58 protein-coding genes (2 of these 58 only partly in view) are annotated in these 57671 nt (G+C 47.2%); 9 read left to right on the top strand and 49 right to left on the bottom strand.

Annotated elements, in window-relative coordinates:
* From C161_RS11995 to C161_RS11975, 5 genes are all read right to left on the bottom strand, one after another.
* On the bottom strand, positions 1-756 hold the 5' portion of the coding sequence (locus C161_RS11995; RefSeq protein ID WP_036670454.1) for a Gfo/Idh/MocA family protein. The gene continues 417 nt to the left of window position 1, outside the view; only the first 756 of its 1173 coding nucleotides appear in the window; its start codon is at positions 754-756; its stop codon lies beyond the left edge, outside the window.
* On the bottom strand, positions 753-1667 hold the full coding sequence (locus tag C161_RS11990) for a sugar phosphate isomerase/epimerase family protein (protein ID WP_036671028.1): 915 nt from the start codon (positions 1665-1667) through the stop codon (positions 753-755). The genes C161_RS11995 and C161_RS11990 overlap by 4 nt, the downstream gene beginning before the upstream one ends.
* Positions 1668-2008: 341 nt before the next feature.
* Positions 2009-2506, bottom strand: coding sequence for a metallophosphoesterase family protein (locus tag C161_RS11985; protein ID WP_036670453.1), 498 nt, complete (start codon positions 2504-2506; stop codon positions 2009-2011).
* Positions 2507-2540: 34 nt separating this feature from the next.
* Complete coding sequence (locus C161_RS11980; protein WP_036670452.1) at positions 2541-2975, bottom strand: Rrf2 family transcriptional regulator; 435 nt, start codon at positions 2973-2975, stop codon at positions 2541-2543.
* A 42-nt stretch (positions 2976-3017) separates the two neighbouring features.
* Complete coding sequence (locus C161_RS11975) at positions 3018-3395, bottom strand: DivIVA domain-containing protein (RefSeq protein ID WP_017689054.1); 378 nt, start codon at positions 3393-3395, stop codon at positions 3018-3020.
* Positions 3396-3593: 198 nt separating this feature from the next.
* Here C161_RS11975 and C161_RS11970 point away from each other — a divergent pair, with 198 nt between their 5' ends.
* Entirely contained in the window at positions 3594-4160 is a 567-nt protein-coding gene (locus C161_RS11970) for a TraR/DksA C4-type zinc finger protein (protein ID WP_036670451.1), read from the top strand.
* A gap of 189 nt (positions 4161-4349) precedes the next feature.
* Here the strand turns inward: C161_RS11970 and C161_RS11965 are convergent, their stop codons facing one another.
* The 7 genes from C161_RS11965 to C161_RS11935 form a co-directional block, all read right to left on the bottom strand.
* Positions 4350-5042 (bottom strand): ArsR/SmtB family transcription factor, encoded by a 693-nt coding sequence (locus C161_RS11965; RefSeq protein ID WP_036670450.1) that lies wholly within the window; start codon positions 5040-5042, stop codon positions 4350-4352.
* 132 nt (positions 5043-5174) lie between these two features.
* Entirely contained in the window at positions 5175-6464 is a 1290-nt protein-coding gene (locus tag C161_RS11960) for an MFS transporter (RefSeq protein WP_036670448.1), read from the bottom strand.
* Positions 6465-6726: 262 nt separating this feature from the next.
* Positions 6727-7002, bottom strand: coding sequence for a barstar family protein (locus C161_RS11955; protein WP_036670446.1), 276 nt, complete (start codon positions 7000-7002; stop codon positions 6727-6729).
* Positions 7003-7016: 14 nt separating this feature from the next.
* Positions 7017-7457 (bottom strand): ribonuclease, encoded by a 441-nt coding sequence (locus C161_RS11950; RefSeq protein ID WP_036670445.1) that lies wholly within the window; start codon positions 7455-7457, stop codon positions 7017-7019.
* A gap of 269 nt (positions 7458-7726) precedes the next feature.
* Positions 7727-8734, bottom strand: a complete 1008-nt coding sequence (locus tag C161_RS11945; protein WP_036670444.1) for a Gfo/Idh/MocA family protein — start codon at positions 8732-8734, stop codon at positions 7727-7729.
* 2 nt (positions 8735-8736) lie between these two features.
* Entirely contained in the window at positions 8737-9111 is a 375-nt protein-coding gene (locus tag C161_RS11940) for a helix-turn-helix transcriptional regulator (protein WP_036609188.1), read from the bottom strand.
* Positions 9112-9626: 515 nt separating this feature from the next.
* Complete coding sequence (locus C161_RS11935; RefSeq protein WP_036670442.1) at positions 9627-10775, bottom strand: acyltransferase; 1149 nt, start codon at positions 10773-10775, stop codon at positions 9627-9629.
* A gap of 72 nt (positions 10776-10847) precedes the next feature.
* Between C161_RS11935 and C161_RS11930 the strand changes: the two genes are divergently transcribed.
* Positions 10848-11240: a YidH family protein gene (locus tag C161_RS11930; RefSeq protein ID WP_235193787.1), complete on the top strand. Its 393-nt coding sequence runs from the start codon at positions 10848-10850 to the stop codon at positions 11238-11240.
* A gap of 177 nt (positions 11241-11417) precedes the next feature.
* On the opposite strand, the gene C161_RS11925 is transcribed toward C161_RS11930, so the two are convergent.
* The 11 genes from C161_RS11925 to C161_RS11875 all read right to left on the bottom strand — a co-directional run bounded on the left by C161_RS11925 (position 11418) and on the right by C161_RS11875 (position 26713).
* On the bottom strand, positions 11418-12023 hold the full coding sequence (locus tag C161_RS11925; protein WP_017689064.1) for a general stress protein: 606 nt from the start codon (positions 12021-12023) through the stop codon (positions 11418-11420).
* A gap of 866 nt (positions 12024-12889) precedes the next feature.
* Positions 12890-15409: an ATP-dependent helicase HrpB gene (gene hrpB, locus C161_RS11920; RefSeq protein ID WP_036670440.1), complete on the bottom strand. Its 2520-nt coding sequence runs from the start codon at positions 15407-15409 to the stop codon at positions 12890-12892.
* 153 nt (positions 15410-15562) lie between these two features.
* The gene (locus C161_RS11915) at positions 15563-16369 is read right to left on the bottom strand and encodes an SDR family oxidoreductase (protein ID WP_036670438.1); all 807 of its coding nucleotides are present in this window, start codon (positions 16367-16369) and stop codon (positions 15563-15565) included.
* Positions 16370-16598: 229 nt separating this feature from the next.
* Positions 16599-17441, bottom strand: coding sequence for a protein phosphatase 2C domain-containing protein (locus C161_RS11910; protein ID WP_036670437.1), 843 nt, complete (start codon positions 17439-17441; stop codon positions 16599-16601).
* 10 nt (positions 17442-17451) lie between these two features.
* Positions 17452-18204, bottom strand: coding sequence for a vWA domain-containing protein (locus tag C161_RS11905; protein WP_017689069.1), 753 nt, complete (start codon positions 18202-18204; stop codon positions 17452-17454).
* Between the two features lie 34 nt (positions 18205-18238).
* Complete coding sequence (locus C161_RS11900; RefSeq protein ID WP_036670436.1) at positions 18239-20311, bottom strand: membrane protein; 2073 nt, start codon at positions 20309-20311, stop codon at positions 18239-18241.
* 158 nt (positions 20312-20469) lie between these two features.
* Positions 20470-20745 (bottom strand): WXG100 family type VII secretion target, encoded by a 276-nt coding sequence (locus C161_RS11895; protein ID WP_017689071.1) that lies wholly within the window; start codon positions 20743-20745, stop codon positions 20470-20472.
* Between the two features lie 186 nt (positions 20746-20931).
* Positions 20932-21480 (bottom strand): WXG100 family type VII secretion target, encoded by a 549-nt coding sequence (locus tag C161_RS11890; protein ID WP_017689072.1) that lies wholly within the window; start codon positions 21478-21480, stop codon positions 20932-20934.
* A gap of 6 nt (positions 21481-21486) precedes the next feature.
* Positions 21487-22317, bottom strand: a complete 831-nt coding sequence (locus tag C161_RS11885) for a hypothetical protein (RefSeq protein WP_036670435.1) — start codon at positions 22315-22317, stop codon at positions 21487-21489.
* A gap of 16 nt (positions 22318-22333) precedes the next feature.
* A complete protein-coding gene (essC, locus tag C161_RS11880; RefSeq protein WP_036670434.1) occupies positions 22334-26338 on the bottom strand; it encodes a type VII secretion protein EssC in 4005 nt (1334 codons plus the stop codon).
* Between the two features lie 54 nt (positions 26339-26392).
* Positions 26393-26713: a hypothetical protein gene (locus C161_RS11875; protein ID WP_036609203.1), complete on the bottom strand. Its 321-nt coding sequence runs from the start codon at positions 26711-26713 to the stop codon at positions 26393-26395.
* 422 nt (positions 26714-27135) lie between these two features.
* Here C161_RS11875 and C161_RS32970 point away from each other — a divergent pair, with 422 nt between their 5' ends.
* Positions 27136-27375 carry a hypothetical protein gene (locus C161_RS32970; RefSeq protein WP_074094612.1) on the top strand — a complete coding sequence of 80 codons (240 nt, stop codon included), beginning with the start codon at positions 27136-27138 and terminating at the stop codon, positions 27373-27375.
* A 123-nt stretch (positions 27376-27498) separates the two neighbouring features.
* On the opposite strand, the gene C161_RS32765 is transcribed toward C161_RS32970, so the two are convergent.
* The 6 genes from C161_RS32765 to C161_RS11850 form a co-directional block, all read right to left on the bottom strand.
* The gene (locus tag C161_RS32765) at positions 27499-27651 is read right to left on the bottom strand and encodes a hypothetical protein (RefSeq protein WP_164783094.1); all 153 of its coding nucleotides are present in this window, start codon (positions 27649-27651) and stop codon (positions 27499-27501) included.
* Between the two features lie 245 nt (positions 27652-27896).
* On the bottom strand, positions 27897-29372 hold the full coding sequence (locus C161_RS11870; RefSeq protein ID WP_036670433.1) for an aldehyde dehydrogenase family protein: 1476 nt from the start codon (positions 29370-29372) through the stop codon (positions 27897-27899).
* Between the two features lie 170 nt (positions 29373-29542).
* Positions 29543-30082, bottom strand: a complete 540-nt coding sequence (locus C161_RS11865; protein WP_036670432.1) for a GNAT family N-acetyltransferase — start codon at positions 30080-30082, stop codon at positions 29543-29545.
* Positions 30083-30196: 114 nt separating this feature from the next.
* Positions 30197-30535, bottom strand: a complete 339-nt coding sequence (locus C161_RS11860) for a L,D-transpeptidase (RefSeq protein WP_036670430.1) — start codon at positions 30533-30535, stop codon at positions 30197-30199.
* Between the two features lie 56 nt (positions 30536-30591).
* A complete protein-coding gene (gene rsgA / locus C161_RS11855; protein ID WP_442789429.1) occupies positions 30592-31617 on the bottom strand; it encodes a ribosome small subunit-dependent GTPase A in 1026 nt (341 codons plus the stop codon).
* Between the two features lie 532 nt (positions 31618-32149).
* Positions 32150-32743, bottom strand: coding sequence for a DUF2087 domain-containing protein (locus C161_RS11850; protein ID WP_036671025.1), 594 nt, complete (start codon positions 32741-32743; stop codon positions 32150-32152).
* A gap of 178 nt (positions 32744-32921) precedes the next feature.
* Between C161_RS11850 and C161_RS11845 the strand changes: the two genes are divergently transcribed.
* The 3 genes from C161_RS11845 (at position 32922) to C161_RS11835 (ending at position 35075) form a co-directional block, all read left to right on the top strand.
* On the top strand, positions 32922-33920 hold the full coding sequence (locus C161_RS11845; RefSeq protein WP_036670429.1) for a YpdA family putative bacillithiol disulfide reductase: 999 nt from the start codon (positions 32922-32924) through the stop codon (positions 33918-33920).
* A 5-nt stretch (positions 33921-33925) separates the two neighbouring features.
* Positions 33926-34369: a DUF441 domain-containing protein gene (locus tag C161_RS11840; protein ID WP_036609212.1), complete on the top strand. Its 444-nt coding sequence runs from the start codon at positions 33926-33928 to the stop codon at positions 34367-34369.
* A gap of 193 nt (positions 34370-34562) precedes the next feature.
* The gene (locus C161_RS11835; protein ID WP_036609214.1) at positions 34563-35075 is read left to right on the top strand and encodes a hypothetical protein; all 513 of its coding nucleotides are present in this window, start codon (positions 34563-34565) and stop codon (positions 35073-35075) included.
* A gap of 100 nt (positions 35076-35175) precedes the next feature.
* On the opposite strand, the gene C161_RS11830 is transcribed toward C161_RS11835, so the two are convergent.
* Positions 35176-35625 (bottom strand): NUDIX domain-containing protein, encoded by a 450-nt coding sequence (locus tag C161_RS11830; protein ID WP_036609216.1) that lies wholly within the window; start codon positions 35623-35625, stop codon positions 35176-35178.
* A gap of 56 nt (positions 35626-35681) precedes the next feature.
* Positions 35682-35978, bottom strand: coding sequence for a HesB/YadR/YfhF family protein (locus tag C161_RS11825; RefSeq protein ID WP_036609218.1), 297 nt, complete (start codon positions 35976-35978; stop codon positions 35682-35684).
* A gap of 486 nt (positions 35979-36464) precedes the next feature.
* Here C161_RS11825 and C161_RS11820 point away from each other — a divergent pair, with 486 nt between their 5' ends.
* Both C161_RS11820 and C161_RS11815 read left to right on the top strand, forming a co-directional pair.
* The gene (locus tag C161_RS11820; RefSeq protein WP_036609220.1) at positions 36465-38210 is read left to right on the top strand and encodes an ABC transporter ATP-binding protein; all 1746 of its coding nucleotides are present in this window, start codon (positions 36465-36467) and stop codon (positions 38208-38210) included.
* A gap of 12 nt (positions 38211-38222) precedes the next feature.
* Entirely contained in the window at positions 38223-40313 is a 2091-nt protein-coding gene (locus C161_RS11815) for an ABC transporter ATP-binding protein (RefSeq protein ID WP_036670427.1), read from the top strand.
* 189 nt (positions 40314-40502) lie between these two features.
* Here the strand turns inward: C161_RS11815 and C161_RS11810 are convergent, their stop codons facing one another.
* The 8 genes from C161_RS11810 to C161_RS11780 all read right to left on the bottom strand — a co-directional run bounded on the left by C161_RS11810 (position 40503) and on the right by C161_RS11780 (position 47320).
* Positions 40503-41123 (bottom strand): YdcF family protein, encoded by a 621-nt coding sequence (locus C161_RS11810; RefSeq protein ID WP_036670426.1) that lies wholly within the window; start codon positions 41121-41123, stop codon positions 40503-40505.
* Positions 41120-41665, bottom strand: coding sequence for a hypothetical protein (locus C161_RS11805; RefSeq protein ID WP_051447120.1), 546 nt, complete (start codon positions 41663-41665; stop codon positions 41120-41122). The genes C161_RS11810 and C161_RS11805 overlap by 4 nt, the downstream gene beginning before the upstream one ends.
* A gap of 99 nt (positions 41666-41764) precedes the next feature.
* Positions 41765-42475 (bottom strand): hypothetical protein, encoded by a 711-nt coding sequence (locus C161_RS11800; protein ID WP_051449696.1) that lies wholly within the window; start codon positions 42473-42475, stop codon positions 41765-41767.
* Positions 42472-43521 carry an ATP-binding cassette domain-containing protein gene (locus tag C161_RS31505; protein WP_051449695.1) on the bottom strand — a complete coding sequence of 350 codons (1050 nt, stop codon included), beginning with the start codon at positions 43519-43521 and terminating at the stop codon, positions 42472-42474. Before C161_RS31505 ends, C161_RS11800 begins: the two co-directional genes overlap by 4 nt.
* 6 nt (positions 43522-43527) lie before the next feature.
* A complete protein-coding gene (gene argS / locus C161_RS11790; RefSeq protein ID WP_036670425.1) occupies positions 43528-45258 on the bottom strand; it encodes an arginine--tRNA ligase in 1731 nt (576 codons plus the stop codon).
* 278 nt (positions 45259-45536) lie between these two features.
* Complete coding sequence (locus tag C161_RS33310; RefSeq protein ID WP_256704105.1) at positions 45537-45671, bottom strand: hypothetical protein; 135 nt, start codon at positions 45669-45671, stop codon at positions 45537-45539.
* A gap of 121 nt (positions 45672-45792) precedes the next feature.
* Positions 45793-46128: a four-helix bundle copper-binding protein gene (locus tag C161_RS11785; RefSeq protein ID WP_036609230.1), complete on the bottom strand. Its 336-nt coding sequence runs from the start codon at positions 46126-46128 to the stop codon at positions 45793-45795.
* Positions 46129-46201: 73 nt separating this feature from the next.
* Positions 46202-47320 carry a CobW family GTP-binding protein gene (locus C161_RS11780; RefSeq protein ID WP_036670424.1) on the bottom strand — a complete coding sequence of 373 codons (1119 nt, stop codon included), beginning with the start codon at positions 47318-47320 and terminating at the stop codon, positions 46202-46204.
* Between the two features lie 171 nt (positions 47321-47491).
* Here C161_RS11780 and C161_RS11775 point away from each other — a divergent pair, with 171 nt between their 5' ends.
* Positions 47492-48010 carry a MogA/MoaB family molybdenum cofactor biosynthesis protein gene (locus tag C161_RS11775; RefSeq protein ID WP_036609234.1) on the top strand — a complete coding sequence of 173 codons (519 nt, stop codon included), beginning with the start codon at positions 47492-47494 and terminating at the stop codon, positions 48008-48010.
* A gap of 76 nt (positions 48011-48086) precedes the next feature.
* On the opposite strand, the gene C161_RS11770 is transcribed toward C161_RS11775, so the two are convergent.
* From C161_RS11770 to pduL, 10 genes are all read right to left on the bottom strand, one after another.
* The gene (locus tag C161_RS11770) at positions 48087-48641 is read right to left on the bottom strand and encodes a hypothetical protein (protein ID WP_036670423.1); all 555 of its coding nucleotides are present in this window, start codon (positions 48639-48641) and stop codon (positions 48087-48089) included.
* 74 nt (positions 48642-48715) lie between these two features.
* Positions 48716-49735 (bottom strand): acrylyl-CoA reductase family protein, encoded by a 1020-nt coding sequence (locus tag C161_RS11765; RefSeq protein WP_036670422.1) that lies wholly within the window; start codon positions 49733-49735, stop codon positions 48716-48718.
* Positions 49736-49846: 111 nt separating this feature from the next.
* Positions 49847-50500: a hypothetical protein gene (locus tag C161_RS11760; protein WP_036670421.1), complete on the bottom strand. Its 654-nt coding sequence runs from the start codon at positions 50498-50500 to the stop codon at positions 49847-49849.
* Between the two features lie 397 nt (positions 50501-50897).
* Positions 50898-52352, bottom strand: coding sequence for a nicotinate phosphoribosyltransferase (locus tag C161_RS11755; protein WP_036609243.1), 1455 nt, complete (start codon positions 52350-52352; stop codon positions 50898-50900).
* Between the two features lie 197 nt (positions 52353-52549).
* Positions 52550-53107: a cysteine hydrolase family protein gene (locus tag C161_RS11750; RefSeq protein ID WP_036670420.1), complete on the bottom strand. Its 558-nt coding sequence runs from the start codon at positions 53105-53107 to the stop codon at positions 52550-52552.
* A gap of 67 nt (positions 53108-53174) precedes the next feature.
* Positions 53175-53978 (bottom strand): NUDIX hydrolase, encoded by an 804-nt coding sequence (locus C161_RS11745; RefSeq protein WP_036609248.1) that lies wholly within the window; start codon positions 53976-53978, stop codon positions 53175-53177.
* A 78-nt stretch (positions 53979-54056) separates the two neighbouring features.
* A complete protein-coding gene (locus C161_RS11740; protein WP_036670419.1) occupies positions 54057-54461 on the bottom strand; it encodes a PaaI family thioesterase in 405 nt (134 codons plus the stop codon).
* 209 nt (positions 54462-54670) lie between these two features.
* Positions 54671-55084, bottom strand: a complete 414-nt coding sequence (locus C161_RS11735) for a RicAFT regulatory complex protein RicA family protein (RefSeq protein ID WP_197997748.1) — start codon at positions 55082-55084, stop codon at positions 54671-54673.
* Positions 55085-55386: 302 nt separating this feature from the next.
* Positions 55387-56943 (bottom strand): tRNA (N6-isopentenyl adenosine(37)-C2)-methylthiotransferase MiaB, encoded by a 1557-nt coding sequence (miaB, locus tag C161_RS11730; RefSeq protein ID WP_036609253.1) that lies wholly within the window; start codon positions 56941-56943, stop codon positions 55387-55389.
* Positions 56944-57255: 312 nt separating this feature from the next.
* Positions 57256-57671, bottom strand: partial view of a phosphate propanoyltransferase gene (gene pduL, locus C161_RS11725; protein ID WP_017689107.1) — the 3' portion only. 157 nt of this gene lie beyond the right edge of the window; 416 of the gene's 573 nt are visible here — the last part of the coding sequence; its start codon lies off the right edge, out of view; its stop codon occupies positions 57256-57258.

Raw genomic sequence — 57671 nt, 5'->3', positions numbered from 1 at the left:
GACCTCGAATCGATTGGTACCCGGTGCTTCTCCAGTAGTCGTTACGAAGACACCTGTTGCTCCATTTTCATACTCCACATAAGCTGTTACATCATCTTCCACTTCAATGTTCCGATACTTGCCAAACGAACAGAAAGCACGCATTCGCACCGGCATCATGCCGATGGTCCACTGCCACAGATCCAGTTGATGCGGGTCCTGGTTAATCAGTACACCGCCCCCTTCACCTGCCCATGTTGCCCGCCAGCCGCCGGAATCATAGTAACTTTGGGATCGATACCAGTTCGTAATAATCCAGTTGGTACGCCGTACCTCTCCCAGTTCCCCTGAAGCAATCAAGTCTCTCAGTTTAATATAGAGTGGATTGGTCCGCTGGTTGTACATCATGGAAAAGACTTTACCGCTGGCTGCGGCCGCTTCATTCATCTTGCGTACCTGTTTCGTATATACACCGGCCGGCTTCTCGATCATGACATGCAAGCCATGCTGGAAAGCCTGAATGGCTTGTTCCGGATGATCATAATGCGGCGTTGCAATAATGACTGCATCAATCGTACCCGAAGCCATCATCTGCTCAGCATCCTGCCAATAGGTTACCGTTGCCGGAAGATGACTGGATACCCAGCTCTCCATCTCTCTTCTTACATCACATACGGCAACCAGTTCTGCACCGGGTACTTCTCCAGCCACCAACGTTCTGGCATGTGCTGCTCCCATGTTTCCAATACCAATCACCGCTACTCGTACGATACTCATGACTGCTCCTCCTCGTCCACACGACGCTCAATTTCGGCGAAAACGTCTGCAAAATGCTGTAACATCGCCTTGGATTCCAAGGCACCACTAAAGTCCTCAATTCCGTAGTATCCGTCATACCCAACGGCACGAAGATCCCGCACCATCTGTACCCAATCGACCATGCCTTCAGTCAGCGGCGTCCAGTGACATTTCCAGGCTGTATTCAGAGCCACTCCTCTACTCTTCTCAGTCACATTAGCCTTTTGTGAATCTTTCCCTTCTGGTTCAAACCACCCGGCATTTTTTACATGCACATGAGCCAGATAAGGCCCCAGCAACTCAAGTCCCATCCGATGATTCTCATATCCTTCATGCACCATATTGCCTGGATCGTACAATACACCAACATGCTGCGGGTCGAGCGATTGCACAAGCCGATAGGCCAGCGATGCCGTCGGTGCTATCGTCTGATGATGTGTCTCTACAATCGCCTTGATGTTGTACTGTTTGGCCAAATCCTGTACTTCGCTCAGGTAATCAACGGCTTTACGATACAACTCAGGATAACTGGTCTTGCGATCATATCCAGGGACACCAACACGCATCATAGATGCTCCTAAACCAGCCGCAGCCTGAAACGCTTGCTTGGTGGCAGACAGATCTCCACAGTTCAGATACGGTACAAGTGCAATGGATTTTCTACCCTGCCCTAACGCTGCTTCACGAAAAACAGGAACCTGTTCCTGCCAGCGACTCGGATCTACGGAGCATCGATTATTTCTCCAGTAAGACGGCTCTTCAGATATAGCATCTTCAGGAATTCCACGGAATCTCCATTCAATTCCATCAATCCCTGCTGCTGCCGCAGCCGATGCCAGTTCTTCTGCATTCAGATCAGGGGTAGCCACCGTGAATACAGACAGTTTCATCATGATCCATCTCCTTATGTAAACGTATTCATTCCATGTCGTAAAGGCATTGTATCACTCCACTGAACGTCACCATAGGGGAAACCGCCAACAGATGAATGACAGATAACGAACAGAGCACATTCCCCATTCAGAGATAACTTCCAAGAGAATGATGTGATCAAAAATCAAAAAAGACATCCCTGGAACAGATTTGAAATCTGCTCAAAGATGCCTTGTACAATAATCATATATATAAGATGAAATTTAAGGAAAAGGTTCCCTGTCCGTTATCCATTCGAGACTTCAGTAGCTGGTTCTGGTTCTTGCACTCGTCCAACTTGCAACCAGCGCATATCTCTCTAATCCCGATCAAAGAACACATGTTCAGCCTGTATTTTCCCCTGATCTATTGTCATGATGCCAAATGAGTATTGTTTCTGAAAACGCCGATCCGTAGGCGACCCCGGATTAAATACCAGCGTGTTGTCCACGGTATGCATCACCGGGATGTGTGAGTGTCCGTAGATCACAGCATCCACATGCTGGCCTGCAAAGGTATGAATTGCATTCTGCTCCGTACCCTTTGATCCCAGATGTCCGTGCACAAGACCCAGACGAAGTCCTTCCACTTCAACAATACGAGAATATCCCAGTTTTTCAGCGATTTCGGACGGGTCCGTATTACCCGCTACACCTTCAACTGGTGCATACTCACTAAGCAATGGGTATACACTCCAATCCGACCAGTCACCGGCATGAAGAATGAGATCTGCACTCGGCAATACATCCAGGAGCCTAGTCGGTAACTTCCGTGATTTACGTGATAAATGCGTGTCAGAAATGACTACAATTTTCATATAACAACCCACCTTTCCTTCGTCTTATTGCAATCTATTCTGTCTGTGATGGAACAGCTTGCATCTGAGTACAGGAACGTTCCATATCTTCGAGTGTAATGGATGCAAAGAACTGCTCCACCTTCGCCTCGGCAACCTGATACAGATTGGTCAGCAAGCTGTCTATATGCAAGCCCACTTCACAATCCGGGTTACAATTGCCGTGAATCGGGAACAATGGACCTTCGTCCTTGGCAGCCTGATAGATCATGGCTAATGTGATTTCACTTGATGGCTTCGCTAAGTAAAAACCTCTTGTTCCAGGAGAGGAGTTCACCAATCCCACCTTTTTCAGCCCGCCCAGAATACGTCTGACGACGACAGGGTTGGTATTCACGCTACCTGCAATGTGTGCAGACGTGATTCGTTCAGGCGCGCTGAGTGACAATAACAACAAACAATGCACACTGACCGAAAAATGAGTACTCATGATTAACCACCTTTATTTTATATAATCCAGGACATGCTGAGCTTATTCAGAGAACAGATCCTTTTCGGGACGTGCTCTGATCTTGAGCTGTCGCACACTGTATTCCAGTTGTTTCACAATATCATCCAGTTGTTTGCGATCAATCTTGGTTGGATCTTCCACCGGTTTCGCGGACGACTTGAGATCGCGGATCGTTAACTGCTGTTCTTGCCATTTGTCCATCAGATCTGCAATATTGGCATAGAAACGTTCGTAATCTTTGATGACTAGGTCAAGATAAGCATCTACCTCATCCGGATCATAACCACGAAGTTTATAATTAAATTGTTTTTCATGTATCGATAACGCATCTAGCTGCACACCCAATTGTTTGAACAATTGTCTTTGTTTATCCAATCTTCGTTTCATATGTTCATCCATATTGACAACCTCCATTATAAGCCAAGCCGTGTTTCATTTCCTGTGAATAACATACGGCATTTTCTCTCTCTATTTTTTATAACACATAATCCGTCAGATATAAAACGATACAGCCCTATTCCTCACGAAAATGATTGCTTTTCATCCAATTCGGGTAAAGACTCACTACACCCCACAACGGGAAAGGAGCATGTCCTTATGAGTACATTAACTAAAGATCAACATCAAATACTGAAAAACGCCCTTTTGGAGCAACGTGAAAACTTGCAGCGTCATTTTGAATCCAGCATGGAAGACGGTGCTCCAGTCGAGTCGCTGAAAGATTCAACCGGTGAGCTGTCCTCCTATGATAATCATCCGGCAGATGCTGGTACAGAAACATTTGAACGTAGCCGTGATCTGGCGATTGACGATACATTAACAGACGAATTCAATCAAGTGAACGACGCATTGGAACGTATGGAGCAAGGTACATATGGAACCTGTGTAACGTGCGGCGAAGATATTCCCTTCGAACGACTTGAGGCTATCCCCTACACCGCTTACTGTATTAACGACACACCTAACCGGGAGATCAGCAACGATCGGCCCGTTGAAGAAGAAGTAATGACCATGCCTCCGAGTGGTGCTGGGGAAGGAAGACAGCAGCGGGCCGGCAAGTTCGACAACGCAGATGCCTGGGAAGCGGTCGAAGAATATGGTACATCCAACTCCCCCGCAACCGCAGCCAAACGTGACGTGAAGGGTTACGATGAGAACATGTAACTTCGTTATGAACTGAAACGTTAAGCGTTAAAATTGATTGATTCCATAGGTTGCTCCACCATTAGCCTTCCTTATCACGCATTAAAAAGCCGCCATTGGGCGGCTTTTGCTAGTTTTCTCCTAAGCAGTCTCTCACGTTTGCGGTTACTTGCTTCCAGCGATAACGCTGAACCCATGTATTCCATCCGTTTATTCTTCTGACTCACTACCAGATGATGCAGATTCCTGCCGCTTAGACACAGATCGAGACGTTTTCGGAGTTGCTTTACCCTTATCAGACGTAGCTTTCTTTTTCTCTTTTGCATTTGTCTTAGAAGCAGGTATTTTCACTATAGGTTTAGAGAGAGCAGAGAATAACTGAAAGACCTCATGTTCCCCTTGTCGATTCTCTTTTGTAGTATAAGGTTCACAGAGTTTTATGATGTTTTTATACAATTGCTCTACTTCCTCACGGGTTGCATACAGCGTGATGTCCGAGAGAAACATCCGATCTTCGTTTTCCGCCTGATGCATGAATCGCTGACGACTTTGTTCGAACATCTCATTTAATAATTTGAGCGTCTCGGACCGAAACACCTGTTTCAATGGAGAGTTTTCCTTATCTTCATCTTCGTGACGGAGATGGATCTCTCCGGTGAATGGTTCGTAGTATTTTGCGATAATCCCATTAATCTCACGTGTGGAAACGATCGTCAGCAGACCGATTTTCTCCAGCTTTTTTACATGATAGTGAACTTTGGCTGGCACCTCACCCATCTGGTCGGCGATCTCTTTGACAGTGGATGGTCTGCCCTGCTTGTTAAACATATTCATGATCTGTATCCGATACGGATCGGAGTAGATTTTAATTTCTTCAATTGTTGAAAGAACCTTGTGCGCCATCCCTGTATCCTCATTTCCGGGGTACCTGTTGTCCATCGATATCTCTATTATACCGTTGCGTCAGGACTTCGGTCAAAACGAGCGAGAAATGACTTGATACGGAAAATCGGCTAATGACACTTCTGAATATCTTCACAGAGCACTTCGAAAACTTTTGCTAAATAACAACATACCTGCTGACATGGCAAGCATAATACCGAAGACAATAAACAGAACAGGCATGGTCATCCAATCCGCAAGTGCTCCCGAAGCCAGACTCCCAAGGGGTGCAACACTCAAGACGAGCATACTCTGAAGGGCATACACTCTACCCAGCATCTCCGAAGGGGTAACTTCCATAAGATAGGTGGCTAGCGGTGTTGTAGCCAGCGGAATACCCATACCCATCAGTAGACAAAAGGCCGCTGCAACCGGCAGTTGGAAGGAAGTCATGTAAGCGGGTAGTGCCGTCATCGCATAACTGAGACCCAACATGACAATACCGCTGATGACCAGCACACTTTTACGATAATTCGCTCCCCTTTGCGTCAACCATACACCACTAAGCAACATACCTCCCACCATCAGCCCACTGAGCAGACTTAATCCCCCAGCGCCAGCATGCAACGTTTCAATGACATAGGGTGTACGGAGAACATTAAACGGCATCAGGCAGAAATTAACGAAGGCAAACAGGATGGAGACAATTAACAATAAGGCATGTTTACGGAGAAAATGAAAAGCTTCCGCCATTTCGGAAAATATACTACTTTTGTCGGATGAAAGAGAATCCATTTCAGTTGATGTTTTATTTTCATTGTTAGCAGATGTTAAGACATCAGGGTAGCCTACTCGGCTCATAATTAAAGCACTTAGCGCAAACAACCCCGCATCAATCAGGATCGTCCAGGCAATGCCTATTGTAGCAATAAGGGCACCAGCCACTGCAAGTCCTGCGAGTTCGGCCACTCTGGTTGCGGAAGAGGACATGGCATTACCCGAAAGCAGCATTGATGGGGGAAGCAATCGGGGGACACTGGACACTTCTGCAGGACTAGTGAAGCATTCCAGCAAAGAATTCAGAATTGTAATGACAAACAGATGCCAGACTTCAAGTTGGCCCAATCCAAACAGCAGAGCTGTAATACCCACCAACAACCCGCGACCCGTATTCGTAATCACAATCACTTTTTTGGGAGACATGCGATCAACCAAAGCCCCGGCGAACAGACCCAGAAGGATATTGGGCAAAAAATTCACCGCCAGCAACGTACCCATCAACACTTTCGAACCGGTTAGAATGTAAACCATCCAACTGTAGGCAATCGAGTCAATCGAATCACCAAATCTGGATACAACTTTACTAAGCATAAATTGCATGTACGGTCTGATTCGTATTAACTCACCCATACCTTGCTTGCCAACTGCTGTGTTATCGCTCATCCCTTTTCACTCCTCAACGTTAAAATATTTTTCATGTTAATTTTATTTTAACGTAAGTTATGCAGAAATCAATACCTCCGTGAAAATAATTTTAACGATAGATAAGCAAAGTTATAGCTCGCTATTCTTTCAGAGAATTCGTAATCAACACAGGGACTTTTGGGACAACCTTTTTGAACAACCTCCTATAACACAAAAAAAACAGACCACATGTGGTCTGCTCGGCTGGACGTATTGTATTTGAACTGTCTTTATTTGCTACCTACTTCTCAACAAGCAATTGAAATCCAGCCTGTTCAGCCTGTACCTCCAACATCAAATCACGTACCCGGTTTGCTTCATTCCCCAGGCGTTCTTCGCTGATTTGGTAGTTGGTCCATTTTAGCTCAAGTGGAAGTTCAATCGTACCCGTCAGACAATCCCACAATGCATCAAGATTACCGCCATAAAAATCCGGCAGCTTCAGCTTAACCTTTAATTGTTGATGAAGTTCAGTGCTACTCGCAAGGTCTTCTCCATCCAGAATCACGGTATTCATGGCTGCTCCTTCCACTATTTCATGCGTGTAAATGATGCATAGTGATCTGTCGTTTTGTAGATGAGTCCATCATTGGAGTACACAATCCGATCCGAATTACGGAAGCCGGAAGTATAGTTAATATCCGCTTCGCGCCATGTACGTCCGCTGGCCGAAGGCAGGAGCCCCTCCCGATTGCCAAATGTATCCCCACCGATGCTTTTTCCAGGAGCAACTACAGCCAAGTTTCCTTTTGACGCTACCCAGCCAAGTCCTGTTGCCTGTGATTTGGTAATAAAGTTACATGGCAACTTTCCATTTGCACTCAAATAATTTGCTACACCTGTAAACGTATTGATGATGGTACATGTTGCAGCAGATGCCTTCTGCTGTCCGACTGGAGTGAACTGTGAACCTGTGAGGAAAACAAACGTTAACAACAATGCCAGTAATGCGGTGGATATCAACTTTTTCATCAATCCGGCCTCCCGATCCCTCAAAGTAGATGAACGTTGTCACGATATGCGTTCTGCAAGCTGTAACGGTCTAGTTGTATGTTCTGCTAGATTATAGTAAACAAGTCATCTCATGACTATTTATATCACATCATTTTGGTAGAAATATCAAATGAAGACGTTTAAATTGTAAAATATTATAATTGTAACATTTTAAGACAGAAAAAAAGACTCTCATCCCTGAAGATGGAGTCTACTTTTCTAGTATGTTTAAACTGATTTGACCTAATCTAATCGATCAATTGCACACGTTGACGAGTTCGAGCCGATTCCAGGCACGCATCAATAACGCGCATGTTTTGAATGGTATTTTCCGGACTGAACGGTAAGGCCTCTCCCTCAAGCACAGCCGTTGCAAACGTCTCTACCTGAAGCACATAGGAATTGGACACGGATACACGTTCCTCACGACTGACCGAATCCGTATGTACAATAATCTGAGGTGGAATATCACTGTTCTCCCAGCCAAACACTTTTGGCAGTTCAATCCGCCCTTCCGTCCCGAGAATCTCCATCTCCGCTCGACCTGAAGCCCACATGCCACAGTCAAAAGTTAAAGCTACCGAATTCGGAAATTCTACCAGTCCCGACGCCATCATATCCACGCCATCATGCTCGTCCGAGAATAGAGCGTGAACTGTCACCGCTTCCGGTTCCTGTCCCAGATACATCCGGGCCGCCGAGATCGGATACACGCCAAGATCGAATAATGATCCGCCGCCCATCTCTCTTTTGAACCTAACATTTTCCTTGTCATCAGCGGTATTACAGGTAAAGTTACCATGGATGGCTCTGACGATGCCAATCTCTCCACTAGCTATAATCTCTTGCACACGTCTGTGCTTGGGATGATATCGATACATAATTGCTTCTGCAAAAAGAACACCTTGCTGGTGACATACCTCGATCATTTCTGCCGATTCATCAGCATTCAAGGCAGCCGGTTTCTCACACAACACGTGTTTACCAGCCTGTGCCGCTTTGATGGTCCATTCTTTGTGCATATGGTTAGGCAAAGGAATATAGACGGCTTCAATGTCCGGATCAGCGATGAGCTCTTCATAACTGCCATACGATCTGGCAATGCCGAGTTCTTCGGCAAGGGTTTCCGCTTTTTCCTTGCTGCGGCTGGCAATCGCCAACACCTCACCACGTTCAGACTGCTGGATCGCCGGAATGACTGCATTTTTGGCAATGGTTGACGTACCGAGTACACCCCACTGTAACTGTCTGTTCATGCTCATCTTCCTTTCGTACCGTAGTTGTCCTCTTCTGCCTTGTGTAACATGCCGAGACAACGATCCAGATCCGTTTTGACCTGTTTCTTGTATAACTCAGCTTTTTCCGCACCATCATCCGTGAAATGATATAAAACGATTTCCTGAAAATCGACCTTTGGATCATTGCCCTTTAGCTTCTTGGTGCGATAAAAAACACCTTGCTGTACCAATTCATGCAGTGCCCGATATACCTCGCTCTGGGGTGGTACATAACCGTAGTCTTTGAATTCCTGCTTCATCGCCTCCAGCATCTCGTAACCATACCCCCTGTGCTGTTCAACCATCGTAATCAGATACAGCTTGATAAATGCCCGCTGTGCAATCATAAAAGCCACGTTCATTCCCCTCCTGTCAGAACCTATATATCTAGTATTATAAAACTTATGTTCGGGTTCTGCCATCTTTCTCCGCTTTGCCCCCCTTTTATCTATCTTCAAGGAGGGCGAGCAAGAAATCGTGTGAATACGCGTTAACCTGGGGGAAGCACGGAAAAAGGTTTTCTGTTGTGAATTTTTCATGTAATGAAATTTTAATTGTTATTCAAAAAAATCAATTTCATAATACCTTTAGCTGCTTCAATCAAGGCTGGATATCGATCGAAACGGTTCAATTTGTCTATATCCAGTTACAGAAATCCATTTTTAGTGAGTTATGAAATTGATTCAAAAGTTGTTTATTTCAGGGCTCAGGGTGTCGTGAGATCGAATTTTAATGACAAGAAAGTCTGTGCAAAAGCTGTAAAAGCTGTAATACCTGTGCTCCTGTATCTTGTGTTCATATACTCTCGTACTCCCGTACACTTCTATGCGGCTGTGGTGATCTATTATGAATTTTTCATATGTTGATGGATTCATTTATCGCGGACAGACTTCGGTACGGTTCCCACAATCCATTTGCCCCAGCTTACACGCGAGATAAGCCATGTCACTACACAGGATAATGTAAGAGCCAACAACCAGGTGATGATCATTCGGACGACAGGGTTCCAACCCATAGCAACGTAAAACAACTCATCCGGAATGTAGCTATACCGCAGCATCAACATATGCATCAGATAACCGCCATACGATACACCACCAATCCATCCCAGCAATCGTGTAGCCCTGAGGTTATGAAGTTTTCCGGCCAGCTGGTACATGACCATAATGGAAGCGATCAGAAAGATTGCCATATCAGGGCGGATCAAGCTGACCGTGTAGAACGTAATTTTGATTCCCTCCGGCTTCTGAAACTCTAGCATTAATAAATAAGTAAACCGCAGACCCAGAACAATAAACACTGTCCAGTATATCCAGCGCAATCGATGAGTCCATTCATTCCAGTGCTGTACAGATAACCCTGCTGCTGCACCAAGTACAAAATAAATAAAGAAATAGAGGAAATTACGGTCTGCATACGTTGTAAAAGCATCTGTCAGCACCGGGATATTCACCTGTTCCATGAACTTGGCGATGTTTCTTAATTGATCCGCAAGTACAAGATACACCACACCAGAAATCAATAATGCGATCAAGCGCCCCTTGGCCTCATATCGGTTATATACATAACGAATGGCATGCAAAAAGAGTGGAAATAACAGATAAAACTGGATCAACATAATGATGTACCAAAAGTGTGAAGTCGTTTTGCCCGTAAGCAACTTCAGGCCTAGGTCCGGGATGTCATTCCATCCAAATCCGGTCCAGCCCCTCGGTGCCAGTGTAAAATAAATGAGTGACCAGATCAGGTAAGGCACGATCACGTCGTTTACTCTTTTTCTCATAAACTTGCCGTAATGCAGCTTGTCTCCCGTGTTATAGAACAGCACCATACCTGTTATGAATATGAATAAAGGAACTGCAAATTTGGAGAGCATCAGCAGTATGGCCAGTAACACACCATCCTCCAGTCTCGTTTCCGGGACCAGAGAGTAATGTGCGATGGAATGCTGGAGAACCACCGCTCCAAAGGCAATTCCCCTTAAACTCTCTATTTCTGTAATTCGTTCTTTGCGAGGCATACATTCAGCCATCCTTTCTTGGTTTTGCGATAAAAACAAAGTACAATGAAGCCGTATATTTATTGAACGGAGTTGATTCACATTTCTTTAACAGAAAAAGACGTAACCACTACCGATTCCAAGTATGTCCAGCAACATCTGGCTAACGAGCGAACTTTTCTGGCCTGGGTGCGCACCGGTATTGCCATGGCGGGCATCGGCTTTCTTGCTGCCGGATTTGGTTTCAATTCGTCGGCGTATGATCGGCTTGCACATATTTCGGCGATTATTACGGGTATCACTTCTCTGATTGGCGGCATATCCATCATTGTGTATTCGGCAGCAGCCTATCATCGGAAGCGTACCCAAATCAATGAACAGACGTTTCAGGCATCGACCGGATTAATCCGGTTTCTTACCATGATGCTACTGGTGATTGGACTCGCTTTGGCTGTACTGTTATATGTATTGTTATTCCCTGCTTGACTGGGTAAAAACACCATCCGACATTATTGACACCCACCCATATGCAACACAGGGACAAAAGCCGGCTTCCCTTAAGGAAACCGGCTAATGACCATCTGGTGGATCATATATGTCATTCCATTTTACAGATAATAAGTCATTGGGTTTTATTTCATATCGATTAAATTCGCGGCAAGATTACAGGAATGTATTGTTACCGAATCGCGCTGCCTTGTTTTGGGCTTCCAATCTGCGTTCTTCCATATCCAGATCCGGACGTTCGGCTGGCACATCTCCGCGATGAGCTGCTTCGGCTCTGTCTCGGTTAAGCTGGCTGTTGCCACTGAACACATCGTACACATCGGAGTCCCGATCCGTAGAATCTACGAGCAGCAGGATTTTACCATTCTGTACATACTCCTCATACTGTTTAGCGTCCTCTTCCGGAATACCAAGACCCACAAGTCCACCCACCAATCCGCCAGCTCCTGCACCCACAGCTGCACCGGTAAATGCTGCCGCGATAGGGCCTGCGGCCAGAATCGGTCCTATGCCGGGTATGGCTAGTGCACCGATACCTGCGAGCAGACCGGCTACACCACCAAGTACACCACCTGTTGCTGCACCCGCAGCCACGCCTTCAGGGGCTTTGGTACCTGTCTCTTCCCGAATTGCCTTCAGTTCATCCCGATCTTGTGTAACAACGGAGATTTCGTCTGAAGTGAATCCTTGTGCTTTCAAACCCTCGATAGCCTGCGATGCTTCACGTTCTGTATTAAACACACCTACGATTTTCTTCTGCATAGTGAATCCCTCCTCATATTATTGAGTGGTTCGCTATGTTATTACCCGCCTAAGTTTCTTTTAAACGTTTGCAAGTCAATATACTATGTGTTGATAGTAAAAAATTGCTGAAGTTCATTCTTTATTAATCCTCATCAGGGTGTGCCTTCAAACTCAGGTATGTGATACGTTATCAGGCATGTTCTACGTTGAAGCACGTCGGCGTCCAGAACATCTTGAAGTCTAGACTGGCTGATCTTGGCGGATTGTCCCAGACGATTTTCTAAGGAACCGAGGACGTCTTATTTAGCCTTCGGGTCCTCATTTTATTTTGTAAGGAACATGAGACACGTTATTTACCAAAATTACCTGACAAACCCGTTGTAAATGGCTGGTTATTCAAATATAGCGTGTTTCATATTCCTTAGATTACTGCGGGTACTTCAAATCGCTGAATAAGTCGTCACAGGTTCGTTAGCGCTCCGCTCCATGTTTCTGCTCCATCATCAGCTCCAGGCACGTTCAGTTACGCTTCGGCTTCGGCAGGTTTGAAGATACGCTCTAGGATGTGTCTTCAACCTCAAAAGAAGCAGATTTTGCCAAATTATCGTTCCATGCCGGAAGTTTTCAGCAGGCGTGCCGGGGCACGTCAAGGGAAAGTGACGCAGCATGGGACGAAAAGGCAAAGTGACGTAACATGGGGCGAAAAGATAGTAAAAGATGCACGTTAGCTAGTTTTGAGACACGTTCTGGTTAAAGGGTGATTCTTTAAGACAGAGAATGATTCGATCAGCTACAAAACTGACTGTTGTTCAGCAAAGTCTAACCCTGATAACGCGCCCTTTGGGAACCAAATCGTTGATGTCTTTAAAAATGAAGTAATTCATCTATTTGCCCCGTGGTTTGGCCCGATTTGTGGCGACCGCTTCAAGTGGATTATCCGGCCAGTAATGCTTCGGATAACGACCTTTCAGATCTTTTTTGACGTCAAAGTACGTCTCTCGCCAGAAATTCGCCAAGTCTCGTGTGACCTGTACAGGTCGCTGAGCCGGTGATAATAGGTGGATGGTCAACGGGACTCGCCCACCCGCTATACGCGGTGTCTCCTGTTGTCCAAACATCTCCTGTAATCTTACTGCCAGCGCCGGGTCCTCTGGACGACTGTAGTCCACAGGAATACGTGAGCCACTGGGCACCTGTATATGCGTCGGAGCTTCATCGTCCAGTTGTTGTCGTTGCGTCCAGCTCAGGCCACCAAGTAATACATCTTGCATCGACAATCTCTTGAGGTCGGCTGCCGATCGCATGCCTGTCAGATAAGGGGTAAGATGTTCTGCCAGCTCTTCGGTCAGATCATCTTCAATCAGGTCAGGCCACTCAGGTAGATGGAGATGCAGGAACCGTAGCCTGTCCGCAAGTTGTCTGGATGTTTTTGTCCAAGGCAGACAATCCAGCCCTTCCATTCGTATTCCGGTTAACAGTGCTTCCAGCACCTGATCTTCAGGTGGCTGTGCAATACTGCTCTCTTTAATCACAAAGGCTCCAATCCGAAGTCTCTTATGTGCGCGCACGCTGCGAGTGTTGGAATCCCAGGCCACTTGCACTTCATTGTGCAGCAAGTGCTGACCTGCCTGCAACAAGGTCTGCTCCTGCAACGGCGCAGCCAGCAGGATGCGCGCATCTGCGCCCTGGTCGTCTGCCTCGGCTGCGACCAGATACGCTGCACGGCTCAGCGATTCTGTCGCTGCGAGCCTTACACCGCGGCCGCTGCTCAGCAGATAGCGGCCGTCCTCCCGGCGTTGCCCGATCCGGTCCGGATAGGCGAAGGACAGCAGCAATCCGCAGCTGTCCTCATCCGGCCGCACCGGATCGGCCGCCGGGCCGAGCGCCGAGCGCAGCTGGCGGCTCTCCTGGAGCATGCGCCGCACGGCCGCGCCGTCTGCGACAGCCGCTGCCGCTTGCGGCATGCCGCTGCTGTCCGCGGTCAGCAGCGCCTCTACGCGCGGGCGAAGGTCCGTGCCCGCGCCTGCACTGCCACTGCTGCGAAGGCCGGCAGGTTCCTGCAGCAGTGCCGCCAGCATGCTGGCGTAGCTGGCCAGCCCAAGCTCCGCTGCGCGGAGCAGCATGCTGGCCAGTCGCGGATGCACGCCAAGCGTGTTCATCCGCCGCCCGAAGGGCGTGATGCGGCCTGCGTCGTTCAGGCCGCCCAGCTGGCGCAGCAGCGCCTGAGCCTGGCCGTAGGCGGCGTCAGGCGGGGTGTCCAGCCATTGCAGCTCTGCTGGGGACTGGACACCCCAGACGGCAAGCTCCAGCGCCAGCGGCGCAAGATCCGCGGAGGTGATCTCCGGGCGAGCTGCCTCAGGCAGTCCCCCGTGAACCTCTTCGCTCCATAGCCGGTAACACACCCCCGGGGCAATTCGCCCTGCACGACCCCGCCGTTGGTCGGCTGACGCCTTGGACACCGGCAGGGTGACAAGTCGGCTCATTCCCGTGCGCGGCGAGAATGCCGATGCACGACTCAGCCCTGCGTCCACCACAATCTTAACTCCAGCGAGTGTGAGGCTGGATTCCGCAATGGAGGTGGACAGCACAACTTTGCGCGAGCCCTCAGCCGCCGGGCGTATGGCCTCATCCTGTTGTTCCACCGGCATACTGCCATATAGGGAATGAACTTTCACATGTCCAGGAAGAGAACCATTCGATAACTCCCGCTCTGTACGGTGTATCTCTCTTGCGCCAGGAAGGAAAACAAGCACGTCCCCCTCCTGTTCGGCTAATGCCTTGGTCACCGTCTGAGCCGTAAATTGTTCCAGTGGCATGGCTGCTGGTCTAGGCAAGTAACGTGTTTCTACAGGAAATGTACGGCCCGGACAATGAATTGATTTTGTGCCTTCACCTAGCAATGCACAGACCGGAACAGGATCAAGGGTCGCCGACATGACCAACAGTTTCAGATCCGGACGTAACATCGCTCGCGATTCCAAGGCTAGAGCCAGACCCAAATCCCCATGTAGATGCCGCTCATGGAATTCATCAAATATAATCATCGCCGTATCCTCAAGCCCCTGGTCCTGTTGCAACATCCGGGTCAATACACCTTCCGTCACAACTTCAATCCGTGTCACCTGACTCACCCGGGTATCCATGCGTACACGATATCCTACCGTCTGCCCCGCCTTTTCCCCTAGCGTAGCCGCCAGTCTCGATGCAGCCGAACGCGCAGCCAGCCTTCGGGGTTCCAGCATAATGATTTTCCGTCCCGCAACCCACGGCTCCTCCAGTAAAGCCAACGGTACAACCGTCGTTTTTCCCGCTCCTGGCTCTGCAATTAACACACCTGTATCTTGATCCCGAAATAACTGTCTTAACTCAGGAATAACCTCTTGTATCGGTAACTCTATATGCATATGATCGCTCCTAATGAATGTACCCTACTGCTCTTCAGTATCTCTATTCGAATGTTAGCATTATAACAAAAAAAGCCGTTCCAGAGGAACGACTATCGCAGACACACCCTAAGACACGCCTTAGCAAAAATGAAATTTATCCAGAATACTCACTTAGCTGAGCAATGACTCGGCACCATCTATGACGATCTCTGCTCCGGTAATATGTCTGGATTCGGACGATGCGAGGAAACTTACCAGATCGGCAACATGTTCCGGTTGACCCGGCCCGTCCGCAAGTGGTTGCTGTCCTTCCGGGAACTCCATCGGAATAATGATCTGCTGTAGATCATCCGTTTTGACCGTACTTTGATCGATATTTGTTGCAATCGCTCCTGGACAGATCACGTTCACACGTATCTTGAACTTCGCCAGCTCAAGCGCAGCCATCTTGGCAAAAGCAACCTGTCCTGCCTTGGACGTGCTGTATGCCGACATGCCAAAGCTTGAGAATCGTTGATTGCCATTAATCGAACTCGTGATGATAATACTGCCGCCACCCCGTTTTTTCACGTGAGGCAATGCATATTTAATCGTGAAAAACGTACCATTCAGGTTGGTTGTAATAATCTGTTGCCAATCTTCAACCTGAATTTCCTCAATCGGTGCCGATACACCGTTAATGCCCGCATTGGCAAAAACAATATCCAAACCGCCGAATAACTCAACGGTTTCCAGTACAGCCTTTTCCACACGTGACGGGTCGGAAATGTCTACATCAAATGCTCTTGCCGCACCGGGGTGCAGCGCATTAATCTCAGCTTCCGTTTCCGAGATCCGATCATTCACCAGATCAAACAATGCAACATGTGCACCCTCTTTAGCCAGCTTGACCGCAGTGGCTTTCCCAATCCCGGACCCTGCTCCGGTAATAATCGCAACCTTACCCTGGAACCGTGACTTGCCGTTATGTTGTGTCATTATCCATTCCACTCCTTTGATTTAGCAATTATGTAAGAATGTACGTTCAAGCTCATCGTTAAAGAGGTTGTTCAAAAAGTCCGCTTTTGAACACGTACTTAAAATCAATTCTTCACAAGATTACCCAAAAAGAGTGTCTTTTAAATCAACACCAACAAGTTTTTTCACAGTTGATCTTCGCCGCTGTCACAGCTTCATCAAGATCGATCCACATCTTGATATCCCGCACTCACCATTCCAGCTCAATGAAAGCGGCATCATCTTCAAGACCGCCGGTATGTGTCGCATCCAGCAGTACCTGAATGTGTTCATCCGGGACATAGGCTTGAATGGCATCCAGATCGTTCAGTCCATCCGTATACAACTGAAGACGCAGTGAATCTCCTGCGGACCCTTTCATCTCGCAGATGTGCGGCTTACCACCAACAGGTCCTTCAAGTGTAGACCAACGCTCATTTGTCTTGCAGTGAGTCTGAAATAATTCAGACTGTTCCTGACCATTACGCCACAGGCGAATACGGGAATCTCCTTGCCACGCTAACCATACACGGCTTTTGCGGCCGCCTCCCGTGAGCTCGATCCGCCCACACACATACATGGCCTGACTGCCCCGACTTCGCTTTTCCATCAACACTTCACGCAGCAACAAAGGGGAACTTTCCAGTGGCTGTAATTTCTCCAATTGCTCCGATGCGGGAAGGGTAAGATCATGGAGAAGACGCTCAACACCCTCTACCGTTGTGTGTTGCGTCGTTTCCAACCAATCCAACAGAGCATTCCCTAGAAAACGCGCTGCAAAATCGCCCAGGTAACTCATGCCTACGCCATCACACAAAACAAAATTGCAGATATTCCCTTTCATACGTACCGCAGCAAAGTCCTGTCCGGTATCTCCCTGATGTACCGTCTCAGCCGCTCTGCCATAACCATATCTGCACTTAAATGTACCCTGATAGCGAGTTAGCGGCTGTTCCCCGGTCTGTACACTCACATAGCGAAAGTTGCCATGCCGTTGCTCGGCATGGCCCCCCTTATCTCCAGCAGACAATGTTGCCAAACGCATCGATCTCATGATTCCCCTCCTATCTCACAGGCGTAGCAGCGGACATCTGGAACCCGATTGATACCAATTCTGCACATGTACCTGGCAGCATCATGAGTGCACCGGGTGCAAGCAAATAATCAGCTTCAACAAGCATTTCCCGATAACTTTCGGGCAGGACGGATGACATATTCCGCAGCTTCTCTCCATGCTCATCCTGTAGATTCGTTTCCGAAGAGATTCCCTTCCATCTTCTAGGTTCAGCAATTGGTCCTTCCAGCAGATGATCCGATATAAAAATATTCTCCACCAGTACATTGCCGTCAGGTACACTCATACCCATGATTCTTTTGGCAATCGGTTCGGGATCTTCACCTGTAGCTACCCCGTCGGTCATATGGCATACAAGTGGCGCAGGACAATCCTGCATATTCGGAATTTCAGCCTGTAGAATCTTTTCCGCCTGCAGGAAAGCCTTCGCAGAATCTGAAAACCGTCTCGGTGTCAGGTCAGGCAAAGAACCAACTGCAGCGATCTCGTCAATCCCTTTGATTCCGTTCAACAAGTCATATACATCATCGCTGTAAGCCAATATGGCTATACGATAGCGAGGTGTCAGACGATTTCCCTTGGTAGAGCGAAATACCATTTGGCGGATCGCGAGAGATAAGGCATCATAGACGACGTCAATCCGTCGACGATTTTCCAGAACCATGTTCATGGAGGCGCTAATATCAATTAAATATATAATAAGTGCAGGTGTACGCTGTGATGCTTGAATCGTGTAGTTCATCTAGGGTGAGTCACCTCCATCATTCACGTGTTATTTATAAGTTAGGCAACGTATAGCTGTTGTTGCTCAGGAATTTGTTAATGGCACTCATTCGAGCGGCTACTTTGCCAACACCTTTGAAATAGGAAGCATCGGTATTGTAAAGATTTTTGAAATCACGGGCATACGATTCCGCATTTTCAATTTTTCTGCCTTTTTGAGCGTTATACGTTTTATTGTAATGAGCAATCAGCGTGACCACATTCTGGGCACGTTTTTTCTTCAGAGCTGCTTTCTGAGCAATCTCCTGTTGACGTTTAACTTCAGCTGCCGCTTTACGCTCCGCTTCCTGTTTTGCAAGCTTGGCATCATTCTCTTTTTTCCAGACCAGATAAGCTTCATATTTTGCCTGTTTATCATACTTCTCCTGCTGCGCTCTCTTAGCAGCTTCTTTCTTCTGCTGTTCTTGCTTCACCAGAAAGGCCTCATATTTCGCCTGTTTGTCGTACTTGGCCTGTAACGCCTTACGTTCTTCTTCTTTTTTCTTTGCTTCAGCTGCCTTCTGCTTGGCTTCAGCAAGCTTTTTCTTTTCCTCTGCGTCCAGTTTTGCAGCATCTGCGGCCTTTTGCTTCTCTTGTTCTTCCTGCTGTTTGAGCGCAGCTGCCTTTGCTGCTTCAGCCTCTTCCGCAGCTTTGATATCTGCCAGTCGTGTGGCTTCCTGCTGTTCTTTCTGTTTCACCTCTGCCTGATCGGCGAGTATTTTGACCGTTGGCACGCCACCTGCCAGCAATACAATAAGCACAGCGGAGGATATCATGAACTTTTTGGATCTGTAGAATGGCACAGGTACAGGTTTGTCTGTGTCTTCTTTTGGATTAAGCTTTGCATCCAGTTCCTTAATTGCGGCCTCGACTTCCATCTGCATCGCGCTGTTATGAGGAATAAAATGATAAAGCGAGCGGTACACTTCCAGTGCTGCAGCCGGTTTATCTTCATCCTCCAGGGCTCTTGCTTGCAGGAACAGACGGTTCACAACCGCTTCCTGATCGGGAGAGTGCGGCGTTTGGGGACGGTTCCCGTCTTGCGTATTCACCGGTTCACTTACTGGTTCTGAGCTCTTTTTCAGATTCACATCAGCTTCGGATGGATTGGCAGCTTTTTCTTCCGATGTCGCAGCCGCCGCATTGGCCTGATCCACGTCTACCGCAGCCAATGCAACATACCACTCACCAAACGTCGGACAACTGCTCAGATCGTGACTTTCCCAAGCTCGAATAAACAGATCGGACAGTTTGGAACCCCAACGCTTCTCAAGGGACTCCCGCATCGCATAATACCGTTCACTCACCGTTTGCATTTCATGCTGGTCAAAATAACTTTCGCCCCACGCTTTCTCTACAATCACAGGGTCGGACCAGCTTAACATTTCAGCAATGATAACCGCTCCGGCAAATCGGTCAGCATATGAACTCCACAAACCGCTGTGCACTGTTCGATGGGCTGCATAACCGGGTGACCCGGCAAGCAGGGCATCCGGACGATCCATCTTGGAACCGTACATCTGCTCGACATCCACAAGTTCTACCGCAGACATCTTCCCCAGGTTCTCCACTTCGGAAAAAAACGGAATCATTACATTGGGAGCGGACATATCGCAATGAGCCAGTCCACGTTGTTCCATAGCCGAACCTGTTCCAGCAAGCGCTCTAGCCAGCTTCAGGCTCTCCTCAGCCGTCAACTGTCTCTGATCACTGATTACATCGAACCAGGTCTGACCTTGCACCCATGGCATCAACACCGCATATAACAGATCGGGATGTTTTCCAATGAGCGCTCCGTTTCTTTCCGGAGTGAGCACATCACGCTTGCATACCTGCAAACCTGGCAGTTCACTATAAGACTCCATATGCTCAGACTGATATACCATAGCCGGAATACGGAATTTAGGAAAAAATACTTTTAGTGCTTTAGCCCCATGAATGGAACCATTTCGGGGTAACAACTGATAAACAATCCCCTGCCTTCCGGCTTGGGCATAAGCCAGACCCGGCGCTGCCGGATGTTGCCCAATCGTATAGGCAATGTCGTTAATCACCACTTCATCCCCGGGATTTGGTTGAAAAGACATGCTTATCCCTCTCTCTGTCCTAGTGTCATAGTTGCAACAAAAACCGGGTGTTGTGAAAACGCCCGGTTTTTGCTGTAGTTGTACATCTTCAGCTTGCTATCCACCTATAATTCAGGACGAATTCAGACTTCACATCGGCCTGATCTATGTAAAGCAGATTAACGAGCTTGGTCAGCTGTACGGAATTTGTTAGCAATAGCTGTAAGTTCAGCGCTGATGCTGTTCAGCGTTTGAACGAATGATTGCATTTGTTTGCTAGCTTCTTGGAACTCTTGGAAGAAGCGTTGCTTTGTCATACCTTCCCATTGTCCTTCCATGCTTGTGATGGATTGAGTCAATGTAGATACGATTTGCTGACTTTGCTCACCGCTTTGTTTAAATTGGTTGGAAACCTGATCAAGCTGCTCTGGGGTAACTAAAATACGTCCTGCCATTTGTAAATTCCTCCTTGGTTTGTGCAATTAAATTTTTACTTGTTCAAATTGTACTATACCAGGATCGATCGGACAAAAGCCGAAGGACCTAATCCTATTTACCCCATTTTCAGCACTTGAAACTTCTCCTAACAGCCTATTTACAAAAAAATATTCACTTTCTGCTGTTACTTTTATTCACCCTGTTCAGGAAACAACAGGCTCGGTCCCTCTTCTTCCCCGAAAGGAAGGATCTGTGAATCTCCATGCTACAGGCTCAGGCTGCATAGCCTGCACCAGTGTAGCCGGGGAGCCATCAGGCGGAGCGGCATCCTGTACACGATATACGGCCGCCATTGCGGAAAGGGGATCGGATACTACAGCTACAGTTGCAGAATGTGCAGGCATGATTTCTCCTGTACGATTGTTCTGAAGAACATTCAGCATATTGACCGCATTACCATAGGCTGTGTTCACATGACTCAGCACGGAACGATACTCCATGTCTGCCTGCTGGAATAACAACGCTTTGCGTCCCAGCTGTACGCTTAAGTCCATTAATCGACGCAGCGCATCCTCGCCCAGTCGTTTACTGTGATTCCATTCATTCATCACCGCTGCGCGGGATTCAACCTCCCACTCCAGCGAATGAATCGCCTGATCCAACACTGTCATCTTTTGCTGTATTTGCTCCGCTGCATACTGAATCTGCTTGCTCAGTGCCCGAAGCACATCCGGTTCCACACGAATGCGCATTTACCATCACCTTTCCTCTTCCCCTGCAGGCTGTTTAAGCCAGTCCAGCAGCATCTCGTGAAACTGTTCTCTAGTCGTTAGTGCTGCAACAAGCCAATCATCTGAAGCCGCAGTGCTCATCCGGAACAACCAGTTGGAAACCGCACTTGCAGCAAATGCTGCCGACTGCGACTTCCACCCGTCTTCATTCCATACAAGCAACCTGAGCTCCCCGTCTGACTCCTTACCCACCAGACAGCGTGCCAGTGCAAGTGAGCCCTCAGGATCACTTGTCTCCTGTTCGAGTTCCGTTGCTACGGTCTGTACTCCGCTGTTTTCGAGCTCATTCATGACATCATAAAATTTTTTCTTGGAGCACATTAGGGCCGGTTTCTCCGCAGGAGAATGGCCGCTCCATTTCATCCGCTCTATCAGAACATCAATGGCTTCACGAACACTTCCCAGATCGCTGAGCCGGAACGAGTCCGGTACGTCGTCAACACGGGAAACTTCAACGACCCGCTCATCCGTGCAATGGATATAACTCTCATACGACTTGCCGTTGATCGTGTAGCGAATCCAACAAGCTCTGTCGGACAATCCGGCAATGGCTACCCTGGAGAAAACGGTCGGTGTCATGATCAGCTCATCGGTATCCTGATCCCGAATCAGATATCCTTTGTCAAGCAGGGAGGTTTTGACACGCTCCCACTCCATCGCGATATCCTCCGCCATATAGCCGCGAAACGGATCTTCCACACCAAGCAGTCGGTCTGAACCGAGAATACCAGCCAGGAAAAAAAGTTCCTTTGTTTGCAACGTGACTACCTTTTGCTTAGAATCATGAACCGTCAACATTATGAGCCACCTCCCCTCAAACTACAACATGCCATCGGTCACGAATTTCAGAAATCCAATCGGTCATTTTCCAGCTGTCATCACATGGAACTGCACCTTTAACCCTGGAATATTTACGTTTTACATAATAACCTTGACCCGGAGGCAGTACCTTCAGCCCACCTGAACTACCTCCGGATTCGGAATAAGGTATACGGAAGAACGAGAGATCGTTAGGGTCTAAAGTCCCGAACAGCATTCCACTCTGGGAAGCCTTCACATCCGTTACCCAGTCAGAACCAAAAGTTGGGAAGTCTGCCGGAACTCCGGATAGAATCACGTGTACACCGCGATCCCTTCCTTGACGAACAATCGCTCCCAATTGATCTTTCACATTAAAATCGTTTAACTGCTTGGACAAGGTGTCCGCATCGTCGATGACGAGCACAAGTTCCGGTCCACCGGAAATCTCGCCTCTTTTCAGAACTTCATCGTACAACTGTTGAATGACAGGCGCAAGCTGTTCTTCTCGCGATACATGTCCACGGACATGGGGCAAACTGCTGATTTCCCCCAGCCCACCTGAGCCATAACGCATATCTACTGTGTATATTTGCACATCTTCCGGAGAAGCATGATAAGCCAGTGATAACATCCATGTCAATAAAAATGTCGTTTTGCCGCCTTCCATCGGACTCGTTACCATGAAATGCGGACCTTCACGCAGATTAAGCTCGAATGGTTCCAGATCATCCGTAAGCAATCCCACAGGGACAGTTACAGACGATGTATCCCAAGCCTGACCATATGATCCTGTCCGAATGAGCAGATCCTTCAGTTTGATTTCTTCAGGAAGTGGAGCAATCTGCGGCGCTTCTTCCCCTGTCCAGCCTTGGCGAATCTCAGCAATCGTACGGCGCAGTGCCGATGAACGCTTGCCCTCATCTGCCCCTGAAGAGGGTAATGCCGCCTGAAACATTAACGGAGGCACTTGCCCTTTGACCAGACCTCTTCCTGGCGGAAGTTGGCTTGGGGCCTTGGAAGGTCTTCCCACGGCATAATAATAATCGCTTGGATCGGATAACTCAAATGAAACCGCATTGGGAATATTGCTTCTGAATTTTTCAAATACATCTGTTACCCGATTGGCTGTGAGCACAAAGGTGATACCCAGACTTCCGCCTTCACGCAGGATCGTCTCCAGAAGTTCATTTTCTTCCGGATAGGCATTGCGGAATGAAAGATAACCATCGATAACGACCACAACCTGCGGGACAGCCGCGTGAGCTGTCCGGCGGTACGCCGAAATCGTTTTAACCCCCGCCTCCGAGATGATATCTTTGCGTTGTGCTGACAGCTTGAGAATATAGCGGAATAACCGCTTGATCCGGTCTTCCTCTTCAGCCATCATCACACCACCGATCTGAGGTAGTGCTGCAAAGTCTTTCATCATACGGCCCATATCGATAATGTAACCATGCCAAGGCTCAGTTCTATGGGAACGGGCCAGAGACATAAGCAAGGTCTGAACAAATGTTGTTTTGCCCAGTCCTGGCATGCCGTACACGACCAGATGTCCTTGATCCACAGGCAATGCGAGCGGTTGTTGGCGCTGATTAGGGAGATCATCCAGCAAACCAACCAGTGGTTTCAGACCACTCGCTCCGCCATCAAGCAGCAGCTCCCGATTCTCTTCTTCCTGCCATTCCTGAAGACCTTCCCATTCCAGTGTCTCTGGTAAAGGTGGCAACCATGGTCCTGGCAAACGACGGATACCCGCATCCGCTGCAGACTGCGCAACATAATCAATAAATACCTGAAGCTGTTTCGGAACATCTTCACCTTTGAGAACGGCTCTGCGCTCTCCAGTTAACAGAGGCTCCCGCTTACCGTTCAGGCGCACTTCCATAACAGGCAATACCGTTGTTGAATCCTCCTGCTGGTTATAAGGTGCACCACTCCAGGCGAATTGCATTTCTTCAAACACTTCATCACTACCAACCTGGAAATATCCGCGACCAGGCTTTGTAATCCAGGCAGCATTTGGAATCTTGATCATATCCCTGCTATCTCCCTCACTCTGTACGCGAAGGCAGATCCGGAAACGAGAATTACTCCATATTTTATCGTCTACAACACCAGCTGGCTTTTGGGTTGCCAGAATTAGATGAACCCCAAGTGTCCGACCAATGGCCGCGATACTGATCAATTCATCCATGAACTCCGGCTGGTCCCGCTTCAATTGAGCAAACTCGTCAATGATAATAACCAGATGTGGCAGTGGCTGTTCATGTCTGGAACGCAGAATCTTGTAATATTCATCAATATGCTGGAGGTTTCCCGCATCATTTAATATTTTTTGCCTTCTGACCAGTTCGGCACGAAGTGAAATATTCGCCCGCTCGATCAGATTCCCATCCAGATTGGTGATTGTCCCTACCACATGAGGCAGATCAACAAATGTATTGGACATCCCGCCACCTTTATAGTCAATCAGCATGAAGGCCAGATCATGTGGATGGAATTCAGCAGCGAGTGAAGCTACGATGGACTGGATGACTTCACTTTTACCTGAACCGGTTGTACCTGCAATCAGACCATGGGGACCATGACCCTGACGTTCAATTTTGTCATGCAGGTTTATCGCAATTTTTTTGCCGCCAGCGCGTACACCCATTGGTACGGGCAGCGTGTCAGGATATCTCGTCTGTCCCCACCTGGACACCACATCCAGATCTTCCACGCGTGATGTGCTCAGCATATCGAATAACGGAAGCACTTGCGGGATATCTGAAGCAGATGACCGCTTTAACCGGATCGGTGACATATAACGGGAAAGAGCCTCTGCCATCTCCTTCGAGATCACATCAGGCTTGTACGTTTGTTGAATAACATCCGCATCTTCCGTTTTTTTGATATACACCCCTTTGCCTTTGGAGGCATCCATAATCAACTGACAATGCATCGGTAGAGACTCCTTGCGATTAGCCAGTATGATGGTGCATACATCAATCTCGTGAGCCGACTCCAGCAGCAGCGGAAGCAACGGTTCTTCTTCAATTAATTGCGTATCGGAGAGAATTACAACGTAGCACGGCGTTTGTACGCTTTTCTTGTAGCGGTCTTCCTTATTGTTACGACGCCGATTCAACACGGAAAACAAGCTGTCCGCCAATTGATGCGCACCGCTGTGCCTGTCGGCCATATAGCGTTGTCCTTGGTCTTCATCCCAGATATGGGGCATCCAGCGAAGCCAGTCCCATTCCTTGCTGTCCTTTTCTTCATAGAAAGCAGCAAGCTTCAGTTCATCCGGGGAATGGCGTACCGTCAGTTGTGAGATGATGACTCGCAGGGAAGCAAGCACTTCCTCCCGATCACCGACAAGTCCCATAACCTTCGATTGGAACAAAGGCAATGTAATGGAAGCATCTGGTACCGTCTGGAATTCAGCCGCAAGTTCATGGGCCGCTTCAATCAGCTCATCCTTCTCGTAACCATCAATCCGCGGAACCTGAAGTTTGATTCGGAATGGAATCTCTCCCGTACCAATGCGCACCTGAAGGAAATCATCATCCTCTGGTGAACGCTCCCACAAGGAACTGTTCCGGTTCTTCACCACTTGAAGACACACACCCGGATCACCATGAATTTCGTACAGGCTCTTCACTTGCTCCGCCTGAGCTTCTTTCAGTTCTTCCCGGTGTTTGTCCAATTGGGCAAGATACATTATTTTTCGTTCTTCCAATTTTTTGCGATATGATTTCTTGTTGCTCAGATACACGAAGAATGGAATGGTGTAAGAAGTAAGCATCATCATGACCGTCATCATCTGAAACATCATATAATTGCTATTGCCCATTTTGCCGGTCATATTGATATATACGTAGAAACCAATGCTAACCATGGTCATCATGATCGGCACAATAATGGATATCATGGAAAACGTGGGTTTGCTCGGTTCTGTTGGAGGCCTGAGTATTTCGAGTCTCTCTTCCTTGAGAACCGGTGTCATTCTTGGAGAACGCTGATATAACACATTCACGAAGAGAAGACCTCCTTTAGTTCGTTCAATAATGAATGTATACGTTCAAAAGCCCTATTCGTTGCTGTCCTGTTGAAACAATGAACGTCTTCCATATACAGGCGCTTCTTCCGAAGTTGTTGAAAAAGCCCGCTGGACACGTACGCAACTGCCTTGTCGTAGCCCCGTTTCCATTAACTGCTGTGCGTTCTGCGGAGAGAACCACAGACCTTCCGGAAACTTGGCTTCAAGGATGTACTGAATGCCGTCTCCCGGTGCCTGTCCAAAAATGCGAACGCCGAGTAATGTCTTCAAATGTTCGATGGTACATTCGTCCGGAACATCGATGTCGAACCATTCTCCTTCCTCGCGGCCGGAATGCACGGTTAGAATCATCCGAATCCCTCCCATGGTCTCATATGTAAATTGTCCTAATGTCAGATTAAATCAAAAAAAAGAGAATGAATCGTTATATCAACCCTATTTTCTTACATAAACACCCTGTTTGCAATGTACCACTTGTAATTTTGTTACATATGACCCACGTATATATTAAAATATCGTACATTCGACTCAGAACTTTTGTGGCAGTTATGCAATTTAATATTGCGAGGATACGAAAATTATCGTTTTTTGTTCCATTTAAATGGTAATTAAGTTACGTTTTTCAGGACTTTTATTCCTTCGCTCACAATTGAATTGTGAACACTTTTCAAACATTACCCACCTTTATGTTTTCATAAGCTGATTTTAAGGTAATTTTAAGCATTGGAATTTAATATTAGCTGTATGAAATAACAACCGTGAGGTGATTTCAAGTGAGAACCCTAATAACCTTTCAAAACAAATCAATCCCTGTATATTTTAATCAAGAAAACAAACAACCTATGCAGAAGACATTAAGATTGCTTAGCAGTGCTCTTGAGCATAAAATTAGCAACGGTAAACGCGCCATTCAAAAATGTCTGCATTCTTTAATTAGTATTGAGATTGTTAATGGAGAAGCCATTCTCCACAGTCGAAGTGAAAACGACTCCCTTGCTTTATCGTTATATTAAAAGGAGTCAACCAAGACACATTCATTACAAGACATGAAAAAGGAAGCTGTCGTCATAGACAAGCTTCCTTTTTTTGAGTTGTATACACGTTAACAGCGGATCACAATTATTATCAGCCATCGCTCAGTGCAGTTTGCTCAGGACATAGGCGGCATCATGTTCTTCCGCAATCTCGGCTTTACGAATACGAATGACAAACAGCCGAACCAAATTGGCACGTGTATGTTCTTCCTGACAGGTATTCAGTTTCCTCAGAATAAAGCGGTCAATGGACATGAATTTAAAGCCCCTTTGCCATTGGATTTACGGATCGATTCTTCCGTGTATCCATAAATAACCAGATAGCGTCAGCCCCAAACAGCTTTTCCACTCTTATCTTAAGCCGTATTTTGCTGAGGTGTAAAATTGTGCAAAAAGCCCGTCCCACCAAGCTGTAGACGGACTTTCGCATGATTTGTCGATCTTTTTGTAACCCACTCTAATCATTCATAAATGCCCCTGCTTGTTCACCCTTTTTCGACTTATTTTACTCCCGGATATTCCCGATATTGGTGCTGAATGCTGATCCAACGCGTACGTGTAAACTTCTCAATGGCCCAATCCCCACCGAAACGTCCAATCCCTGAAGCTTTTTCACCGCCAAACATCACATGCGCTTCATCGTTCACAGACTGATCATTTACATGCACCATACCTGATTCAATGCGCTGGGCAACCTGATATCCTCGATTCAGATCTTGGGTGAATACGGAACCACTAAGTCCATAAGGCGTATCATTCGCCAAACGTACAGCTTCCTGCTCATCATGAGCCTTCATGATCACTGCTACTGGGCCAAACAATTCCTGCTGCACGATATCCTGTTCAGGTTTAACATCGGCAAGTACAGTAGGAGACAGCACACTGCCTTTACTGGTCCCTCCGAGCAATAACCGTGCACCTTCGGCCTTGGTTTTGTTCACAAGCTCCAGCAATCGTTCTACCTCTTTTTCCCGAATGAGAGGACCCACCAGTGTTTTGGCATCCGCTGGATCACCTGCCTGGACATTCTTCGTTTTGGCTACAAATGAATCGACGAACTTATCGTAAATATCGGCATGCACAATGATACGATTCAGAGCCATACAGATCTGTCCCTGATGCAGAAACTTGCCAAAGACCGCCGCTTCGGCAGCACGTTCAATATCCGCATCTTCCAGCACAACCATGGCGTTGTTGCCACCAAGTTCCAGTGCCGTTTCTTTTAAATGTTCACCCGCCAGTTTACCGATCCCTTGTCCAACTTCTGTGGAACCCGTGAATGAAATTACTTTGGGAACCGGATGAGCGACAAAGTAATCCCCGATCTCGCTGCCACTTCCCGCAACGACATTTAGCACGCCCTCAGGCAGACCCGCTTGTTCAAACAAATCGGCAATGAGCCAACCTGCCGTAATCGGAGTGTCTGATGCTGGTTTAATCACCACACCATTACCAAGGGCAATCGCTGGAGCTACAGATCGCAGGCATAGATGCAAAGGGAAGTTCCATGGCCCGATAACACCAATCACTCCCTTAGGCTCACGAACCACACGGTTCTCTTTGCCAGGGGTATTGGACGGGATGATCTCACCCTTCATGCGATAAGGAAAAGATGCTGCTTCATCCACAATGCGTTTAGCGGCTGCAAACTCCGCCTCCGATTTGATCCGGGTACTCCCGGATTCCGTGATCAACAGTTGAATGATCTCCTCTTTGCGCTCCGCCATCAGGGATGAAACTTTACGCAACACCTCTTCTTTCGCAGCGGGCAAAGACTTCGCCCATTCAATCGAATTTTTCTGAGCTGACTCATAAGCCTTATCTATGTCTTTCTTATTGGAAGAGCGCCATGTGGCAATAACTTCTCCCGTATAAGGATTGATATTCTCCATTGTTTTCTCACCGGAGCCATCTACCCAGCTGCCATTAATATATTGTTTCGTCCATGTTGTATGTTCAGTGTCCATTAAAGTCATGTGAATACGCCTCCTGATCAAGATTAAATGTCACACCTGCACAACGGTGTAATACATCATTAACCTTGTTCAGAATTACGCAAACGTGAAGACCTGAATTAGCTCTTTCATTCTTTAAGTTTAAGGGAAACAATACAACCCCCACTATTCTCTCAGCATCTGGACGTCTTTCAACAGTCGGGCAGGCTCTTCTCTCCAAAGAGGCTCAAGTCCTCCCATCCGTAGCCAACTTCGATCAGATCTTGACCACCAATGCGGAGGGACTGTGTCTGGACTGGAGTGCCTCCCATCTTTTCATAGAAGCGACAAGCTGAATTACGCTCCAAAGCCCATATAATCAAACGTTTCATATTGTGGGTCTGCAGATGATGAACGACATGTGTCGCGAGTTGCTGACCTATCCCCGTTTGTTGCACTTCCTTCAGCAAATATATAGCATACAACTCTCCATCATAAGGTAATTTGCCTTCACGCTCCTTACCCCCACAAGCAAATCCGACAATGTTCCCATCATCCTGTTCAGCTACCACCAAGATCTGATCCTTTTCGCTAGAACGAATGGTCTTCTCCCACTGGGACAATCTTGATTCTATAGTCAAATGATCCAAAAAATCGTCAGGCACAATTCCCCGATATGTTGTTTTCCAACTCTCCGTATGTACATGAGCTATCCCCTGCGCATCCCCTTCACGCGCTGGCCTGATCAGCATAGCTATCACTCGCTTTCTCTCGTAACTGCCGCAACTTTACCATATTATATGTTCTTCTTTCTATAATTCCAAATTCATCCACTGAACTACCTCTTATAAAAGTAAAATCCGGCACTACGGCCGGATCGTTACCCTAGTGCCTACAGATACCTTGGAAGACAGATCCAGTACATCCGAGTTGTACATGCGCATACAACCGTGGGAGACAGATTTGCCAATAGACCAAGGCTCATTGGTTCCGTGTATGCCATAATGGGGAGCAGACAGCCCCATCCAGAACACGCCAAATGGCCCACCTGGATTCGATTGTTTGTTAACAATAGTGAACTCCCCGTTTGGAGTCTGCGTGAGCATCTTGCCGGTGGCCACAGGATAGCCCTTAATCACCTGATTGCCGTCCAGAAGATATAACATGTGGTCAGACAGATCTACAATAATCCTGTAATCTGGCATAATGACATCCCTCCTGACCTATCTTATGCAAGATACCGGATGATGCCCGCCTGATTTCAGGCTTCCTCCCACTCTTTCACACTACGGGAGTGCTTGGGTTTGCGACTATTGGCCGGTTTGCTGGAAGCGGTACGCCTTCTGGATGCCACTTCTTCCTTGCGCTGCTGATATTGCAATTCCTTCTGCATTTTCAGATAATTATTCAATCTTTTTTCATCCAATGAACCATCCTGTATGGCTTCTTTCACTGCACATCCAGCTTCCCGTGTATGACTGCAATCCAGAAATCTGCACGTGGCCGCAAGTTCTTCAATTTCTCCAAACGCATGCGACAGCCCATCATTGCCCTCATCCCAGAGATTAAGCTCGCGCATTCCTGGAGTATCGATCAATACGGCTCCCTGTGGAAGTACAAACATCTCCCGGTGTGTTGTCGTATGTCTCCCACGGCTGTCTCCCTCGCGGACGGATTGTGTAAGCTGCACATCCTCACCCATCATCCAGTTCACCAGCGTAGACTTGCCACTGCCAGAAGATCCTGTGAGCGCAACAGTCAGCCCTGGCTGCAAATATCGTTCCAGTAAGGATTTACCTTGACCCTCCACTGCAGATATCGCAAGCACTTCAACGCCTGGAGCAATTCCCTCTACACTTCGGATCTGTTCTTCCACATTGTTGCACAGATCACTTTTGCTCAAGACAATGACTGGCCTTACGCCACCATTCCAAGCCATCAGCACGTATCTTTCGAGCCTTCTAAGGTTGAAATCATGATTAAGTGCTGCCACGATCAACAGTGTATCTACGTTTGCGGCGATTAATTGTTCCTTGGTCACTGGACCTGCCGCCTGTCTCGATACCCTGCTCCGACGGGGCACCAGATTGTGAATAATTGCTTCTTCACCTGCCTGACCTGTAATGGCCACCCAATCTCCAACCGCTGGTGCCAAGCTGGTCTCCAGACTATCATGACGCATTCGGCCCGAAATTCTTCCCCAGCATTCGCCCTCTTCTGTAATCAAACGTTGCAGATGTCCATGGTCTGCGATAATTCTGGCTGGCTTTTTCTCCTGCTCTTCCATCCCTGTCTCTTGCCACAGTTCCTGCCACTTTGCTGACCAGCCGTACTTCTCAATATGGTTATCTAAAATAAAAATTCCTCCCAAAATAAGTTGTTTACTTCGTTCAAGCCGAATGAACAATCATCTCCGGTTCAGATCAAAACAAAAAACCACGAGTAGAAATACACCCGTGGCAATAGGTAGTTAGCCGAATCAAAGATCATCCCTTCTTGTAGATCTACCGGATAAAATACTTAACCCTCCGATATAAACCATTCAGGAACACCCTTTTATCGGCAAACAAAAAAGCCACGGGTGCGTCACCCGTGGCTTCATCTGAGCATGCGATACTTCACGTTACAATGGATACTGCTATCCATCTAACGCAAAATTACATGCTTTGATCCGTTCCGGAGACGCTGTTCATATTCAAATTAACGTATACTGCATTTAAATTTGTCATAAACAATCGCCTCCCTTGTAGAATTATCCATTATGTTACACACTGAGCTTAACAGTTGTCAAGCCCAAACTTTTTTTACCACCAGCTACTCTATTTGACCTGATCCCAGCGTGTCCACATTTCCTTCGGATTCAATTCATAGATATCCTCTTCCCGATACATGAACTGATGCATGATAAATTCCCGACGAATCGTGGCAAAGTCTTCATGGTATTGCTTTATAAATGTATTGATTTCTTTTTCCGTATACTTCCGACCAAATTCAAGCTGCTCGACCAGATGACCAAGTACAATCAGTTTTTTCTTGTATTGAGCCGGAATCTGACGCAGTCGTCCATCTTTGGAGAAAAAATTCCTCATGACCGACGCTTTCAATGTTTCGTTCACATCACTCATATCCTCAACCTCCTCTCGATTAAAGATAAAATCAACCGAAGCCTGTGCATTCTCGCGGATAAACGAAGGATTGAGTGTGAAATACACTGTATTTTTCTCCCGTCGTTCCTTAATCAGCGCCGCCTCTCTCAGCTTGGATGCATGATGTGTCACGGTTGGCTGTGACAGATTCAGCCGCTCGGCAAGTGCCTGTCCGTGCAGTTCACCCTGTGCCAACAACAGCAGCATGCGAAGCCGGGTCGGGTCAGCCAACGCTTTATGATAAGCCACAATTTTCTCCAGCTGCATCATCGTTCATCTCGCTTTCAATTAGATATATATCTAATTTGATATTAGTCTTTTCTTCTCTGCACGTCAACTCCTTTGGTTTCAAGTAAGCTTGTCTAATTAAACTCCACGCTTGAACTGGCATTGGCTCGTTATTTACGGTAGGATTATATTGCTTGAAATAAGGAGGATTAAGAACATGGAAGATGTCATTATTATCGGCGGAGGCCCATGCGGTCTGTCTGCTGCCATTGAATGTGAGCGGCTGGGACTGTCCGCTGTGATCGTTGAGAAATACAATATCGTTCAATCTATTTATCTGTATCCAACCCATATGCAGTTTTTCAGCACAGCCCCGCTGCTTGAGATCGGAAACGTTCCGTTCAGCACACCTAATGATAAACCGTTTCGTTATGAAGCACTTGCCTATTATCGCAGGGTAGCCGAACATTTTGGTCTGCGTGTTCATAACTATGAGGAAGCCCGTGAAATTAAACGCAAGGATGATGGTACGTTTGAGGTACATACGCTCAATCGCCGCGGGGAATCCATCGTACATGTTGGACGCAATGTAGTTGTAGCTACCGGTTATTTTGACCATCCTAACTATCTGGGCATCCCTGGAGAAGATAAAGATAAGGTAACCCACTACTTCCGGGAAGCCCACCCTTATACCCGTACACGTGTCGCCATTATTGGCGGAAGCAACTCAGCCGTGGATGCGGCCATGGAACTGGTTCGGGTCGGAGCACACATTGATATGGTTTATCGCGGCAGTGGTCTGTCCCAACATATTAAACCATGGGTACGCCCGCTATTCGAGAGCATGGTGACAAAAGGTCATATCAAACTCCACCTGGAATCACACGTGAATGAAATACTCGATGATTCGATTCGTCTGATACACACGGATGGTTCCACTCGGGAACTGGATAATGACTTCGTACTGGCAATGACCGGTTTCCGTCCAGATCGTCAACTACTCACGTCGGTAGGTGTGGAGATGTCTGATGATATGGATAAACCTCTATATGATGCACAAACGATGGAAAGCAGCGTACCTGGTGTATATGTGGGCGGAGTCATCGCTTCGGGTCGTAATGCCAATGAAGTCTTTATTGAATCCGGGCGCTGGCATGGACGTTACATTGCGGAACATATCGTTAGCAAACAACGTGGACAGACTGAAGGGAAATGAAAACAATGGATATGACTTCCCTGCTGTTGCTCGTATTTGCGGCTCTCGGGATTATCAGCAGCAACACACCTGTGACCGTAGCGATGGTATTTCTGTTGTTGCTACGAGTCCTGAACCTGAATCAGGCATTTCCATGGCTTGAAAAATACGGACTTACACTGGGCATTATCATTCTGACCATTGGCGTGATGGCACCTCTTGCCAGTGGCAAGATGAGTCTGCAGACGATCGGTGAGTCTTTCCTGCACTGGAAATCACTTCTCGCCATTGGCGTAGGTTTATTGGTGGCATATCTCGGAGGACGTGGCGCTACGCTGATGGGTACTCAGCCAACTGTCGTTGCAGGGCTGTTAATCGGAACGGTACTTGGGGTTGCCCTATTCAAGGGTGTACCTGTGGGTCCATTGATTGCGGCGGGAATTTTATCATTGCTGCTGGGCAAATCCTGATTCAAGTTGTGAAGGTTGTGACCTGACATGCTATGCAGATTGGCTGTATTTCCCACCGTTGTGTGATATACTTCTATTCATGCAAATCATGTACACGAGTCTACAGCAGTATAATGCATATTGTGGTTATGCTGTTGCATGAAAATATAGATTCACTTTGCAACTATTAATGGCGCAGGAGGATTAAGGAACCATGTCACGTCAGTTTATTACAGAAGCCGTGATGGTGGCCATTTACGGTCAATTGCTAGCGCCGCCCGCGCCTGTTGAATATATTGTTCCTTATACCACCATCCTTGAGCTATATGAATTCCAGACCAGTCCTGATCCCATGATGGATAACCCGGCAGATGATCAGCATGTGAAATCCAAAATCAATGAAATGATTTCTTATTTCGAGGAACCGCTGAATAAGAAAAAAATAGAGCGTGCGTTACTTGTTCCATGGGCCAAAAGCCCCTCCATTTTATTTGGTGACCAAGTATCCATTGCCATTATCAATGCAATAGATACGGCACAGTACGGGGAGTATTTCGATCCCATTGAGACCGAACTGCTGCTGACATCTCAGCGCCTGAGTATTCCGATTCTCACCGATCAGGTTGAACTGATTGCACGCATAATTGAGTCTGAATCACCTGTACAGGTATTCGATATTGATGATTTTGATTTTGCGATGGATGATGAACCACTAGATCAGGTGTAATTCATGCTCTGAGCACTCGAATCGGATTTTAAGAAAAAATGACCTTGGCATCCACTTTATCGTGCATGCCAAGGTCATTTTTTTGCGGTCAACACTTATTTTATTCTGCAATATCCCGCGCTAACAGGATTCGGCTAATCTGATTAAGAGGTGGTAACGACTCCAGCGCAAAAAACTTCAGACCTGCATCACTATTTACACGCGACTCCACAAGGTCATCCTGAATGATCACTGTCCGAAACAGGGCAATGACATAATACTCTTCATCTCCGCTTGAATGCAGATACCGAAGGTCAGGCCCCGAATAGAGACCTTCCAGTGTCATGGTATCAGCAGTCCAACCTGTCTCTTCCCATAACTCCCGATGTGCAGCATCTTCAATAGCCTCACCCGGGCGCATCTCACCTGCTGGCAACCGCCAGTGACCATGTTCAGCATGCTGAATCAGCAGTAATTCACCTTGTTCGTTCTCAGCCCGCACCGCCGCTTTTACAACAATATGAGAGCGTTTTGCGATATACTGGGCCAAATCTCGTGGTGGCAGATTCACTGCTTATCCCCTCCTCCTACTCGGAAGCCGGTGGCGACCTGTAATCCATCTATTGCTTAGACTTCCGTGTAACGATATTCGATATCCTGACCTTCATCAACGATGTCCACATGCAGTTGGTGCCCTTTCAGATACCAATAATCGTGATCTTCCATAAAGAATTGAATCCCCGAAACTTCGGTTTGATCCGCAGGATGTCTTGGTTTCTCTACAGCAATACCTAGCGAAAATCCAGGGTGAAGACCTCCGCCAGAGCTATAACGTGCAAAAAATCGAATGCTGTCTCCCTCGTTCAAATTCAGCTCTTCCTTGTACCAGCGAGCAGCTTGATCGGATACATGTATGGTACTCATTTGGTGTCAGCTCCTTCTGTATATATATGTTCCATCATATCTCGACAGGGACTTGAATACAAACCCGAGTGACCACATAAAGACAAAATAAGTTGTGAAAAATGTTTGACAGATTGTAAAAGCCGGTGTTAAGATGCAAACATACGAGGTCTACATTGTATTTATTTCCAAAAAAAAGAAAGGGTGATTACGGTGTTTAACAAACATATGATAGGTCAATTCAGCACACAACTAAATACCGGAGCACACCCGAAATCATTATTCCGTTCATAAGTCGGCATGACAGGCGATCTTTCATTAGAACCTCTGTGATGTATACTCACAATCGAACTTATATATGGTGACGGCTCTGTTCTCTGAGCCATGCTGCCGTATGATTATATGAAGACATACCGCCTGCGTGCGGTATGTCTTTTTTTGTGGGTACATTTCGGCATTCATGAACGGAATTTGCATTTCTCGGACATCGAAAGGAAGGGATAACACTTGTTCTCTGTACTTAAAAACCTGGCCTGGTTCTTCCGGCTGGAACGCAAACGATACCTAACCGGTGTCATCTTGCTTATTCTGGTGGGCATTGCCGAACTGCTGCCTCCTCGTCTTCTTGGTAATGCCATCGACGAGATTGTGCGCGGTTCCATTACCGGCACCTCACTTACGCGTTATATTTTGCTTATTCTAGGAACGGTCATCATTATCTATCTGGTTACATACGTTTGGATGCACAAACTGTTTGGTGGTGCCAACCTGGTGGAGCGGCTGCTTCGTTCACGCTTTATGGACCACTTGTTACGGATGACTCCTCCCTTTTTTGAGAAAAACAGAACAGGAGATTTGATGGCTCGGGCCACCAATGATCTTCGTTCCATTGCCACTACAGCAGGCTTCGGCATGCTGACCTTAACAGACTCTACAGCCTTTCTGGCCACCGTATTGTTCGCCATGGGTTTCCTGGTTAGTTGGAAACTGACCTTGGCGGCAATCCTGCCATTACCTTTTATCGCCATTGCCATGATGATCTATGGTAAAGCTGTACATCAACGTTACACCCTGGCACAGGATGCATTCGGAGATATGAACGACCAGGTGCTGGAATCCATCGCCGGGATTCGTGTCGTGCGTGCTTATGTGCAGGAACGTCTGGACGAGAAACGGTTCGCCGACGTGACCGAAGATGTGTATCGTAAAAATCTGGCTGTTGCCAGAATGGATGCCCTATTTGAACCCACCATCCGCCTCTTCGTTGGACTCAGTTATGTGATTGCACTTGCCTACGGCATATATCTTGTATTTCATAATGAAATTACCCTGGGGGATCTCGTATCGTTTAACATGTACCTGGGGATGATGATCTGGCCCATGTTTGCCATCGGCGAATTAATTAACCTGATGCAACGTGGTAGCGCTTCGCTTGATCGGGTCAACGAGACTCTATCGGTAGAACCTGCCGTACAAGATGTGGAGCAACCTGCCCACGTTACGAATCCGGAAGAAATTGCGATGCAGGATGTTACATTCCGTTACCCAAGTTCCACTGTCGACAATCTCAGTCATATCAGCTTTTCGCTACGACGGGGTCAAACATTGGGTGTTGTGGGTCGTACGGGTAGCGGTAAGTCTACTTTGCTCAAACAACTGCTTCATGAATACCCTGCCGGTTCGGGCACATTAAGCATCTCGGGTCATCCGATTCAGGATATCGCCAAAGATGACTTGCACAGCTGGATTGGGTACGTACCACAGGAACAAGTTCTGTTCTCCAAATCAGTTCGTCAAAACATTCAATTTGGTCAACCTGGGGCCAGTGATGAAGTCATCATGGAAGCCATTCGTACCGCCGCTTTTGACGGGGATCTGGGAACCTTATCCGATGGACTGGATACACTCGTTGGTGAAAAAGGAATCTCTCTGTCCGGTGGACAGAAACAGCGGGTATCGCTGGCGCGTGCCTTTATTGCTAACCCTGATATTCTGATCCTGGATGATGCCTTATCTGCTGTCGATGCACGTACTGAAGCCAAAATCATTGAAAATATACGCAACAAACGCTCGGGCAAAACCACGCTGATCTCGACTCATCGCCTGTCTGCTATTGAACATGCTGACCGAATCATCGTACTGGAGCACGGGAAAATTACGGAAGAAGGCACTCACCAGGAATTGTTAGCCATGAACGGCTGGTACCGTGAACAGTATGAACGGCAACAGGTCGAGTCCAATCTGTCCACGTAGGAGGTCAATTCATTGAAGTCTAATACAGGCAAAAGGCTGCTTGATTACGCCTTGAAAGCCAAAGGAACATTTATCGCTGCATTAATTATGCTTACCATTGGTGTTGCGGCCGAGCTTGCCGGGCCGTTCATCGCCAAATCCATGATCGATAATCACTTGCTCGCGATTGAGCAGCCTTTCTATGAGACAACAGCTTCTGATGAAGCCGCAGTCTACAACGGTAAGAACTACAAACGCGAAGGCTTGTTCGAACCGGATGAAAACAAAGGTTCCGAAGTGCGGGTATTACAAGCCGGCAGAAGTTTTTATTTTGTAAACGAATCGGTAAGCGCACCTGACGGGGACCGCACATATACGGATGGAACCCTCACGGTTACACGCGCAGGTGAGGTAACAGGCCAATATGCGGCAACACCCCTGTCCGCTGGTGAACTGTTTGCTTTTTACAAACCGGAGATGCCCAGCATCTATCAATTAATTGTGTATTACATGATCTTCCTCGTGATCTCGGTCATTATGGAGTTTGGTAAAACTTTCTGGCTGCAATCCTCGGCCAACAAGGTCATTCAAAGATTGCGTAACGATGTGTATGCCCATATTCAGCGACTGCCGGTGCACTTTTTTGATAACCTGCCCGCAGGTAAAGTTGTATCTCGGGTCACAAACGATACAGAAGCCGTAAAAGATCTGTTCGTTGCTGTTCTTTCGAACTTTTTCTCAGGAATCATCACAATTACAGGTGTATATGTCGCACTCTTCCTGCTTGATTTTCGCCTGGGTCTAATCTCATTATTTGTTGTGCCGATGCTCATTACATGGATTGTGCTCTATCGCAAATTCGCCACTCGTTACAACACGATCATTCGATCCCGACTGAGTGAAATCAATGCAATCATTAACGAGTCCATTCAGGGAATGTCCATTATCCGCGTATTCCGCCATCAGAAACAAACCAAACAGGAATTCGAAGATCTGAATGATGACTATATGAAACACCAGAACAAAATGCTGAACCTGAATGCCTTCACCTCACACAACCTGGTTAACGTATTACGGAATATCGCCTTTGCGGTTGTCCTGTGGTACTTCGGTTCCAGCGTGTTGGATGGCACAAGTATTATCTCCCTGGGTGTTCTGTATGCCTTCGTTGATGTCCTGGGCCGCTTGTTCCAGCCGATTACCGGCATGGTGAATCAGCTCGCCAACCTGGACTCCTCCCTCGTATCCGCTGGTCGCGTCTTTGAGCTGATGGATGAAAAGGGAGAAGCTGTAACCGATGGTTCCATGCCAAGATACAAAGGGAATGTTGTCTTCGATGATGTATCCTTTGCCTATAAAAAAGATTACGTACTTAACAATATCTCATTCAAAGCATCCCAAGGTCAGACGGTCGCTCTGGTCGGTCATACCGGTTCGGGTAAAAGCTCAATCATCAACCTGCTGTTCCGGTTCTATGACCCGCAAAAAGGCAAGATCACGATCGATGGTCAGAACGTCAAAGATCTGCCTAAACAGTGGATTCGCGAGCATATGGGGATTGTATTGCAGGACCCGTATCTGTTCACAGGCACCATTGCTTCCAACGTCAGTCTCGGCGATGAGAAGATCTCCCGTGAACGAATTGAACAGGCGCTGCGTGATGTAGGTGCTGAACGTATACTGGCTCATTTGCCTCAAGGCTTTGACGAACCTGTCATCGAAAAAGGAAGCACATTGTCTGCTGGACAGCGTCAGTTGATCTCCTTTGCTCGTGCACTGGCGTTTGATCCGGCCATCCTCATTCTGGATGAAGCGACAGCTAATATTGATACGGAAACGGAAGCATTGATTCAGAACGCACTCGAAGTCCTCAAAAAAGGACGTACCACCTTCATCATTGCTCACCGTCTGTCCACCATTCGTTCAGCAGATCAGATTCTGGTTCTGCATCGCGGGCGTATCGTTGAGCAAGGTGCACATGATGAACTGATGGAGCTTAAAGGCCGCTATTATAAAATGTATCAGCTCCAGCAAGGTGCGCAAGCAGCAGCGAGTGCAACCAGCGAGAATCCGTCGGGTGAGATCATTCCAACCTCAACCTCCTTTGCCGGAGGCAATGCATAACAGAGTAAAACAGAAAGCTCTTTAAGTAACCAATCAAAATGATGTACTCGACGGCAACACAAAAACCGGTCTACACAGCTACCTCAGGGTTTGCGGTGTAGATCGGTTTTTTGTATTTTCATCTGGAGGCAAATTCCGTTACTGTTTATTTCGTCCAGACAAAAAAACAATCCGCGTGCAACCTCATGGCTACTGCGGATTGTCTATCCATCCTTTGATCGTATATCCCATGTACATCACGGTCTCTCTTGCGAGAAAAGGAAACTTGCTGCGCCAGGTTCGATACGCCGTAGTTCGTGTCGGAGAGGGTACGGCATCCATACCCAGTCCGGCAGCCAGCTTCATGGCCCGTTTCATATGTAACGGATCACTCACAATTGTATAGGTTTGATAACCGGCCTGTTCACCAATTGGAATTGAATTGACCAGATTCTCCTCGGTAATTCTGGATTTGGTCTCTATGCGAATGTCCGCAGGATCTACTCCATGTGTGATGGCATACTTCTGACCCACTTCAGCTTCCGTATGTTCTCCATCATCACCTGACCCGCCTGTGAAAAGCAGATTACGAACGGTACCCTGACGGTATAATTCAATCCCGTGTTCAATACGTTCGCGAAATACAGGTGAAGGGTTATCCCCCGCCACGGCTGCGCCCAGAATGATTGCTGCATCCGATATCCTGGATGAATCCTCATCCGTGTATACTGATATACGTACTGCCGTAACTACAGTCCATAGGATTCCAACCAATACTACAGCCAGAGCCGTCATTAATATCCAGCGTTTCCTTATCCGTTTGCTTGTCATTCATCCTCTTCCAAAGCCCTTGCTTGCATACTCTCGGTATGCATACGCTCCAGCGTTTGCAGAGCTGCTGCGGATTCGGCATCCAGACCAAGCTCTGCAATCCAGGCACCCGTATATTGCTGAAGACGGATCTCCAACTCCTGTGCACGGTCTTTGAAATCCTCCAATTCCTTAATCATGCGTGATCGTCCTTCCGGACTGAATGTCTCGTGAATTCGTTCCTTGAAATAGTGATGTACGATACGGTTACGTTGCTGCCATAACTCATTCAATTGAAGAGTCTCTTCCTCGGAGAATGTAAAATGATGGCGCACTTCGTGAATGAGCTGCCCCAGTGAACTGCTCATCTTTCGTTCGTACAGATCTTCCAGATCCTCTTCAGACACGGCTTTGCCCTGAGACATTTTCATTAATAAAATCAGATTGACCAGCTGCTGTTCAAGCGCCTGCCCGTAGTACACTGCCAATCCGTAATAGGCAAACAATTCCCTGGAGTGTTCGCTGTCCAGCATGTCACCATTCTGGATATCTGTATTTTGCATATGCGAGCGCCCCCTTCAACCGTACAATGTTAACCATTCCATGTCCCTCTATCCTAACCAAACCAAGAGCAACATTCAAGTTATCGGGAAGCGCGTCTTCTAACTCCGCAGATCTCTTCTTCCGGACAGCCACACATGGATGATTAGTAACACCGATGCATAGAACACAGTCCATAGCGTAACCGAAACAAAAGAATCCATCTTTGATTCATCAAATAACATCATCTCACGAACCAGATAAAAGGCTGGTGGAAGAATGCGGCCAAGCCATTCTAACGATTCAGGCAAACGTTCACTTAAGGAACCTTGGATAAACGATAGTAATAATACAATAATGAGAGCAGGCATACTGCGACTAAGCAAAGGAATGTACGATTTTTGAAAAAATACACTGATGCCCAATCCCAGCAGTGATAATCCCAGATGTCCTAACCAAGTCATCATCCACTCCTCACTTGTGGGTTGTCTCTCGAACATTCCCGCGAACACGGGATACAGCACAGTGATTGCGGTGAGCATGAATTGCATTATCCAGGCACAGATGAGTTGACTTGTTACCACCTTACGCCTGCTTCCTGCATGAAGGACGAGTAATTGATACTGCTTTGCAGGTTCGGTATTCATCACCATTACTCCGAGCCAAGCAGCTGCCAAAAATAACAGCATAGCCGTAACACTGTAACTGTCCGCAATAGGGTTGGGTTTGTAGGAATAGATCAGCAGCATGGCGATGATATAAAAGATAACCGGTGCAAAATATTTCTGGGAGCGAATGTGATGCCTTAACAAATATCGGGTCAGATAGATCATTCGGCTTCTCCCCCCGCATCATCCATCGAAGAGTCCACAGATTCTGTGACACCTCTACGACTCGCATGTACAGCTGGATGTTGTCCTTCCAGCAGACTTTCCATATGTAATTGACTTTCTTCCTGTTGTACAGACACAACCGAACCTCCAGATGCCAGAATCATTCTGAGGACATCATCTGTTGATTGTTGAACCACTTTCCAATCCCACAACCAGGCATTGGATATCCCTGAGCTTGTATTACGAACTAAAGACAGCACTCCCGGTTGTTGTACAATGGATGGATCGTTGGCCATATCCTCTCCGTCTTCCGTCAGACTTTGAATACGTACAACGGGTTCGCCAGCTTGAAGTATATCTTCACGACTCCAGTAGCGGAGCACGCCGCCTTTTTTCAACACAATCACCTGGTCTGCCAAACGTTCAATAAGCAACGGTTCATGACAAGCTGTAACGATAGATGTACCTACATCCTTCCATTGCCCCAATAAAGATACAATGCCCTCTTGAGCTGCAATATCCAAGCCTGACAACGGTTCATCCAGTAACAAAAGACCACCCGGTCCAGGTAACAGGGCCTGAATCAAATTCACTTTTTGCAATGTGCCCTTCGATAATAGGGGTAACTTCTGATCGATCGCGGTATCGAGATATAAAAGTTCACTAAGTTCTCTAATCCGCTCACGCAGTACTTCGGGGCGAATGCCCCGAATCCGACCCATGTCCCACAAATACTCTCCAGAGGTAAAGGGCAAACGTGGCAGGCCATCTACTGCATACCCATCAGAACCCTTCATTGTGCGCTGGATCGATCCTGTATCGGGTAACAAAATACCTGCCAACATACGTAGCAACGTGCTTTTGCCCGAGCCGTTTCTGCCAACAAGCACAGCACATTCGCCCTGCTTCACTTCCAGATTAATTTCATCAAGTACTTGAGCATTACCTAATCGCTTGCTCACTTGTTGAAGCAACATACCTCGACCTGATGAGTCTGGTACATCTTGATTGGCTTTCTTGAAAAGTCCACGTTTACTCCATATCACCTGGGATCACATCCGCTCTGGAGCTTGCACACCTAGCAAATGTAAACTGTACGCGAGGCGTTCGGCAGTCCGTTTGGCCAATGCCACCCTGAAGGATCTTACATCAGATGACGCATCTGCAATCCGTTCGGCGTGATAGAAACGGTTGAATGCTTGAGCGACATCTATAGTATATTTGGCAATGACCGAAGGCTCATTCCGATGAATTGCTTTTTCCAGATACTCGGGATATTCACCAAGCAGTTTCAGCAATGCCCATGAGGTATCTCCGACACTGGATGGAGTGGCCCCTGTGTCATTCTCACCATCCGCAAGGCTGGGGTTAGTCAGAGTGTTTTCATTTTCCACGCGGATCGCCTCTTCTGCCTTGGCAAGCACACTTTGAATCCGGGCATGGGTATACTGCACATAAGGTCCGGTCTCTCCTTCAAAACTCACCGCATCCTCCAAGGAGAAGTCTACATCGTTTAACCGATTATTACGCAGATCACCGAAGACAATGGCACCTACACCAACAGCCTCAGCCACCTTCTGAGGGTTCTCCAGATTCGGGTTTTTCTCCTGAATAATCTTTAGTGCACGAGCGACTGCCTCGTCCAACACTTCCTGCAAAAAGACGACTTTACCGCGACGGGTAGACATTTTCCGTCCCTCAAAACGCATTAATCCAAACGGGATATGTTCACACTTCGCAGACCATTCATGCCCCATCCGGGATAGGACCGCAAATACCTGCCGGAAATGTAACTTCTGCTCGCCTCCGACCACGTATAACAACCGATCTGCCTTCATCACCTCATGACGATAGACTGCCGTAGCTAAATCCCGAGTAGGATAGATTGTTGTTCCATCTTTTTTAATTATCAGGCACGGGGGCATGTTCTCATCCTCCAGACGTACCACGAGTGCTCCATCACTCTCTTCAAGTAAACCTTTTGCCTTCAGTTCTTCAACCACTGCACCCATCTTGTCATTGTAAAAGCTCTCCCCCAGTGTATGGTCGAACTGTACATTCAGACGTTCATACATCCGGTTGAATTCCTTCATGCTCACTTCCACAAAGAACGCCCATAACCGCTGTGCTTCATCATCCCCTTGCTCCAGCTTGCGGAACCAGTCGCGTGCCTCAATCTCAAGTGAAGGATCGTTCTCCGCCTCATCGTGGAAGCGCACATACAGCTCCAAAGACGTACGGATCGGGTCTGCCTGCAACGCTTCATCATTGCCCCACCGTTTATACGCTGCGATCTGCTTGCCAAACTGGGTTCCCCAGTCTCCCAGATGATTCACACTTACAGAGGTATAACCCGCTTCGTTATACAACCGATACAGTGCTGCACCGATTACAGTAGAACGCAAATGTCCGATTCCGAAGGGTTTTGCGATGTTAGGGGAAGACATATCAATCACAACACGTGAACCTTGACCAAGCTGAAGCTTACCAAATGCCGCATTCCCCAGTTCTTTCAGCAGATTCGGTGCGAGCTTCTCCCGATTAAAACGGATATTTACATACGGACCGGCGGGAGTCGCTTCAATTCCAGATGTCTGCAATCCCGTTGCGAGCTCAGTTGCAATAACTGCCGGTGCTTTCTTTAATGACTTCGCTAATGCAAAACAAGGGAATGCTGCATCACCCATCTCCGCCTGTGGTGGGATTTCCAGTAATCTCAGAACCTCTTCTTCATTCAATCCCGTTAAAGGGGCAATATCGGCCGCAGCCTGCTTCATCAACATGCCAAACACTCCTTATCCATTCATTATTGGCTGGAAATAAACACAAAAAAGCTCTCGTCTCTAAATAAGAGACGAGAGCTGAATTAACAGTTCCCGCGGTACCACTCTAGGTGAACAGCTACTCCTAATATGATTCAACATGCATACCAGTAGAACCTGTTCCGCTCGATGCGTATAACGGTCGCAAGCCGGATTACCCTCAGACAGATATGGCCTATCCCCGGTCGGGATACGCACATCTTTTCGGATAACCATCTCACGGGTGCGGTTCACTCAGGTCATGTCATACCGGCTTCCACCTCTCCCGGCTCGCTGTCATGTATGGATCTGGCTACTCTCCCGATCATTGATATTCTTCGTTTCAATTCATTGCCATCATTATACATACCACGATCAGACTTGGCAACCTGCATTAAAAATCCCCTACTGAAAGGCAACACATAGGCACATCGTCTCAGATGCTTGTGTTCACTGCCTTCCCTTAGGGGACAACGGTCATTATCGGTTTAGTTATATATTCCAGTGAAATAATATTTACGCTACTGCTGCCATCAACCGGCAAGCTTCTGCACATCTGCGGCAAGCCTCTGCACATGCTTGGCAGTGATCATGGTGGTGTTTGCCACACTCAGCGGCGCAAGCTTCACAAGCTTTCACACACAATTCGCATATTTCAGCAATGAAATCACTTCCACGTGTCATCGCTTGTGCAGCAAAACTGCAGATCTCCGCACATTCCCGATTCAAACGAATGCAATCACGCAACATCGCCAGATCATATTCTTTCAGACTCGATATGTAACATACGTTGCATGCATTCATGCACTCCAGGCAAGCATCGATACATTGTTGATATTGTTGTTGTGTCATTTATAGTTACCCCCCAGGCAAAGTTTGCTATGCATCTTAATACCCAGTTCGGAGGAATATTGAATCATCTAACCTACTTTATCGCTTCCAATTCCAGTAATTGGTCACGAATGACAGTTTGGTCAAAATGTTCACCTATAAACACAGCAACATTAGGGACCTCTCCCTGAGGTGTGATCTTCATGTAATCCGATTCACGGTAGGCATACTGGAACCAGAAACGGCTCGCCGTGTCACTAAACGATAAGATGCCTTTTGCTCGATACACGTCCCGTGGCAAAGCAGATACAAATTGTTCAAACGCCTCACTGTTCACCGGATGACTGAAATAATGTGTATACACCATAACATGTTCGTGTGAGGCATGAGGAGCAGAATGCTCGTGTCCGTGGTCATGACTATAGCTATGAGATGCGTCAGTATTCGTAGCATCGCCTTGGACTGTATGATCTGTATGCTCATGTCCATGATTGCAGCCATGTGTACCACAGGTTTCCGTATGCACATGATGCTCTTGGTGAGCCGGCTTGCCTGCTTCAGAAGCTGAATCACGCACGTGTACGTCTGCCCCGCTGCGAAGCAGCAGATCCATCTCCACCTCACATTTCACTGTAGGAATTACAGGTGCGAAGCCATTCCATTTTGCCAAAAGCTGCTCCAGATCCTTCAGTTCCTGTGCACTCACCCGATCCGTTTTATTCAAGAGAAGCACAGACGCACAACGAATCTGCTCCTGCATTAGCTTGAAGGTCTGCCCCTTCTGCTCCTGATACAGACCAGATAGATGTGCTGCATCCACAACGGTAATGAGACTTTTCAGTTCCAATCGCATGTAAAGTGAAGTCTCTGTTACTGCATCCAGAATCTCCATTGGATTTGCCGCACCGGTTGCTTCAATGATGATCACATCAGGTGATTCCTCCTGAACGAGATCGGCAAGTTGCAATCCCAAGTCACCACGTACGGTACAACAGATGCATCCACCTAACATCTCTGTCATCGGAACGGTGGAATCCACAATCTGACCATCCAGATTGACTTCGCCTAACTCATTCATAACCACTGCGGGGCGCAAACCCTGCTGTTGCCAATGTTCAATCAACTGAACAAGCAGTGTTGTTTTGCCACTCCCCAAAAAACCTGACAGTATATATACAGGTATGGATTGTTCTTTTATAATCGTTTCATTCATGCGTATACACCTCTCTGATTGTCCTTCTTGTAACCTAGTCTATCTATATCTAGCGAGTGTACACCATCCCGCATTCGTTGTGCAATAACGTTCAACTCTTCCCCAGTACATTGCCTGATTCTAACGGATGGTCTATGCTATGAGGACATGTTGATTGAAGGAGGAAGTTTCATGACTAATTCAGTGGAACAACATCGCCAGGAAGCCCCTGACACGGTATCGTGCATGATTGTTACAGTGTCTGACACACGAACTAAAGACACCGATACCAGTGGCCAGCTCATGCACCAGCTTTTGAATGAAGCGGGTTATCAGATTGTTGAATACATCATCACACCAGATGAAACGGAGAACATTCGAAGCATCCTGCAAGATGCAGCTGTTCGTGATGATATTGAAGCCGTGTTACTTAGCGGCGGGACGGGGATTGCACCCCGAGATACAACCTACGAAGCAGTATCCTCACTACTGGACAAGGAACTACCGGGCTTTGGTGAGATCTTCCGTTTTCTCAGTTACACCGAAGATATCGGTTCCGCTGCCATCCTGAGCAGAGCCGTCGCTGGAACGATTGGACGCACAGCCGTATTCTCCATGCCGGGTTCCAAAGGAGCCGTCAAATTGGCCATGGAAAAACTCATTTTGCCCGAGCTGCGGCATGTGATGCGTGAAATATATAAACCCGTCTGAATGATCAGACGGGTTTTTCGGGTTTATTTTCAGCTGTAGGGTAAGGATTGAAAGTTTTCTGTGCTCCCATCTTCTCCTACCTTAATTGCTCCAACACATGTTGGAACACCTGCATAACATCCTGTTCATACTTGTCCTTTTCCCCACCGGAAGCTGTATAAACGAGTGAGACGTACCCTTTGCTGCGAATCGTTGTCCGGCCAAGCGCATTCTCCAAGACAGCCTCATCACGATTCTCACTATACATTTGTTTCATGCTGGCCGCCCGGGTTGTCGCATCACTGAAAATATGGACTTTCACGATGTGTCTGCCACTTCCATTCAACAAATACATATAAGAGACCCCACCATGGCCGTCATCGGCAGACATGTTATTCATCAGTTGAATGCCTTTTGCTTCAAAACTCTTACTGATCTCACTCACCAATTCACCGTTTAATCCGTGTCCTTGACTCTGTGCCCGCACATTTCCTTCATCCGTCGCTTCGCGCGTGTAGACCTTCCGCTCCTGCTCAATGGATGATGCCGAACAAGCCGCCAGGGACCAGACACTCGTGATCAACACACCACTTACAAGTACCGACTTCATTGTTTTTCCAACCAGACTTCGCCCTTTTCTAGCAAACCACATGCCAATCCTTCCTTTCCAGCCACGTGTGCTGTGACCCAATCAGGTAGAATTAGCATGTCTAAGGACTTAGAATCTTATGCGGATGGCAGATCTGATATTGTATTGACCACCGTACGACCCACTGCACCACCTTGGAGTATCGTCTCCAGCGTAAGAGGCAATTGATCTAGAGAGATCTCCCGGATTCCCAGTTCCAGCGCGCGCTCTGGTTTCCATTCTCCGCCGAGCAGTTTCCACAATCGTTCCCGACGTTCCATCGGACAATATACAGAGTCTATACCAACAAGCTGGATGCCACGCAAAATAAACGGAAGTACCGTGGATTCAAAAGCTGTGCCTCCAGTTAACCCGGATACCGCTACCGCACCTCCGTATTGAATCTGTTTCAATCGCTCCGCAAGAGCCGGTCCTCCTGTTGGATCAACAACTCCCGCCCATAGCTGTTTCCCCATGGCTCCTTTAGCTGGAGCATCAGCTTCTTCACGAGTAATAACCTCTGAGGCGCCCAAGTTTCGGAGCAATGACTCCTCCTGATCCTTCTTGCCTGTGCTGGCTGTTACTTCAAAACCAAGTTTCGCCAGAATGGCAACTGCCATACTGCCAACACCACCCGTTGCACCCGTAACCAGAATCTTGCCCATCTCCGGTGTCACTCCAGCCTGTAACAGCGCATCTACCGAAAGTGCAGCCGTAAAACCTGCAGTTCCAATTGCCATGGCTTCTTTCTCATTGAGACCCGGTGGCAGAGGCACCAGCCATTCACTGCGCAGACGAGCATACTCGCTGTACCCTCCGTAATGGGATACGCCAGGTTCAAATCCTGTACTGATAACCCGATCTCCTGGTGCAAAACGTCCACTGACCGACTCCTCTACCGTTCCTGCCAGATCAATTCCCGGTACCATCGGGTACTCACGAACGACACCGCCTTTGTCAAGGGTAGCGAGTCCGTCTTTATAATTGACACTGGAATACTGCACCTGTACCGTTACATCTCCATTTGGCAGATCTTCCTTCTTCAATTGCTCTATAGCAGCTTTCACTCCGCCCTGTTCTTCTTTACGGACCACATATGCGTTAAAATGGTTTATCATCTATAGCCACTCCTCTTTTGGATTTTATATATTTTTCCATTAAGCACATGAATTGTTCGCATTCAGGCTTAACGGCTCCGTTTACCTATGGAATTCTTCAAATATTGATGATCAAACTCTGTCTCTCCTGAGCGTCAACAGATAGATTAGTGGACCCACAATAGGGATGATGCCTGCCGCGGTCCAAGCTGCTGAACGTCGACTCACTTTAGTATCCCTGTATATCGCAATCATGGAAAGTAAGGTCAGCAGTACAAAATCAATCGTCATGATATGTACAAAGGCAGATTGATTGAATGCTTCCATATATACATCCGGATGACCTTGCGTCACGGCATAGAATGCTGCCCCCAGCGTTAACAGCAGAAGGACTACATGCGTCAGCTTGTGGGCTGCTACCCGTCCAATTCCCGACTCCCGCTGACGACCAAAATGTAAGTTTGCGTAACCCGAAGCTCTATTTGCGGATGATGACCATGCATAATAGGGAAGAAGGGTAAAAGCACCCAATCCGAAAGAAAGTATAACAAAAGGCCAAGCCGGTACACGGCCACCTCGTTCTTTCACAGATGTTCTTAACAGCATACAGGCATAAACTGCCGGGAAAATACCTAACCACGAAAATACCGTAAGTAACCAGGGCTCTTTGCTTTGCATTGTAATCAGTTCTTTGAATATCGGATCACTTCCAGGTGACTGCCCCGGTGCCAACAACAATGCATAGGCAATAAAAGCGATCCAGACCAGTCCTAATATCCATCTCATGTCTGCACCTCCTCTTACTTTCATCCCCTACAGCTACGGGATTGAAACAATGCGATGCAGAATTTGGCGGCTCCTGCGCTTTCCCGAGAAATAATTACTACTTTTCCCCTACAACCTCTTGAATTGGGCATGACTATTTCCAGTATAGCCTGTTACCATGGCAGTCTGTCCATGAGATTTCTTACATCACTGGTCCACCTCATCGGGATCATATAGAATAACGTCTATCAACTGTCGACGTACTTTCACAGAAGACAGAACGCGTATAGCTGAAATTACTTCTTGCGATCATCGAATTGTTCAACTCCGCTAAGAACGTATACATTTTATAGGCATCAAAAAGGCATAAGCCAGTATACCTCACTGGTTATGCCTCTCTGTAATTCTTATGTGTGAATTATTCCTCTGTGGATTTCACATGTTCCGCAATGAGCTTCTGCTTCATATTCCATGCCGCAGGGCTGATGTTCACACGGTAGATCTCCGGGTTGAGCTTCCGTTGGTATTCAGGCCAGAAGAGGTTCATCTGTTCCCGGTGATACGCACGAATCTCATCCAGATTAGGCAGTTCATACACTTTACGTCCATTCACAAAGATTGGCTCCAGCATATTGACCGCTTCGTAGCGGGTAACCGTCTTTTTCAGGTAAGGGTGTAGCGGGTTGAACAGCTTGAGCGGTCCGCCCTGTAGCGGCTGCTCTTCCTCTGGATAGCAGATATAATCTGCTATCGCTTTGCCATGTTTCGGATCAATGATCCGGAACACTTCCTTTTTACCTGGAGTGGACACCTTTTCAGGATTGGCAGATATTTTGATCGTAGGCAACATGGCACCGTCCACTTCACGCTCCACCAATTTGTACACTCCACCCAAAGATGGCTGGTCAGAAGCGGTAATCAACTGTGTACCAACACCCCATGTATCAATCCGTGCTCCTTGAGCCTTCAGGTTGAAAATCGTATTTTCATCCAAATCATTGGATGCTACAATTTTCACATAATCCAGCCCAGCCTCATCCAACATCTGACGTGCCTGAATCGACAAGTACGCTAGGTCACCACTGTCGAGACGAATCGCATTCATCTTTTTGCCTTGGCTCTCCAACTTCTTGGCTGTTTTGATGGCGTGAGGTACCCCACTGTTCAATGTGTCAAAGGTATCAACCAGCAGTGTAACCTGATCAGGCAACACTTTGGCATACACGTCAAACGCCTCCTGTTCGCTCATAAAGCTCTGTACCCAGGAATGGGCATGTGTACCTGCTGTTGGGATCCCAAAGCGCTCTCCGGCCAGCATATTAGACGTTGCATCGAAGCCTGCTACATACGAGGCACGTGCGCCCCAGATGGCAGCATCCGCTTCCTGCGCACGCCGTGTGCCGAATTCGAGCAACGTATCCTGTTGTGCTACCTGTTTGATCCGCGAAGCCTTGGTTGCAATCAACGTCTGATAATTCATGAAGTTAAGTATCGCCGTCTCCACCAATTGAGTCTCCATAATGGAGCCTTCTACCCGAATGAGCGGTTCGTCAGGGAAAACAATTGCACCCTCCTTCATGGAATGAATCGTCCCCTGAAATGAAAACTGGAGCAACTCTTCCAGAAAGACCGGATCGTAATTTTCCTCTTGTTTGGATAAAAATTTGATGTCGTCCATCGTAAACCGAAGCTGGCTGATATAGTTCACAATACGTTCCAATCCGGCAAATACCGCATATCCGTTACCAAAAGGAAGCTTACGGAAATAGGCTTCAAATACCGCCTTCCGCTTGTGAGTACCATTCACCCAATGGGCGTACATCATATTGATCTGATATTTATCCGTATGTAAAGCCAGGCTAGTTGTCTGCATTTGTCTCATCCTCTCTGACTTCCGCTCGTGCCCCCAGATTTCATCTGTGAACACGGGTTAACATATGGAGACTCATTCTTCATGATTCTGTTCATCCGTATTAAACAAACAAGTCTCCCGTAAAAAACTCTATACACCATTCACCACATTCATCCGGTTCCTAACATGGAGTCAACCAAACATGACTATGGAGTAAATTAAGCCAAGACTGTCTCGCTCGCCTTAACCACCGAAGCACCAAGGCTGGAACGAAAATGTCCAAGTGCCCACTCATGCCCTGCCGGATTGAAGCTGGCAACGGCATCTTCGTATACCGTAATATGAAAACCTTTATTGTAAGCGTCCACTGCGGTATGCAATATGCAAATATCCGTGCATACCCCAATCAGTGCAATATCCGTAATACCACGTGCACGCAGTCTGAGTTCCAGATCGGTCCCACAGAATGCACTATATCTCGTCTTATCCATCCACTGTATATCTGTTTTCCGTTCTTCCATCACTCGGGCAAGACGACCATATAACTGTCTTCCCTCCGTATTTCTGATGTTATGAGGTGGGAAAAGTACAGTCTCCGGGTGATACGGATCATTTTCTTCGTGTAGATCCACAGCCATGATTACCTCATGTTTGTTCTTACAGTAGGCCTCGGTTACAGCTGCAATTGTCTCTTCGATCTCTACTGCCGGCTGACCTACAGGCAAAGAACCTGTCACAAAATCCTTCGTAAAATCAATGACAATCAGTGCTTTCATCGTCAACACTCCCTTAGCCCAGAAATGGTTGATCCTGATTCAATCAGATTGACACATCTACACCTTATTACGTATAGATGGAAAGGCGTGGTACAAGTTCTGTAAAACGATATAGCTGCGCCGGACGCTGCGAGTACTGGTTGGAACTCACGAGGTTCCCCTCTTCATCTCTTACTTCTTCCACAATGCCTTTACGGCTGCGGGTAGACGTAATCTTGCGAATGAAGTTTGGTTCTTCAAAATCCGGTACAACACTTTGAATAACCTGATATAATTCACTTAATGTAAAATCACGTGGCAGGAACTGACGAGCAATCGTCGTTTCCAGCATCTGCTGTTGAATACGTCGATAAGCATCTTCAATGATTGTTCTGTGATCAAAGGCCAGTTCCAGTTCTTGTAGCGCCTCCTGAATCGTGAACAACCCAACATCCTCAGCATCATCTGCCGCTTGGCGTTGATCCAGCATCCATTCTTCTACAAGCGCGAAAAATGCGTGTGAGATAATCCAGCCCCTCGGGTCACGACCCGGCTGACTGTATACATTCAAGTATTCCAGATGTCCACCGTCTACACCTGTCTCTTCCATCAACTCACGCTTAGCTGCACCGTAGATGGATTCATTCTCCTGACAAAATCCACCGGGTAATGCCCATCTGCCTGCAAAAGGCCAGCCTTTGCGCTTGATCAGCATCACTTTCAGTTCCCGAATGGGAAGTGTCTTCGTCACCGTCTTGCGCTCCCGCTTGGTTAAGGTGAACATAACGATATCCGCAGGAACACCATCGGGGGTACGATATTTTTGGGAACTATAAGCACGTGCTGCTTGTTCGTCGCTCTCTGCATTGAAGTGTTCGTAGTTTTCGCTCATGGGCACCACCGACTATTTTCATTTTGATAATTTCATTATGACATAATAATATCTTTTGTCAACCGCAGGATTCATGCGTTACGTTCTCGGGCGTGCTATGCGGAATGTCGCCGTAGCCATACATCCCAACGTGCCCGATGCATCACGAACCTCCGATTGAGTCGTAACACTGCGTCCTGCTTGATGCAGTACCGTAGCTGTCACCGTTAATTCCCCTTGTTTCATTGGTGCAAGAAAATGTACGTTCAAATTTGTTGTCACACAGCCGTCTACTTCCATTGCTGCTGTTGCAACCATACCCATCGCCTGGTCCATCAGTGAAGTCAATACACCCCCATGAATAATCCCCATGGAGTTGGTATGATGTTCGCCTGCTGTCAACGCAATCTTTACTTCTTTTCCGTCTCCTTTAATATAACGACAGCCGAGAAATCCCCAGAATCGTCCGTCTCCGTCTTCCACCATTTTGTCCAAAATACTCATTATTCATTTCTCCTTTATTCACTGTACGTATCAAGCTCTCTTGATGTCATGTGCCTTTATCATTAAAAATCAGCCGCGCCACACAAAATAACCCCACAGCGTGGAGCTTTGCTTGGAATTATATTCCGAGTACTTGGCGATAGCCACTCCACATTAACGGTTATGTAATGTCAAAAAAGGCGCGGACAGCGTCCGCACCCTTCCGTCATTTAACCGCAACTGGTCGGAGGTGAATCCGTTCCAGCCTCCACGTTTACTTTTTCAGAAACCGTATCCCGGATTACAGAGATCACTAGTTGAAGCAAGTAGTTGATGTCGCTCTGGCTCTGCTGGAATTCCGTAACCAATGGAATACTGTCCAGTTCGCTTTGCAGATCTTCAATTTCCTGTTCAATTTTGCTGACCATCTCCACATTTTTGAAGCTTTCAAAAGCAACAATCTCTTTTTGTTTTTTCTTGATCGTTGCAATCAACTGCTGGATGCGCTCATGATCCCGAATTTTGGTTTCAGCCTGTTGAAACTGTCTAACTTCCTCACTCGTTCCGAGCATATCAGCCAATTCTTTGGCTTTTCCCATAATGTCGTCGCGTATGACCAGATTGCGCGTATCGTAGGTTGGCATTCCATAATGGTTGTACTGCACTTCTTCCTGCGCCACTGAAATCGCTCCATTCTATGAGATGATATAAGATGAAAACTCAATGTTGCATTAAGCTCAGTCGACTGCTGAGTGACCGCTGCGGTGTCGGATCGTTCTTTTGATCGCTGTTGTCTCCGAATTTTTTCGATTAAGATTGTTCAAGGTTAAAATTCGGAGACAAAGGCGAACGCTTCGCTTCTACAGAATCGATTCCGTCACCTTCGCTACGCTCGGCGTAACCCCGCTAAGTGCAAAAAATCATTCATCTTATTTGTGTGTGTGTATTACTGATTGGCAGCTACCGGCTCGGAGAGCAGGTTGCCCCTAATATAAAAAGTCATCGGATCAGTGATTTCCACTTGTACGAAAGTACCGATCAAATCTTTAGGTCCTTCAAAATGCACCAGCTTGTTGCTGCGTGTACGTCCTGCCAGAACTTCGGAATTCCGTTTGCTCTCGCCTTCAACGAGCACTTCAACGATTTTGCCGCGTTGCTCTTCATTGCTTCGGTGGCTGTATTCGTTGATCGTTTCGTTCAAGCGCTTCAAACGTTCCTTCTTCACTTCCATCGGTACGTTGTCTTCCATCACTGCAGCCGGTGTACCTTCACGCGGGGAATAAATAAAGGTATAGGCAAAATCATACCCTACTTCACGGACAAGGGAAAGTGTATCTTCAAACTGTTCTTCCGTTTCCCCCGGAAAACCAACAATAATATCCGTTGTTAACACAACATCCGGGATGGCCTTTTTAATTTTGTCAGCCAGCTTCAGATAGTGTTCCCGGTTATACTTGCGGCTCATACGTTTGAGTACTTCTGAACTGCCAGATTGCACCGGAAGATGAATGTGCTCCACCAGATTTCCGCCCTTGGCCAGCACTTCAATCAAGTGGTCATCAAAGTCACGTGGGTGACTGGTTGTAAAACGTACCCGCGGAATATCAATTTGGCGAATGGCATCCATCAAGTCACCAAAACTGTAGTTCAGGTCGGTGAAGTCCTTGCCGTACGCATTCACATTTTGACCAAGCAGCGTGATCTCCTTAAAGCCTTGTCGTGCCAAATCCCTAACTTCGGCAATGACATCTTCCGGACGACGACTGCGTTCTTTGCCCCGCGTAAACGGAACGATGCAATATGTACAGAATTTGTCGCAGCCATACATAATGTTCACCCAGCCGCGCATACCCTCACGTTTCTTCGGCAGGTTCTCAATGATGTCGCCTTCCTTGGACCATACCTCAACAACCATTTCTTTGCTGAACAACGCTTCCTGGATTAGATGTGGCAGTCGATGCACGTTATGTGTACCAAAGATCATATCCACAAAGCCATGCTTCTGCATGATTCGGTTGACGACGCCTTCTTCTTGGGACATACAACCGCATACGCCAAGTAACAATCCCGGACGTTCGAGTTTTAGCGTTTTGAGGTGACCAAGCTCACCAAATACTTTATCTTCCGCATTTTCTCGTATGGCACACGTATTGAGCAGAATAATATCAGCTTCTTTGCGATTCTCTGTAGCCTGATATCCCATAGACTCAAGGAGTCCTTTGATGGTCTCCGAGTCATGCTCGTTCATCTGACATCCATACGTATATACAATATAGTGTTTACCTTTCCCTATGTTTTTCAGTTCATCGGGAACGGCATTTTCGTAAAGCACCTGGACGTCTTCCTTGCCCCGCTGTTTCTCCTGACGATGATTGGGTTCCGATTTGATGTTAATCTCACGGCCCCGGATTCTTATCTTTTTGCTGAATTCATCTTGCGAAATTACTTTGGCATCGGAAAAATCAAAATATTGGGAGTAATCCTTTTTTGAGTCTTTAGCCATTTCCTTCGGTCACTCCTTACAGCCTCTATTAATAAAAAATCGTTCATTCATCCCTGTTCCACATGAATATCTTGCTTGGAACATTAAAAGAGCATTACAGCAAATTATAGCATGAATTGGGCTGTAGTTCCACATCCAAAGCGCATCTCCCTTCGTCTAATCCGAAACATGCCATGCTCAGAAGAACACTCAGAAAACACAAAAACCTGAGCCTTGCCATCAGGGCTGGAATTAACCGGCCCCTGTTGGCTGTGCTCAGGTTTATATGTTATTCAGACCGCCATAATTGGGGGCTGAGGCTATTACATGTAATTAATCGATGATTTCAGCAGTGTCGCCATTACGAGCGCCAGCAGCGTTAGCTTCATCTGTATCAATATGCATGTCCAGTGCGAAAGAATCGGATACACGAGCCAGTACATTTTCCAGTACCAGACCACGATCTCCACCCAGACGAACTTTCAACATTTGTTTGTCCTCGATACCCCATTTAGCAGCATCAGAAGTATGGAAGTGAATGTGACGAGCAGCAACGATAACACCTTTATCAATCGTTACTTCGCCAGCAGGACCTTTAATTGTGATTCCTGGTGTACCTTCAATGCTTCCAGATTCACGTACAGGTGCTTTAACACCAATCGCAAATGAATCTGTCATGGAGATCTCCAGTTGCGTTTCAGGACGAACAGGTCCAAGGATACGCACTTTATCAAACTGTCCTTTCGAAC

Source organism: Paenibacillus sp. FSL R5-192 (assembly GCF_000517845.1).
Taxonomy (GTDB): domain Bacteria; phylum Bacillota; class Bacilli; order Paenibacillales; family Paenibacillaceae; genus Paenibacillus; species Paenibacillus amylolyticus.
Note: the sequence above shows the minus strand (reverse complement) of the source record. Positions and strands in the feature narration are given on the sequence as shown.

What these genes read in the sequence shown, in the direction of transcription:
- C161_RS11900 (WP_036670436.1), bottom strand. Translation starts at nt 20,311, where the DNA reads ATGTCTTTTCAACCAAATCCCGGGGATGAAGTGGTGATTAACGACATT.
- C161_RS32765 (WP_164783094.1), bottom strand. Translation starts at nt 27,651, where the DNA reads ATGTCCATTGACCGCTTTATTCTGAGGAAACTGAATACCTGTCAGGAA.
- C161_RS11910 (WP_036670437.1), bottom strand. Translation starts at nt 17,441, where the DNA reads ATGAGATCGATGCGTTTGGCAACATTGTCTGCTGGAGATAAGGGGGGC.
- C161_RS11990 (WP_036671028.1), bottom strand. Translation starts at nt 1,667, where the DNA reads ATGAAACTGTCTGTATTCACGGTGGCTACCCCTGATCTGAATGCAGAA.
- C161_RS11845 (WP_036670429.1), top strand. Translation starts at nt 32,922, where the DNA reads ATGGAAGATGTCATTATTATCGGCGGAGGCCCATGCGGTCTGTCTGCT.
- C161_RS11755 (WP_036609243.1), bottom strand. Translation starts at nt 52,352, where the DNA reads ATGCAGACAACTAGCCTGGCTTTACATACGGATAAATATCAGATCAAT.
- argS (WP_036670425.1), bottom strand. Translation starts at nt 45,258, where the DNA reads ATGTTGATGAAGCAGGCTGCGGCCGATATTGCCCCTTTAACGGGATTG.
- C161_RS11890 (WP_017689072.1), bottom strand. Translation starts at nt 21,480, where the DNA reads ATGCGCATTCGTGTGGAACCGGATGTGCTTCGGGCACTGAGCAAGCAG.
- C161_RS11765 (WP_036670422.1), bottom strand. Translation starts at nt 49,735, where the DNA reads ATGATAAACCATTTTAACGCATATGTGGTCCGTAAAGAAGAACAGGGC.
- C161_RS11970 (WP_036670451.1), top strand. Translation starts at nt 3,594, where the DNA reads ATGAGTACATTAACTAAAGATCAACATCAAATACTGAAAAACGCCCTT.
- C161_RS11950 (WP_036670445.1), bottom strand. Translation starts at nt 7,457, where the DNA reads ATGAAAAAGTTGATATCCACCGCATTACTGGCATTGTTGTTAACGTTT.
- C161_RS11860 (WP_036670430.1), bottom strand. Translation starts at nt 30,535, where the DNA reads ATGCCAGATTACAGGATTATTGTAGATCTGTCTGACCACATGTTATAT.
- C161_RS11975 (WP_017689054.1), bottom strand. Translation starts at nt 3,395, where the DNA reads ATGGATGAACATATGAAACGAAGATTGGATAAACAAAGACAATTGTTC.
- hrpB (WP_036670440.1), bottom strand. Translation starts at nt 15,409, where the DNA reads ATGCATATAGAGTTACCGATACAAGAGGTTATTCCTGAGTTAAGACAG.
- C161_RS11955 (WP_036670446.1), bottom strand. Translation starts at nt 7,002, where the DNA reads ATGAATACCGTGATTCTGGATGGAGAAGACCTTGCGAGTAGCACTGAA.
- C161_RS11905 (WP_017689069.1), bottom strand. Translation starts at nt 18,204, where the DNA reads ATGAACTACACGATTCAAGCATCACAGCGTACACCTGCACTTATTATA.
- C161_RS11915 (WP_036670438.1), bottom strand. Translation starts at nt 16,369, where the DNA reads ATGACACAACATAACGGCAAGTCACGGTTCCAGGGTAAGGTTGCGATT.
- C161_RS11750 (WP_036670420.1), bottom strand. Translation starts at nt 53,107, where the DNA reads ATGAAAGCACTGATTGTCATTGATTTTACGAAGGATTTTGTGACAGGT.
- C161_RS11775 (WP_036609234.1), top strand. Translation starts at nt 47,492, where the DNA reads ATGACTAATTCAGTGGAACAACATCGCCAGGAAGCCCCTGACACGGTA.
- C161_RS11935 (WP_036670442.1), bottom strand. Translation starts at nt 10,775, where the DNA reads ATGCCTCGCAAAGAACGAATTACAGAAATAGAGAGTTTAAGGGGAATT.
- C161_RS11925 (WP_017689064.1), bottom strand. Translation starts at nt 12,023, where the DNA reads ATGCAGAAGAAAATCGTAGGTGTGTTTAATACAGAACGTGAAGCATCG.
- C161_RS11810 (WP_036670426.1), bottom strand. Translation starts at nt 41,123, where the DNA reads ATGACAAGCAAACGGATAAGGAAACGCTGGATATTAATGACGGCTCTG.
- C161_RS11785 (WP_036609230.1), bottom strand. Translation starts at nt 46,128, where the DNA reads ATGACACAACAACAATATCAACAATGTATCGATGCTTGCCTGGAGTGC.
- C161_RS11740 (WP_036670419.1), bottom strand. Translation starts at nt 54,461, where the DNA reads ATGAGTATTTTGGACAAAATGGTGGAAGACGGAGACGGACGATTCTGG.
- C161_RS11885 (WP_036670435.1), bottom strand. Translation starts at nt 22,317, where the DNA reads ATGTTGACGGTTCATGATTCTAAGCAAAAGGTAGTCACGTTGCAAACA.
- C161_RS11780 (WP_036670424.1), bottom strand. Translation starts at nt 47,320, where the DNA reads ATGAATGAAACGATTATAAAAGAACAATCCATACCTGTATATATACTG.
- C161_RS11865 (WP_036670432.1), bottom strand. Translation starts at nt 30,082, where the DNA reads ATGCTGATCAGGCCAGCGCGTGAAGGGGATGCGCAGGGGATAGCTCAT.
- C161_RS11960 (WP_036670448.1), bottom strand. Translation starts at nt 6,464, where the DNA reads ATGAGCGATAACACAGCAGTTGGCAAGCAAGGTATGGGTGAGTTAATA.
- C161_RS11850 (WP_036671025.1), bottom strand. Translation starts at nt 32,743, where the DNA reads ATGCAGCTGGAGAAAATTGTGGCTTATCATAAAGCGTTGGCTGACCCG.
- C161_RS11980 (WP_036670452.1), bottom strand. Translation starts at nt 2,975, where the DNA reads ATGAGTACTCATTTTTCGGTCAGTGTGCATTGTTTGTTGTTATTGTCA.
- C161_RS11735 (WP_197997748.1), bottom strand. Translation starts at nt 55,084, where the DNA reads ATGCCAACCTACGATACGCGCAATCTGGTCATACGCGACGACATTATG.
- C161_RS11800 (WP_051449696.1), bottom strand. Translation starts at nt 42,475, where the DNA reads ATGATCTATCTGACCCGATATTTGTTAAGGCATCACATTCGCTCCCAG.
- C161_RS11875 (WP_036609203.1), bottom strand. Translation starts at nt 26,713, where the DNA reads ATGATTCTAACCGTGCATTCCGGCCGCGAGGAAGGAGAATGGTTCGAC.
- C161_RS11825 (WP_036609218.1), bottom strand. Translation starts at nt 35,978, where the DNA reads ATGAGTACCATACATGTATCCGATCAAGCTGCTCGCTGGTACAAGGAA.
- C161_RS11770 (WP_036670423.1), bottom strand. Translation starts at nt 48,641, where the DNA reads ATGTGGTTTGCTAGAAAAGGGCGAAGTCTGGTTGGAAAAACAATGAAG.
- C161_RS11745 (WP_036609248.1), bottom strand. Translation starts at nt 53,978, where the DNA reads ATGAGCGAAAACTACGAACACTTCAATGCAGAGAGCGACGAACAAGCA.
- rsgA (WP_442789429.1), bottom strand. Translation starts at nt 31,617, where the DNA reads ATGGAAGAGCAGGAGAAAAAGCCAGCCAGAATTATCGCAGACCATGGA.
- C161_RS11870 (WP_036670433.1), bottom strand. Translation starts at nt 29,372, where the DNA reads ATGACTTTAATGGACACTGAACATACAACATGGACGAAACAATATATT.
- C161_RS11985 (WP_036670453.1), bottom strand. Translation starts at nt 2,506, where the DNA reads ATGAAAATTGTAGTCATTTCTGACACGCATTTATCACGTAAATCACGG.
- C161_RS11895 (WP_017689071.1), bottom strand. Translation starts at nt 20,745, where the DNA reads ATGGCAGGACGTATTTTAGTTACCCCAGAGCAGCTTGATCAGGTTTCC.
- C161_RS11760 (WP_036670421.1), bottom strand. Translation starts at nt 50,500, where the DNA reads ATGAGATGGATATTAGGACTGGTCTGGATCGCTTTTATTGCCTATGCA.
- C161_RS11835 (WP_036609214.1), top strand. Translation starts at nt 34,563, where the DNA reads ATGTCACGTCAGTTTATTACAGAAGCCGTGATGGTGGCCATTTACGGT.
- C161_RS11965 (WP_036670450.1), bottom strand. Translation starts at nt 5,042, where the DNA reads ATGGCGCACAAGGTTCTTTCAACAATTGAAGAAATTAAAATCTACTCC.
- C161_RS11840 (WP_036609212.1), top strand. Translation starts at nt 33,926, where the DNA reads ATGGATATGACTTCCCTGCTGTTGCTCGTATTTGCGGCTCTCGGGATT.
- miaB (WP_036609253.1), bottom strand. Translation starts at nt 56,943, where the DNA reads ATGGCTAAAGACTCAAAAAAGGATTACTCCCAATATTTTGATTTTTCC.
- C161_RS33310 (WP_256704105.1), bottom strand. Translation starts at nt 45,671, where the DNA reads ATGCAGGTTGCCAAGTCTGATCGTGGTATGTATAATGATGGCAATGAA.
- C161_RS11945 (WP_036670444.1), bottom strand. Translation starts at nt 8,734, where the DNA reads ATGAACAGACAGTTACAGTGGGGTGTACTCGGTACGTCAACCATTGCC.
- C161_RS11805 (WP_051447120.1), bottom strand. Translation starts at nt 41,665, where the DNA reads ATGCAAAATACAGATATCCAGAATGGTGACATGCTGGACAGCGAACAC.